Annotated in this window: 40 protein-coding genes, 1 tRNA gene and 1 pseudogene (2 of these 42 running past the window's edge); 9 read left to right on the forward strand and 33 right to left on the reverse strand. The window is 52.4% G+C overall.

Features of this window, described 5'->3' with window-relative positions:
• Positions 1-1,624, forward strand: partial view of a M13-type metalloendopeptidase gene (locus PT275_RS04280; protein ID WP_277152661.1) — the 3' portion only. The gene continues 455 nt to the left of window position 1, outside the view; only the last 1,624 of its 2,079 coding nucleotides appear in the window; the start codon falls outside the window, past its left edge; it ends in the stop codon at positions 1,622-1,624.
• Positions 1,625-1,920: 296 nt separating this feature from the next.
• Here PT275_RS04280 and PT275_RS04285 read toward each other — a convergent pair whose 3' ends face one another.
• The 7 genes from PT275_RS04285 to PT275_RS04315 all read right to left on the reverse strand — a co-directional run bounded on the left by PT275_RS04285 (position 1,921) and on the right by PT275_RS04315 (position 11,092).
• Positions 1,921-2,586, reverse strand: a complete 666-nt coding sequence (locus PT275_RS04285) for a single-stranded DNA-binding protein (RefSeq protein ID WP_277152664.1) — start codon at positions 2,584-2,586, stop codon at positions 1,921-1,923.
• Between the two features lie 540 nt (positions 2,587-3,126).
• On the reverse strand, positions 3,127-4,941 hold the full coding sequence (locus PT275_RS04290) for a proline--tRNA ligase (protein ID WP_277153662.1): 1,815 nt from the start codon (positions 4,939-4,941) through the stop codon (positions 3,127-3,129).
• Positions 4,942-5,213: 272 nt separating this feature from the next.
• Positions 5,214-6,626 carry a PIF1 family DEAD/DEAH box helicase gene (locus PT275_RS04295; protein WP_277152666.1) on the reverse strand — a complete coding sequence of 471 codons (1,413 nt, stop codon included), beginning with the start codon at positions 6,624-6,626 and terminating at the stop codon, positions 5,214-5,216.
• Between the two features lie 182 nt (positions 6,627-6,808).
• Entirely contained in the window at positions 6,809-7,459 is a 651-nt protein-coding gene (gene orn, locus PT275_RS04300) for an oligoribonuclease (RefSeq protein WP_277152669.1), read from the reverse strand.
• A gap of 226 nt (positions 7,460-7,685) precedes the next feature.
• A complete protein-coding gene (guaB, locus tag PT275_RS04305; protein WP_277152671.1) occupies positions 7,686-9,236 on the reverse strand; it encodes an IMP dehydrogenase in 1,551 nt (516 codons plus the stop codon).
• A gap of 48 nt (positions 9,237-9,284) precedes the next feature.
• On the reverse strand, positions 9,285-10,433 hold the full coding sequence (locus PT275_RS04310; protein WP_277152673.1) for an MraY family glycosyltransferase: 1,149 nt from the start codon (positions 10,431-10,433) through the stop codon (positions 9,285-9,287).
• Positions 10,430-11,092 (reverse strand): L-threonylcarbamoyladenylate synthase, encoded by a 663-nt coding sequence (locus PT275_RS04315; RefSeq protein ID WP_277152675.1) that lies wholly within the window; start codon positions 11,090-11,092, stop codon positions 10,430-10,432. The genes PT275_RS04310 and PT275_RS04315 overlap by 4 nt, the downstream gene beginning before the upstream one ends.
• Before the next feature lie 153 nt (positions 11,093-11,245).
• Here PT275_RS04315 and PT275_RS04320 point away from each other — a divergent pair, with 153 nt between their 5' ends.
• Positions 11,246-11,899 (forward strand): sugar O-acetyltransferase, encoded by a 654-nt coding sequence (locus PT275_RS04320; protein ID WP_277152677.1) that lies wholly within the window; start codon positions 11,246-11,248, stop codon positions 11,897-11,899.
• A 150-nt stretch (positions 11,900-12,049) separates the two neighbouring features.
• Here the strand turns inward: PT275_RS04320 and prmC are convergent, their stop codons facing one another.
• From prmC to rpmE, 3 genes are all read right to left on the reverse strand, one after another.
• Positions 12,050-13,114, reverse strand: a complete 1,065-nt coding sequence (gene prmC / locus PT275_RS04325; protein ID WP_277152679.1) for a peptide chain release factor N(5)-glutamine methyltransferase — start codon at positions 13,112-13,114, stop codon at positions 12,050-12,052.
• A gap of 16 nt (positions 13,115-13,130) precedes the next feature.
• Entirely contained in the window at positions 13,131-14,219 is a 1,089-nt protein-coding gene (prfA, locus tag PT275_RS04330) for a peptide chain release factor 1 (RefSeq protein ID WP_277152682.1), read from the reverse strand.
• Between the two features lie 127 nt (positions 14,220-14,346).
• Positions 14,347-14,559, reverse strand: coding sequence for a 50S ribosomal protein L31 (rpmE, locus tag PT275_RS04335; RefSeq protein WP_277144110.1), 213 nt, complete (start codon positions 14,557-14,559; stop codon positions 14,347-14,349).
• A 317-nt stretch (positions 14,560-14,876) separates the two neighbouring features.
• Between rpmE and PT275_RS04340 the strand changes: the two genes are divergently transcribed.
• Positions 14,877-15,116 (forward strand): hypothetical protein, encoded by a 240-nt coding sequence (locus tag PT275_RS04340; RefSeq protein ID WP_277152684.1) that lies wholly within the window; start codon positions 14,877-14,879, stop codon positions 15,114-15,116.
• Between the two features lie 29 nt (positions 15,117-15,145).
• Here PT275_RS04340 and PT275_RS04345 read toward each other — a convergent pair.
• The 5 genes from PT275_RS04345 to PT275_RS04365 all read right to left on the reverse strand — a co-directional run bounded on the left by PT275_RS04345 (position 15,146) and on the right by PT275_RS04365 (position 19,837).
• Positions 15,146-15,219 (reverse strand) — tRNA-Ile (locus PT275_RS04345).
• A gap of 203 nt (positions 15,220-15,422) precedes the next feature.
• Complete coding sequence (locus PT275_RS04350) at positions 15,423-15,995, reverse strand: ECF transporter S component (protein WP_277153663.1); 573 nt, start codon at positions 15,993-15,995, stop codon at positions 15,423-15,425.
• Between the two features lie 527 nt (positions 15,996-16,522).
• Positions 16,523-17,944, reverse strand: a complete 1,422-nt coding sequence (locus PT275_RS04355) for an NAD-dependent succinate-semialdehyde dehydrogenase (protein WP_277152687.1) — start codon at positions 17,942-17,944, stop codon at positions 16,523-16,525.
• 229 nt (positions 17,945-18,173) lie between these two features.
• On the reverse strand, positions 18,174-18,812 hold the full coding sequence (locus PT275_RS04360; RefSeq protein WP_277152690.1) for a CE1759 family FMN reductase: 639 nt from the start codon (positions 18,810-18,812) through the stop codon (positions 18,174-18,176).
• Between the two features lie 488 nt (positions 18,813-19,300).
• Complete coding sequence (locus PT275_RS04365) at positions 19,301-19,837, reverse strand: NAD(P)H-dependent oxidoreductase (RefSeq protein ID WP_277152692.1); 537 nt, start codon at positions 19,835-19,837, stop codon at positions 19,301-19,303.
• A 431-nt stretch (positions 19,838-20,268) separates the two neighbouring features.
• On the opposite strand from PT275_RS04365, the gene PT275_RS04370 reads away from it, so the two are divergent.
• Positions 20,269-21,540, forward strand: a complete 1,272-nt coding sequence (locus PT275_RS04370; protein ID WP_277152694.1) for a hypothetical protein — start codon at positions 20,269-20,271, stop codon at positions 21,538-21,540.
• A 228-nt stretch (positions 21,541-21,768) separates the two neighbouring features.
• Here PT275_RS04370 and PT275_RS04375 read toward each other — a convergent pair whose 3' ends face one another.
• Positions 21,769-22,368, reverse strand: a complete 600-nt coding sequence (locus PT275_RS04375; protein WP_277152696.1) for an NAD(P)H-dependent oxidoreductase — start codon at positions 22,366-22,368, stop codon at positions 21,769-21,771.
• Positions 22,369-23,257: 889 nt separating this feature from the next.
• Here PT275_RS04375 and PT275_RS04380 point away from each other — a divergent pair.
• Positions 23,258-23,821 (forward strand): DUF4365 domain-containing protein, encoded by a 564-nt coding sequence (locus PT275_RS04380; protein WP_277152697.1) that lies wholly within the window; start codon positions 23,258-23,260, stop codon positions 23,819-23,821.
• Positions 23,818-24,978, forward strand: a complete 1,161-nt coding sequence (locus PT275_RS04385) for a hypothetical protein (RefSeq protein ID WP_277152699.1) — start codon at positions 23,818-23,820, stop codon at positions 24,976-24,978. The genes PT275_RS04380 and PT275_RS04385 overlap by 4 nt, the downstream gene beginning before the upstream one ends.
• Positions 24,979-25,341: 363 nt before the next feature.
• On the opposite strand, the gene PT275_RS04390 is transcribed toward PT275_RS04385, so the two are convergent.
• From PT275_RS04390 to PT275_RS04460, 15 genes and pseudogenes are all read right to left on the reverse strand, one after another.
• A complete protein-coding gene (locus tag PT275_RS04390; protein WP_277152701.1) occupies positions 25,342-26,337 on the reverse strand; it encodes a HEPN domain-containing protein in 996 nt (331 codons plus the stop codon).
• A gap of 11 nt (positions 26,338-26,348) precedes the next feature.
• Positions 26,349-29,483, reverse strand: a complete 3,135-nt coding sequence (locus tag PT275_RS04395) for a type I restriction endonuclease subunit R (protein WP_277152703.1) — start codon at positions 29,481-29,483, stop codon at positions 26,349-26,351.
• A complete protein-coding gene (locus PT275_RS04400) occupies positions 29,480-30,658 on the reverse strand; it encodes a restriction endonuclease subunit S (protein WP_277152705.1) in 1,179 nt (392 codons plus the stop codon). The genes PT275_RS04395 and PT275_RS04400 overlap by 4 nt, the downstream gene beginning before the upstream one ends.
• Positions 30,655-31,419 carry a DUF4145 domain-containing protein gene (locus PT275_RS04405; RefSeq protein WP_277152707.1) on the reverse strand — a complete coding sequence of 255 codons (765 nt, stop codon included), beginning with the start codon at positions 31,417-31,419 and terminating at the stop codon, positions 30,655-30,657. Before PT275_RS04405 ends, PT275_RS04400 begins: the two co-directional genes overlap by 4 nt.
• Positions 31,416-32,984 carry a type I restriction-modification system subunit M gene (locus PT275_RS04410; protein ID WP_277152709.1) on the reverse strand — a complete coding sequence of 523 codons (1,569 nt, stop codon included), beginning with the start codon at positions 32,982-32,984 and terminating at the stop codon, positions 31,416-31,418. The genes PT275_RS04405 and PT275_RS04410 overlap by 4 nt, the downstream gene beginning before the upstream one ends.
• Positions 32,985-33,139: 155 nt before the next feature.
• The gene (locus tag PT275_RS04415; protein WP_277152712.1) at positions 33,140-34,267 is read right to left on the reverse strand and encodes a hypothetical protein; all 1,128 of its coding nucleotides are present in this window, start codon (positions 34,265-34,267) and stop codon (positions 33,140-33,142) included.
• An 82-nt stretch (positions 34,268-34,349) separates the two neighbouring features.
• On the reverse strand, positions 34,350-35,255 hold the full coding sequence (locus PT275_RS04420; RefSeq protein ID WP_277152714.1) for a DUF2806 domain-containing protein: 906 nt from the start codon (positions 35,253-35,255) through the stop codon (positions 34,350-34,352).
• A gap of 46 nt (positions 35,256-35,301) precedes the next feature.
• Positions 35,302-35,943, reverse strand: coding sequence for an RloB family protein (locus tag PT275_RS04425; RefSeq protein WP_277152717.1), 642 nt, complete (start codon positions 35,941-35,943; stop codon positions 35,302-35,304).
• Entirely contained in the window at positions 35,936-37,306 is a 1,371-nt protein-coding gene (locus PT275_RS04430) for an ATP-binding protein (RefSeq protein WP_277152719.1), read from the reverse strand. Before PT275_RS04430 ends, PT275_RS04425 begins: the two co-directional genes overlap by 8 nt.
• A 232-nt stretch (positions 37,307-37,538) precedes the next feature.
• Positions 37,539-39,248: an ABC transporter ATP-binding protein gene (locus PT275_RS04435; RefSeq protein WP_277153664.1), complete on the reverse strand. Its 1,710-nt coding sequence runs from the start codon at positions 39,246-39,248 to the stop codon at positions 37,539-37,541.
• Positions 39,249-39,610: 362 nt separating this feature from the next.
• Positions 39,611-40,651 (reverse strand): annotated as a pseudogene (locus tag PT275_RS04440) (ABC transporter permease); the annotation flags it as partial.
• 1 nt (position 40,652) lies between these two features.
• Positions 40,653-41,750: an ABC transporter permease gene (locus tag PT275_RS04445; RefSeq protein WP_277152721.1), complete on the reverse strand. Its 1,098-nt coding sequence runs from the start codon at positions 41,748-41,750 to the stop codon at positions 40,653-40,655.
• A 110-nt stretch (positions 41,751-41,860) separates the two neighbouring features.
• Complete coding sequence (locus PT275_RS04450; protein WP_277152723.1) at positions 41,861-43,492, reverse strand: ABC transporter substrate-binding protein; 1,632 nt, start codon at positions 43,490-43,492, stop codon at positions 41,861-41,863.
• Positions 43,493-43,901: 409 nt separating this feature from the next.
• Complete coding sequence (locus PT275_RS04455; protein WP_277152726.1) at positions 43,902-45,530, reverse strand: ABC transporter substrate-binding protein; 1,629 nt, start codon at positions 45,528-45,530, stop codon at positions 43,902-43,904.
• 462 nt (positions 45,531-45,992) lie between these two features.
• A complete protein-coding gene (locus PT275_RS04460) occupies positions 45,993-50,177 on the reverse strand; it encodes an SNF2-related protein (RefSeq protein ID WP_277152728.1) in 4,185 nt (1,394 codons plus the stop codon).
• A 291-nt stretch (positions 50,178-50,468) separates the two neighbouring features.
• Here PT275_RS04460 and msrA point away from each other — a divergent pair, with 291 nt between their 5' ends.
• From msrA to PT275_RS04475, 3 genes are all read left to right on the forward strand, one after another.
• Positions 50,469-51,506, forward strand: a complete 1,038-nt coding sequence (gene msrA / locus PT275_RS04465) for a peptide-methionine (S)-S-oxide reductase MsrA (RefSeq protein ID WP_277152730.1) — start codon at positions 50,469-50,471, stop codon at positions 51,504-51,506.
• A gap of 493 nt (positions 51,507-51,999) precedes the next feature.
• The gene (locus tag PT275_RS04470; protein WP_277152732.1) at positions 52,000-52,311 is read left to right on the forward strand and encodes a type II toxin-antitoxin system RelB/DinJ family antitoxin; all 312 of its coding nucleotides are present in this window, start codon (positions 52,000-52,002) and stop codon (positions 52,309-52,311) included.
• Entirely contained in the window at positions 52,301-52,738 is a 438-nt protein-coding gene (locus tag PT275_RS04475) for a PIN domain-containing protein (protein WP_277152734.1), read from the forward strand. The genes PT275_RS04470 and PT275_RS04475 overlap by 11 nt, the downstream gene beginning before the upstream one ends.
• 9 nt (positions 52,739-52,747) lie before the next feature.
• Here the strand turns inward: PT275_RS04475 and PT275_RS04480 are convergent, their stop codons facing one another.
• Both PT275_RS04480 and PT275_RS04485 read right to left on the reverse strand, forming a co-directional pair.
• Entirely contained in the window at positions 52,748-55,498 is a 2,751-nt protein-coding gene (locus PT275_RS04480; RefSeq protein WP_277152736.1) for an excinuclease ABC subunit UvrA, read from the reverse strand.
• A gap of 207 nt (positions 55,499-55,705) precedes the next feature.
• Positions 55,706-57,671 carry the 3' portion of a DEAD/DEAH box helicase gene (locus PT275_RS04485; RefSeq protein WP_277152738.1) on the reverse strand. 101 nt of this gene lie beyond the right edge of the window, so 1,966 of the gene's 2,067 nt are visible here — the last part of the coding sequence; the start codon falls outside the window, past its right edge; the stop codon is at positions 55,706-55,708.

Raw genomic sequence — 57,671 nt, forward strand, 5'->3', positions numbered from 1 at the left:
CGATGAAGCCTACTATCGCGAGGATCATTACGCACCGATCCGCGAACAGTACGTGCATATGGTCACCAAGCTGTTGATGCTGGCCGATTACGGCGATAGCGCGAAAAGCGAGGCAGACGCCAAGCGTTTCCTTGAAATCGAGACCAAGATCGCCGCGAACCATTGGGACAATGTGGCCACCCGTGACTCGCAGAAGACCTACAACCCCACTGATTTCGAGAAACTGAGCTCCACGCTTTCGCATTTCGACCTTGCCTCATGGCTTGAGGCGTGGCAGCGATCCTACAATGCACTGCCCGCCGCCAAGGCGCAACCGCTGGATCTCATCGCATCATTCAGGCGCACCATCGTGCACGAGCCGAGCTTCCTTTCGGGATTCGACAAGTTCTGGGATCAGAGCGAGCTTGAAGATCTGAAACTCTGGGCACGCGTGACCATGATCAGCGGTTCGGCAAGCACCCTGAGCAGCGATTTCGACAAGACCCAATTCGACTTCTACGGCAAGGTGCTTTCCGGCGCCAAGCAACAGCGGGACCGCTGGAAGCGCGCTGTCTCCCTGGTCAACGGCATCTGCGGCGAGGAAGTCGGCCGCGAATATGTTCGCCTCCACTTCCCTGAAAGCTCCAAAAAGCGGATGGAACAGCTGGTCTCCAACATCATCGAGGCCTATCGTGTCTCCATCTCTGGCAGCACATGGCTGGGTGAGGCGACCAAGGCCAAGGCTTTGGAAAAGCTCTCGAAGTTCACCCCGATGATCGGCTACACCAATCACTGGCGCGATTACACCGCCCTCGCTATCAAGGCTGAAATGAGCCTGGTCGAAGACCTCAACGCCGCCGTCGCCTATGAGACCGGATTCCAGTTCTCCAAGGTCGGCCAAGTCGTCGACCGCGAAGAATGGCTGATGAACCCACAAACCGTCAACGCCTATTACGAGCCGTCCATGAACGTCATCGTCTTCCCTGCGGCCATTCTCCAGCCCCCGTTCTTTAACCCCGATGCCGATGACGCCGCCAACTATGGTGGCATCGGCGCGGTCATCGGCCACGAGATCGGGCATGGCTTCGACGACCAGGGCAGCCAGTACGACGGCGACGGTAAGCTCAACGACTGGTGGAGCGCCGATGACAAGGCGAACTTCCAAAAGCTCACCACCGCTCTAATCAACCAATACAACGGATTCATCCCTTCCCAACTTCAAGAGAAGTATGCCGATGACTTGGATCAGGCCCCACACGTCAACGGAGCATTGACCATCGGCGAGAACATCGGCGATTTGAGCGGCGTCAATATCAGCCTGAAGGCCTACGCCTTCGCGCTTGACAAGGCCGCTGGCCGACCCGTTGATGGCTCTCCGGAAGCGGTCGCCGCATCACTGGCGAGCGCACCACAAATCGACGGTTATACCGGTCTGCAGCGCTTCTTCCTGAGCTACGCATCCATCTGGCGCACCGCACAACGGGAGGAACTGACCGAACAGTACCTGCAAATCGATCCGCACTCCCCTGCCGAATTCCGCACCAACGGTATCGTGCGCAATGTGGACCTCTACTACAAGGCATTCGATGTGCAGCCCAACAACAAGCTGTGGCTTGACCCGGAGCTTCGCGTATCAATTTGGTAGGAGTAAAACCTCCAGCTTGTTTGTTACCCAACAGCCAATAGCGTCAAACAAGCTGCGTACGAAATAATTCTGCAGATAATTGGCTCATGACGGTCGGAGCGTTGTCAAAAACGTTCCGACCGTCTTGTTTTCTGTTGTGTATTGTTATTCGTAATACGTTTATGCATTCACTTCACAAGCTGACCAAGTACGGCTTGATTGTCGCTATGAACGGTATTCTTCGAAATCATTAAGACCTCTCATTGCCGGAATCCTCCCAAAACGAAAATCAGCGAAACGTGTGAACCAGCGAAGGCTTACCCGACCGCCGCCACCAAACGATCGGCCGTGGCATGCCCCTCAAACACCCCACTGGCATCCCACGGATCTTCTCCGGCTTCATCACCGACGTTATTATCGTTGGGCGTAGTGGTGCGGTCTGAATCTTGACCGACCACATCATCGCTTCGGCTGTCATTCTGTCTGCCAGCAGCTTCTCTGTTGCTGTCTGTGGAAGTATCGTCAGGCATGGAAGCCTGTGGCTCTGCAACAGTATCCATCTCATGATGCCCCGACTCGGCGGAATCGGCATCATGAGCATTCCCCTGTTCCTTCCCTCCAGGTCTGACTCTTTGGAAAACGGAAATACCAAAACTCAGGTCATGACCGACACTCGTCGCTTCCATCACCATCCTGCTATGTTTCGTACCATCACGCACCCATTCCTCGGTCGCCAAGTTTCCTGTGGCGATAACCGGATCTCCTTTATGCAGGCTCGACTGCACATTCTCGGCTAGTTTTCGGAAGACCTTGACAGTGATCCACGTCGTCGGCCGATCCCGCCATTCATTTGCCACAGGATTGAAATAGCTAGTCGTGCAGCCGATTCTGAACGAACTGGCCGCCGGACCTCCCTCCTTGCCGAAACGCTGTGGGTTTGCACCCACAAACCCTGAAACCGTCACCGTACCTTGCTGTGCCATTGTCTCTGCTCCCTGAACGAAATACTTGTCATACGTATATATGTATGTGGACTGCGGGGCACACCGACCGGCATTGGGCTTCAGACACGTCTGCGAATGAAACCCAGTGCTGAAAACCGGCCATAAACGTACCCCGCGGTTTCTCCAGTATGCATGCGTGAAACACGGTTGTTCAAGCCGAAACAGGTCCTGTGGTCGGATGATCGGGGTCTCGGCGTGTTGTGGATACAATGTGGACAAATCGACCTGTATCCACCATGAAATGAGGAATGTGAATAACCGTCGATCTTATGCAAGACCGGACAAGGAGCGATAAGAAAGCGGAAACATCATAAGACGAGAATCAAAAGCGGCAAATCGCATACGCATGTGGCCAAAGCATTAACTTTTCCTCATGAAAGCAGCATCGCCTTCAAAAAGAGATAGATGGTATACACATCAAATCGATGCTTCTTACAAAACATTTTCCAATGCGACAATAAAAAAGGCCTGTCCACACAAATCTGGACAGGCCAACAATCAGAGCGTTATGAAAACGGTTTACTTCATTGCCTCGTAGCGTTCAATCAATGTGTCGACCGCCTGATCGGCAGGAACCTTCACCGCGTTGTCGCCATTGCGATCGCGCACCTCGATGGTGCCGTCGTTGAGGAAGTCGCGGCCGACCACGGCGACCAGCGGCACGCCGAGCAGCTCGGCATCCTTGAACTTGACACCGGGCGAAACCTTCTTGCGATCGTCGTAGATGACCTCGAGACCTTTGGCCTCAAGCTCAGAAACCAGCTTTTCGGCACCGTCGAACGCCTCGTCCTTCTTCCCGGTGGCGACCACATGAACCGCGGCAGGCGCGATGTTGACCGGCCAAGCTAGACCCTTCTCGTCGTGATGAGTCTCGGCGATGCAGGCCATAACGCGCGAAACGCCGATGCCGTAACTGCCCATCCAAACCGGCACGGCCTTGCCGTTCTGATTCAAAACCTTGAGACCCAGCGCCTCAGAATACTTCAAGCCAAGCTGGAAGACCTGTCCGATTTCCACGCCGCGCTCGAAACTCAGCGGGCCAGAGCCGTCCGGGCTCATGTCGCCGTCGCGGACCTCGGTCGCCTCTACAGTGCCATCGGCCTTGAAATCGCGGCCATAGACCATATCGAAGGCGTCCACTCCGTCCTTGTCGCCACCAGTGACCCATGCGGAACCTTCGACGATATGGGCATCGACCAGATAACGAACCGGGTCCTTGACTGCGGTTCCCTCGACGCGGGCTTGTGGGCCCAAAACAGATGGTCCGATATAACCCTTGACCAGTTCAGGATGAGCCTTCAAGTCGGCCTCGTTGGCCTCTTCGATCTCGGCGGGCGCAAACTGCGCTTCGAGGCGCTTCATGTCGATCTGACGGTCGCCTGGCAACGCCACGACGACGACCTCGCGCCACGGCTTGCGATGGTCCTCGTTCTCGTCGTCGGGCTCGCCGGGATGCTTCACCGCGATGACGACGTTCTTGAGCATATCGGTCTGCGCCCAGGCCCGGCCGTCCTCGCGCGGATACAGCGCGTTGCACTGGCTGACCATATCGTCGATGGTCTCCGCATCCGGCAGGTCACGCAGGCTCATCGCCGGGGTCTTGGAGCAATCGATGGCCGGAACCTCTGGCGTGGTCAACGCTTCGACGTTCCAAGCCTTCCCGCTCGGCGCCTTGGCGAAGGTATCCTCGCCAATGGCCATCGGGGAAAGGAACTCTTGCGATTCGAAACCGCCCATCGGGCCGGAGACCGCATGCACCATGATATAACCCAGATCGAGACGCTTAAAGATGCGCTCGTAGGCGTCGCGTTCCTCGACATACGCCTTCTTCAGCCCGTCCTCGTCAATGGTGAACGAATAGCCGTCTTCCATGATAAACTCGCGGCCGCGCACGAGGCCAGCTCGTGGGCGGAACTCGTCGCGGTACTTGGTCTGGATCTGGTAGAGCGTGACCGGCAGATCCTTATAAGAGGAATACATATCCTTGACGAGCAAGGTGAACATTTCCTCGTGGGTCGGCGCGAGCAGGTAATCGGCCTCGTGGCGGTCCTTCAAGCGGAAGATGTTTTCGCCGTATTCTTCCCAGCGATGCGTCGCCTCGTACGGTTCCTTCGGCAGCAATGCCGGGAAATGGACTTCCTGGCCGCCGATGCCGTTCATTTCCTCACGGACCACGGCCTCGATCTTGTTCAAGACGTTGAGACCCAGCGGCAGCCAGGTCCAGATTCCGGGCGCGGCCTTGCGGATATAGCCGGCTCGCTGGAGCAAACGCGCCGAATCGACGTCGGCGTCGGCGGGGTCCTCACGCAGCGTGCGCAGGAACAGGGTGGACATACGAAGTGCTTTAGTCATGACTTCTAAATTATTCGCGCGAGCCGACATTGGCGACGCTACAAATAACAGTGAATATGCGCGCAAAGCCCCCAGAGTATGTTGATTGCGGCCATCACCGCTACCGTCTCCCGCCAATCATGACTTTGCGCCGCTGCCGGCAATCTCAACATATCGATACCCCTCATATCGAAACGGCACGACACGTTTGGCAGAAAGGTTTCAGGACGAATAAGCAATACATGGCCTGACGGCATTCCGACAAATGAATCCACTCAGAATAGTTCGTCCTGTGCGAATTCGTCGGTGTCGTCAGCAAGCTGGCCGGTGGCCTGTTTGGTGAAGGCATCACGACCCTCTGACTCGAGACGGGCGCAGGCGGCCTTGGAATTGTCGCGCAGTTGACCATCGAGGAGGACGGCATCGGACGAGACCATGAAGGCGCGTTCACTGATGTCGTCAAGGTAAAGGCCGTCGAGGTTTTCAACACGAGAAAGCGCTACGTAGCCCATACCTGGCGCAAACGTACGGCGCAGGTTCATCACGGCGCGATCGAGCGTCATGCCCTGCGATTTATGAATGGTGATGGCCCAAGCACAACGCAACGGCACCTGTTTGACGCTGGCCAGCACAGTTTCGCCGTCCATCATGTCCCACGAAGCCGGCTTCATAATAACCGTATTACCATTTTCAAAGGCGACAATCGGCCAACCGCCTTTGGCCTCAGAAACGAAGCCCTCTACCGTGCCGATGGAACCATTGACATACTGGTGGTCGGCGTCATTGCGCAATGCCATCACCGCGGCTCCGGTTTTCAGCTCCAGTGTTTCCGGAGCAAGCATGTTTTTCTTAAGCCGCTTGACCAGCTCGGCGGAACCGGCGGATTCGGCAACGTATTCGTGCGTCTCGTCGTGGATCTGCGAAAGCCGCAGGTCATTCAACGTGTCGGCCTGTTTATTGACCGGGAAAAGATGGACGGCCACTTCCCCGGCTTCCGGGGCCTTGCCCAGGCGCCCGGCGAGCACGTCGTGGTCTTCCTGCGTGACGTCGCCTTCGCGGATATCGGTGAGCACGGTAAGCAATTGGCCGTCATCCTGACGGTGCTGCTCGGTAAGATAGCAGATCACAGGATTGAGTTCGTCCCAGACCAGCGATTCGGTGACGAAACCGTCGGCATCTTTGCCGGCATCGGCATAACGCTGACGTGACATCAAAAATTCTGGACTCGGTGCCATATCATCGCGACGGAACGATTTCTTGACCGGCGGCAACTGGAAAAAGTCGCCGGAAAGCACAACCTGCAACCCGCCGAACGGCTCAGGGCTGTGCCGCAACGTGCGGCAGACGTCGTCGACCATGTCGAACAGCCACGCCGGCAGCATCGAAACCTCATCGATGACGAGGATGTCTGCGGATTCGATCTTGCGCTTGCGACGCGAACGGATCTGTTTCAACAAAGCCGGGGTCATGACCTGCGAGACGCCGACACCACTCCAGGAATGGATGGTCTGTCCGTTGATATGCGTGGCCGCGATGCCGGTGGAAGCGGTGACGGCGACGGAGGCACCTCTGGCACGGGCAGAACGGATGAACTCGTTCAAGACGTAGGTCTTGCCGGCACCGGGGGCACCGGTGATGAACGCGTTCGCCCCTGCGTCAAGAATCGTCAGCACCTCTGCTTGCTTCATACCGTTTCTCCTTCGCTTTCGTCAGCTGTATCGATTCGATGCGACCAAAAGCATCCTATAGCGTGCTTTTCGTCGCGTTGAGATTTTCACTGCGACGAAAAGCACAAAAATCGACAGAAAAACGTGCTTTTGATCGCATCATCTACTTTGCTGCGACGAAAAGCACGCCTCCGTTCCGTAACCTACTTGTTGAGCAGACTTGTGGACTCGATGTCGGCCTCAATCTTCTTGGACTGTGCCTCATCCGGGCCAGGGATCGGCGCCATAAAGGCCTCACGATAGTAGCGCAGCTCGTCAAGCGACTCGATGATGTCGGCGAGCGCACGATGGCCACCATTCTTGGGCGGACGATTCATGTAGACCGCCGGATACCAGCGACGCGCCAGCTCCTTGATGGTGCTCACGTCAATGCTGCGGTAATGCAGATGGCTCATGAAATGAGGCATATAATGATCAAGGAATTTCTTGTCACTGCCGATGGTGTTGCCAGCAAGCAATGGCTTGACCCCGTCGGGAGTGAAGCGGGCGACGTACTCGGTAACTTTCTTTTCGGCATCGGCCAGGCTCAGACCAGTCTCCCACTCATTGATCAGGCCAGAACGGGTGTGCATCGCACGTACGAAGTCGCCCATGTGGTCAACAGCCTTTTGCGACGGCTTGATGACATAGTCCACGCCTTTGTCAAGCACTTTCAGATTGAAGTCAGTCGGCACCACGGAGACCTCGACGAGCTCATCGCCGCCGAAGATATCGAGGCCGGTCATCTCGCAATCGATCCAAATCAGGCGCGAATCCTCCGCCGAATACGTTTCGTCATCCTGAGCATTCACCATAATAATTACCCTTTCGCTGCCAACAACAGAACTCTATACACTATCTCACGCGTGTGACTGGATATCTAATCAGTTGATTTGCTGACTGACGTGGCGGGGTCGGAGTATACAACGCTCGACACGCTCCGGGCCGCTCAGGCCAAGTCTTTACGGTCAAGCATCGCATATCCCAGCCCCGCCACGTCAGTCACATGTCACGAAGACCAAGATTATAAAATAATAAATATCAGTCGTTGTGGAAGCCACTGTAGTTCGGGGCCTCGGTGGTCATCACGATGTCGTGAGGATGCGACTCGCGCAGGCCGGCGTCGGTGATGCGGATGAAGCGACCCTTCTCGGCCATTTCCTTGATGTTGTGCGCACCGATGTAGAACATCGACTGGTGCAGGCCGCCGATCATCTGGTAAAGCACTGCGTTCAGGGAGCCGCGATAGGGCACCTCGCCTTCGACGCCTTCGGGGATGACCTTGTCGTTGCTGGTGACATCGGCCTGGAAGTATCGGTCCTTGGAATAGGATTTCTTGCCGCGCGGGGCCATCGCGCCGAGCGATCCCATGCCGCGGTAGATCTTGTACTGCTTGCCGTGCAGCAGCACCTTCTCGCCCGGGGTCTCATCGCAACCGGCAAGCGCGCCGCCAAGCATGACGGTAGAGGCACCGGCCACCAGGGCCTTGGCAATGTCACCGGAATAGTGGATACCGCCATCGGCGATGCAGGGCACGCCAGCCGCGTGGCATACCTGAGCCGCATCGTAGACGGCCGTGAGCTGCGGCACACCGACACCGGCGACCACACGCGTGGTGCAGATGGAGCCGGGACCGACGCCGACCTTGACAGCATCGACACCGGCATCGATCATGGCCTGCGCACCGGAAGCGGTCGCCACGTTGCCGCCGATGACCTGCACACCGTCGAAGGCATGATCGGACTTCAAACGCTTGATCATATCAAGAGCCAATCGAGCCTCGCCGTTTGCGGTATCAACCACCAGCACGTCGACGCCAGCCTCCATCAGTGCGGAGGCACGTTGCCACGCATCGCCCAGGAAGCCGATACCCGCGGCCACACGCAGACGGCCCTGATCGTCCTTGGTAGCGTCAGGATACTGCTCGGTCTTCACGAAGTCCTTGACGGTAATGAGCCCGGCCAGCCTGCCTTCGCTGTCGACCAGCGGCAGCTTTTCGACCTTGTGCTTGGCGAGCAAATCATGGGCGTCCTCCCGCGAGATATCGGCAGGTCCGGTGATGAGCCCGTCCTTGGTCATCACGTCCCTAACCTTAAGCTTGTCGTAATCCTCAGAAGCGATGAAGCGCATATCGCGGTTGGTGATGATGCCAAGCAACCGGTTGTCGTTGTCGACCACGGGAAGGCCCGAAATATGGAAACGGCCACACAGCTTGTCGAGATCGGCAAGGGTGGCCTCGGGGTTGACGGTGAGCGGGTCGGTGATCATACCCGATTCGCTGCGCTTGACGATATCGACCTGCGCGGCCTGATCGTCAATGGAAAGGTTGCGGTGCAGCACGCCGATACCGCCATTGCGAGCCATGGCGATGGCCATATCGGATTCGGTGACGGTGTCCATAGCCGCCGAAAGAACTGGAACCTTCATGGTAATTTCGCGGGTCAGATGCGTGGTGGTGTCCACGTGCGAGGGGATGACGTCGGTTTCGTTGGGAAGCAGGAGGACATCATCGTAAGCCAATCCCATCTTTGCAAAAATAGGAGGCAACGGGTTGAATGATGACTGGATATCAGGTTGAGAATTTAAAGCCATAACACAACTATATGGGCGCGGGGTGACGAGCGTTACCATTGGTTGTGATTACCGGTGCTTTCGGGAATGTCGCGCGTTGCGCACACCCGGGTCCTCTTCTTTCTGTATCTCAAGCCAACGGCGCATCAGGTACGGCGAGAGTGTCAGAATCGTCAGGATCACCGCCGAAATGAGCATGCCAATGGCCACGTATTGCCATTTGAAGAAGAGAATCATGATGGAACCGAAAGAAATCAATGCCGCCCATCCCCATAGGATCAGCACCGCCCCCTGCACAGTGTGGCCGATGCGCAGCATACGGTGATGCAGGTGCATACGATCGGGGTGCATCGGCGACTGGCCTTTGCTCAGGCGCCGGATGATGGCCAGGCACATGTCGAGCACCGGCAGGAAAAGCACGAGAATCGGCAGCAATATCGGCATGAACGCAGGCAGGTAGAGACTGGTATGCACCGAGGCCGGGTCGAGATGGCCGGTCATGATGATCGAGGCGCAGGTAATCATATAGCCCAGCAGCATCGAACCGGAATCCCCCATAAACAGCTTGGCGGGATGCCAGTTATGCAGCAAAAATCCTACGCAAATGCCGACCAAAGCGACATCAAGCAACGTCGCCATCGAAGCGTAGCTCGGTGTGGAGCGCGCGATGACGTAAGAATAGACGGCGAACGCGATGCCGCCAATTGCGACAATGCCTGAAGCGAGGCCGTCGAGCCCGTCGACGAAATTGACCGCGTTGATCGATGCCACAATCAGAAAAGCAGTAATCGCCATGGAAATGCTTGGCGAAGCCGTCACCAAAGAACCAAATGGCAGGAAGATGATCTGTACACCGCCCCACGCCACGAACACGGAAATCAGGAGTTGCCCGGCCAGTTTGAGCATCCAGTCAAGATCCCACAAGTCATCGGCCACACCCAACAGGCAAATCAGCACAGCGCCTGCGAGCACGACCCACGCCTGATTCGAGCCGACAAAAAGGCCTGATATGAACGGCATCTTGCTGGCGAATACTATCGCCACCGCGAGGCCTATCAGCATCGCCAATCCGCCCATGCGCGGAGTGGGCACCGTATGCACATCGCGTGCACGGACTTCCCCCACCGCACCGATCTCGATGGCGATATGACGAATCAAGGGGGTGACCAACCATGTGGCCCCTCCTGCAATCGCGGCGATGAACAGGTAGACTCTCACGCGTTCAGACTCCCGCCTTCGGCGTCCATCAGCGCACTGCGTACCTGCGCCTCGCTGATGACGCCCTCGCGCACAATCGAAATGCCGTCGCGCTCGTTCGCGTCGGCGGCCACGACGGTACTCGCGACGTGGCTCACCGTCGGCCCTCCGTCGAGATAGAGATCGATATCGTCGCCAAGCGCCTCGACCGCTTCCTCCACCGTCTGTGGGCTTTCCCCGCCACTGCGGTTCGCGCTCGAGCAGGCCAGAGGTCCGGTGGCACGCAAAGTTCTGAGGCAGGCTTCAGAATCCGGTACACGTACGGCCTGGGTTTTGCTGCCGTTCATTTCCTTGCGCAACGTGACCAATTTCGAGCCGGCTTCAGCCACGGCAATCGGCGAAAACGGGCCAGGCAGAAATGCCTTGGCAAGACGGTCAAGCGGAACCGGAAGATAAAGACCAAGTCCGTCCAGGTTATCAACCGACGAAAGCAGCACCTGCAGCGCTTTGCTGCGCGGACGACGCTTTGCCTCGTAGATTCGGCTTACCGCTTCGGTGTTGAACGGGCTGGCGGCGACACCATAGACCGTGTCGGTCGGCAATACGACCAATCCGCCGTCTTTGACAATCCTCGTCGCCATCGCCAAAGATTCGTCATCGATTGCCCGTACGTCGCTCATATTGCCTCCAACACAAAATTATGTCTTAATTGCATCATTGCACCCCGACTTCACACGGGCAGTATCACGATTCGATACTGATACATCGATATAATCAAAACGTACATCGGGACTTACAAATCCCGAGCCAATAACGACAAAGGAATCATCACGATGTCTGTACCACCAGTCGAACTACGTACCCCTCGCAAATCGGAACATGAAGAAATGCTCGCCGGCAAGCTGCACAATGCCGCGGATCCGGAGCTTGAGCGTCTACGCAACAAGGCCGCCGACCTGTGCGAGCAGTTCAACAGCACCCCGCACAACGACAGGAAGACACGTGAGGCTATCCTCGACGAGCTGCTGCCCAACCGTGGCGAAGGCGTCGAGATCGTCGGCAATATCGCTTTTGATTATGGTATCCATACCACCATCGGCAACGGGGTGTTCATCAACTTCAACTTCACCGTGCTCGATACGAATTACGTCACCATCGGTGACAACGTGCTTTTCGGCCCGAACGTCTCCCTGCTCCCTCCCATGCATCCGTTGCGTTGGCAGGATCGAAATCTGCGGTTCACCCAAGACGGTGAAGGCTATAACTATGAGTATTCTAAACCGATAACCATCGGCAAAAACTGCTGGTTCGGCGGCAATGTGACTGTGCTGGGCGGAGTACGCATCGGCGAAGGCTCGGTCATCGGCGCCGGTGCCGTGGTCACCCACGATATTCCGGCAAACAGCGTGGCCGTGGGCAATTCGGCGCGAGTCATCCGTACCATTACCGATAACGACGCGGCGGCGAATCAGGATTACGCGAAGTGAATCGTGTACAAGGCCGCGGATAAGTGTTCTGATGCCTCTGCGGCCTTGCTTATTGTTATACATTTAAAATATTCGCTTGTGCCCCAATACCGAGCACGACAACGGCCGAAGCGCGATGGATGGATCTCGCCGACCAACCAAATGCCGCCGTTATTCTTTGATGGCAAAGAGGTAGCGGGGCCGGCCGGTGAGATCATCGCCGGTATGTGCCGCGCGGAACCCATGGGTCCTGGCAAAGTCAGTCAGCAGTTGAGCTTGCGAAATGTCGTGTTCCATCACCAACGCCCCACCGCTGCGAAGCAGTTTTGCCGCACGTAGAATAATGCGCTCTGGAATGTAGGTGCCGTCTGACGAACCGCCATAAAGTGCCGTTTTCGGATCATAATCACGTACTTCAGGTTGTTCGGGAATCTCAGCAAGCGGCACGTAAGGTGGGTTGGTGACTACGGCGTCGATGGTGCCGTCCAGCGATGCCAGCGTCATCGCGCTCGTCGCGTCGGCGTGGGACAAATGATAGTTGTAACCGGCCATCGAATGATCCTTGAACACCTTGGCTTCGTTGCGTTTCGTCCATTCCAGGGCTTCCATGGAACTTTCGACGGCCCAGACCTCGCTGCCCGGCACTTCGGTGACCAGCGCCAGGCCGATTGCGCCGCTGCCGGCGCACAAATCGACCAGGCGGCTGGGTTTGATGGCTTCGCGTGTCAGCCAGTCGATGGCCGCCTGCACCACGGTTTCGGTTTCCGGACGTGGGATGAAAACACCTGGTCCGACCTGAAGATCCAAGTAACGGAAAGGCGCATGGCCGACGATATATTGCAAGGGTTCACGCTGCTTGCGTCTGGCGACCATCACGGCAAAACGACGAATCGCAGCGTCATCGGCGTCGGAACCGCCATCATCGCTGGCACCGCCTGGATTTGAGACAGTCTCATCTGATTCTACTGACACGGAACCTTGCCCCGACATACGTTCGGCATCATGCTCATCATCAATACGATGAACATCAACCCCGTCGGCGGGATCGTCTTTTATCACACTGTGCAACGGCGTATCCAGCAATGCCGATTTTTCGACCTCAGCAGGCGTGACCCCAAACGCCTCGGCAAGCAGCAGTTTCGCATCGTTTCGCGGAGTGTCGACACCAGCCGCCTTGAGCCATTCCACCGCCTGCCGCAAAATCTTGGAAGTCGAACGCGCCACGTTTCCCGCCATTGTCTGAATCCCGAGCTCAGTCCGTCTTGGCCAGACGCGCGGCCTCATCGGCCTGGATATCGCTGTCGATAACGGCCTGCAGGTCGCCGTCGAGCACCTGGTCGAGATTGTAGGCCTTGTAGTTGGTGCGGTGGTCGACGATGCGGTTCTCGGGGAAATTGTAGGTGCGGATGCGTTCGGAACGATCGAGCGAACGCACCTGCGAATGACGCATATCCGCCGCCTCCTCCGCTTCCTTTTCGTGCTTCATCGCCAGCAGGCGGGATTTGAGGACCCGCAGAGCCGCCGCACGGTTCTGAATCTGCGACTTCTCGTCCTGCATGCTCACCACGATGCCAGTGGGAATATGGGTCATACGCACCGCGGAATAGGTGGTGTTCACGGACTGTCCGCCGGGGCCCGAACTCATGAAGATGTCGATTTTAAGGTCTTTGGGATCAATCTCGATCTCGTCGTCGTCCTCATCGGCTTCCGGAAAGACGATGACGCCGGCCGCCGAGGTCTGGATACGGCCCTGCGATTCAGTGACGGGGATACGCTGCACACGATGCACGCCGCCCTCATATTTGAGGCTTGCCCACACCCCGTCCTCGGGTGCCGGATTGCCCTTGGCCCGGATGGCGACCTGCACGTCCTTGACGCCGCCGAGTTCCGTAGAGTTCTCGCTTTGGATGGTGGTGGTCCAGCCGCGTTTTTCGGCATAACGCGTGTACATGCGCAGCAGATCGCCGGCGAACAGCGCCGCTTCTTCCCCACCGGTGCCGGCCTTGATCTCCATGATCGTGTCGCGCACGTCGTCGGGGTCGCGCGGAATCAGCGCACTGCGCAGCTTTTCCTCGGTAGGCGCCACCAACGCTTCGAGCCGTTTGGCTTCTTCGGCGAAGTCGGCGTCCTCGCCGGCCATTTCCTTAGCGGCATCGGCGTCATCGCGAGCGTGCTGCCAGGCACGATAGGCGTCGACGATGCTGCCAAGTTGGGCATGGCGACGCCCCAGCTTGCGAATCGCCTTCGGGTCGGAGGCGACCTCGGGCTGGCTCATCTGCCGCTCGATGTCCTGATACTCCTCCAACGCGCTTTGCGCCGCCGGGAATTGCTCATCTGCCATGCAAAAGTCCTTTTTATAAAATATTGAAAAATTATTAATAATCGAAATCCCGGAAATTGGGTATGAAAAACGCCAGCCCGGATTCGGATCCGCAGACCCGAACCAGCGAGGCTGGCGAATAAGAATGCTACTTGGTTTTCTTGCCGTAGCGCTTCTCGAAGCGGGCGACACGGCCGCCGGTATCGAGAATCTTCTGCTTGCCCGTGTAGAACGGGTGGCAGTTCGCGCATACATCAACCGTCATGTGATCGCCCTTGGCGGTGCTGCGCGTGACGAAAGTATTGCCGCAAGAGCAGGTAACCTGCACTGGGTGATAATCGGGATGAATACCCTGCTTCATAATGTCTCCTAAGGAATTCAGGTGACCCGGGTCGCCTAACCCCAATGGCCAGACGTGAACCGGAACGTTGATATTCTATCAGCGAGCGTTGACTTGACCCTCCTTCAATCCGCCGAAATGGCCGGTATCTCACGAGCGGTTTGAGCCAACAGCACGCTCAGGCAATACAACAGATTACATTGCCGAATCGTCCCGACTTCATCTTTCGGCTGATTGCCTGTGAGCCTATTTCTCCAAGATCGGAATGACGATAACCATCCACCGTCGCAATCTCTTGATAATTTGCTGGTATCAACATTTATGCAAAGGAGCCAGCAATGACCGATATGCTGTATTTTGAAACCCACGGCAAAACCCACACGGTGTACCTTTCCGGCCATGAACGCGCCTTGGAAATCGAAGCTGATATTATGGCCAACCCCTCCGGTATCTTCCCTATTGAGATCGTCTTCGGCAAAAAGACATACACCGTTTACATCAATCCCAAGGACTGGAGCTATTGGCAATTCATGGAAGCAAAGGGCGGATTCAATGTCAAGACCCAGCCGAGTTTCTGAGAAGTAAATACTGTCAAACCGGCAATAAGTGGGGCCGCTCGGGCTTGAACCGAGGACCGACGGATTATGAGTCCGATGCTCTAACCGACTGAGCTACAGCCCCACGCTGGCAAAAGCCAACTTCTTTACTTTATCAAACGCTCTGACCAGCGACACCACACGCCAGCGCCCGGTGGCAGGACATCTTGAAAAAACAAAACAAACGGCACCTTCAGTTCGTTGCAGAACGAAAGATGCCGTTTTATTTTACAGTTTCAGAGTCTTACAGTTTTATATTTTTCTATCGTTATTAACGCAGATCGATAGCTATCGGTTTTCATTTTTTCTTCTCACCGCACGTCCGGACGCGAAATGATCCAACGCACCCGTCCTGGCGATAGCCAAATAAAGGAACCAGCTCATCACCCCGGCAATGAGAATGCCGCCGATGATCTCGCAAGTCATGTGAGTGAGTCCTCGCGGACTGACCAACGCGACGCCTTGCAAACGCGTAAAGAGCACATAAAAGCCATATTCCACCGCAGTCAAAGCGCCCGAAGCAATCGTCAGACCGAGGTTGAACTTCCGGTAACGGAAGATGGCAAACGGTACCTCGGCGAACAAACCTTGCAGCATCGCCGAAATAAAGACAAAAGTAAAGGAATACTGGTTGCCGAACAAGGTCTCGGTCAGGCTGCCGATGATGTCGACATAGATCGCCGCACCGGGTTTGCGGATAATCAGCAATGCCAACGGACCGGAGAAGTACCAGAATGCGTGGAAGAGGCTGGTGATACCGGGAAGAACGGCGCGCAGCAACGGGGCGATCCAAGCGTAGGCGAAGTTGAAGCCCCAGAAGACGATGCCGCAAGCCACTCCCAACGCCGCACCGAGCGCGATGTCGGCAGCCCGCCAGCGAAGGCGGGAGACTTTTTTGACCGATGGCCTTAAAGAAGGATCGGAACCATGACCTTGGCCCGAAGTCCCATTCTGATTATTTGAATTGTTTGAATCAGCGGAAGAAGATTGATTGGTTGATGAAAGTTCTTGTTTTTGGGCATAATCGGCCACGGTCGTTCCTTGTAAACACAACTGCGCACAGCATTTGAATGACGACGCCCCTTGACCTGCGCAGCTCGGGCGGAGACGCCAACCGACACTTTAGCAGCATCCGATTTTCCGGCACACCCCGACGCTATCGACGCTGGTTATGGCTTATACCAGAACCGTGAAACAGCCTCAAAAATCGCAAAAATCAAGTAAATAGCCGCTCCCAATGCACTGGATGAAAATATGTCAGATCACCAGATAACAGCTAGAAACACATGCCAATACTCATGAAATTAGACAAAAGCAACGTGCAAGGAAACGATACCGTAACCTTGCACGCTGCTCTAAAGGCGCACAATCATTTAGCTATACAGCCCTCACAGATCCTGCGCGGCATAGAGGGCACCAGGGGCGTTATTCTTGTCGAAGCGGTCCGCAGTGACGAGCAACTTGTCGTTGGTGAACGCCATCTGGCCCAGGCGAGACATCTCGCGGCCATAGCCGGAGAGCTTCACACCGCCAAACGGGATGTCAGGCAGCGAGGCGAGCGGCGTGTTGACGAACATCATGCCGGTGTAGACCTTCGCGGCCACCTCGGCACCATGGTTCTTGTCGCCACAGAAGAGCATGCCGCCCAAGCCGTACGGGTTGTCGTTGGCGAGCGCCACGGCCTCTTCCTCGCTGTGGACCTTGTAGACCGCGGCGACGGGGCCAAACATCTCGGTCTTGTAGCCGGGATTGTCGGGGGTGATGTCGGTCAAGATGGTCGGACGGAAGAACTGGCCGTCGGAATCGATCTCCGGGAAGCGGTAGGCGACCTTGGCGCCTGCGGCGACCGTAGCGTCATACGTCTTCTGCAGCTTCTCCTTGGCACGCTTCGAGTTCATCGGGGCGATGGTGGTCTTCGGATCCATCGGGTCGCCCGGGGTGACACGCGAGAAGGCGTCGATCAGGCCGTCAAGGAACTCGTCATAGACGTTGTCCATGACGATGAAACGCTTGGCTGAGGTGCAGACCTGGCCGGCGTTGTAAAGGCGGACGCGCCATGCGCACTCGTTGACGTTCTCCATATCCGCGTCACCCAGGACGATGAACGGATCCATGCCCCCGAGCTCCATGGTGCTCTTCTTCAGAGCCTTGCCCGCAGCTCCTGCGACGGCGACGCCGCCACGTTCGGAACCGGTCAACGCCACGCCCTGAACGCGAGGATCCTCGATGGCCTCGGTGACCTGGTCATAGGTCATGAAGAGATTGGTCAACGCACCCTTGGGGGCACCGGCCTCCTCGACGATCTCACAGAAACGCTTGGCCGAGGTCGGGGTGTTGGAAGCGTGCTTCAGGATCATCGTGTTGCCGAGCATGTAGTTCGGGGCAAACACGCGCATGATCTGATAGTACGGGAAGTTCCAAGGCTCCACCATCACGACGACGCCGACGGACTGGTGCAGCACCTGGGCGTCACCGGCGACGATGCTGTCAAGCTTGTCAGGTTTCAACAGTTCCTCGCTGTGGTCGGCAAACCAATCGGCGATGATGGCGCACAGCTCCACCTCGCCAGCGGACTCGCCCACTAGCTTGCCCATATCGACCGTGCAGATCTTCGAAAGCTCTGCGGACTTCTTGCGGAACAGCGCCGCGACGTTATGCAGGATCTTGGCACGTTCGGCAATCGGCTGGCTTTGCATTTCACGATACGTCTTGTCCGCCAGATCGATGGTGCTCTTCAGCTCCGCATCGGTGGTGAATGGATATTCCTTGACCAATTCATTGGTATAAGGATTTACTGTTTGATAAACCATAGCTACCTCCTTGTAGGCATAATCCATTATACTCCATAATTCCCAACAGAGTAAATGTTCTCAGGAGAAATTAAAACGTAAGTAAGCTGACAAAAATGGCGACAAAACAAAGGCCACTTCCAGCCACCGATCAAACGGAGAACGGCAAACAAAATACCGGCCCGTCATCCGAAGACAACGGGCCGGCAGCAAAAGACAGCATTTTAAATGCTTTAAAACTGAGGCCGTATCACCAATTCATATTGTCGTTGGGTTCGTCGACCGGCTCGTGCCGGACCCCGGAAAGCATCAGCGCGCCAAGCTCGCTGGCAGCACGACGTTCGCGGTTTTCAAGTTCTTCGGTATCGAAATCCTCTTTGGTGGCCATAAGGCTTGTGGCCGTGGGTACGGCACGGAAGAACGCGAACAAGCCGCGCATTACCACGTCCGGCACCAAAGCGTGACGATTGGATCCGCCTGTTGCGGCCAGAACCAGCGGCATATTGATGATCGCGTCGCGGGGAACAAGATCCCAGAAGGCCTTGAACAGGCCCGAATACGAGGCCTTATAAATAGGTGAAGCCACGACAAGACCGTCGGCAGCCCTCACCGAAGCGATGGCCTCGGAAAGACGGTTGCTGGATTCGAACGTGACGGAAGCCTTGGCAATGTCGGAAGCCATATCCCTCAGGCTAATCATCTCGACAATGACGTCTTTACCCCTGGCCTCAAGATATGTCTGGGCCTTTTGCGTAATCTCCTTGGCAAGCCGCCGGGTACTGGAAGGCTCCGAAATACCCGCATTGACCACCGTCAAACGGTACTGCTGCACCTCGGTCTCCGCCTTTGCGGCCAACGCCACAATGTCTGTTGTCTCCTCAAGACTCACAGTTTTCCTCCCTGCACCTGACGACTTCACTTTTGGATGTTTTGCCTTCGAGCCGCGACACGCGGACCACAAGGACGCGCCTGCCGGCAATCCGAGTATGCGATAACTACTTGCTAACCTAGCACGTTCATACGTCCGACGCGAGGCTGAAATACGCGGTAGGACCAGGTAAACAGTGATTGTATTCACATTAGCCGGATATCACCGAATTATACTTCAAACGAGCGTCAAACGTTCTATAAACGTGTCGGTTTGTTTTGTTACGTTGCCATGCGGCAGCTCGAACGCATACCTGACGTCGCGATCCGGAAGGGACCGGCATCGCCACGAAACATTATGTGCTGGCTACGTCTAGCAACGATGGCTAGCAACAATATTTATCAACGATAGTTACCGACAATAATTGATAGCGATGGTTAATAACGATGGTTAATAACGATGGTTAATAACCATATTTACTGACCACATTTATTGACGTTATCTGCTGATTATTTGTTGGACTCAACATGCTTGGCGAACGCCTCGGCAAAGCCGCGCAGGAAATCTTCAGAAGCCTCGACAACCTTGCCGTTCTCGTCCAGACCGGAGGCGGCGTTGAAGTAGAGCTCAGGCTGCCCCATAAGCTTCATGTCGAGGAAGAGGGCGACATTGCGCAGAGCCTGCTGCGCCTGGGTGGTGCCCAAAGCTCCCATAGATGCGCCGACGATAGCGACGGGCTTGCCGGTGAACGAGCTCTGGCCCCATGGACGGGAGGCCCAGTCGATGGCGTTCTTGATGACGCCGGAGAAGCTGCGGTTGTATTCGGGGGTGACGAACAGCACGCCGTCCGCATCTTCGATCTGCTGCTTCATCGTGACGACCTTGGCGGGCATGTCACCGTCGAGATCCTGGTTGTAGAGCGGCAGATCCATGTCGATGTAGTCGAATTCGACACCCTCAGGCGAGAGACGCTCGATGTTCTTGGCGAGGCTCTTGTTATAGGAATCCTTGCGCAGCGATCCGACGAAAACAGCGATCTTGGTCATGGTCAATACTCCTTGAGTTTCATTCCTTGCCTATCGAGTTGGAGCGCCGCCGACACAAAATTGCTGTCTAATTATGTTCCCCAAAGCGGAAAGACAACAGCAATGGATGGTACGGTATTCAAGCCCGATAGGTTGATTTGCAATGGCAATACTAAACAGGACTTGGCACGCTGTCATATTTTGCTGGGAGGCAAGCGGGAATAAATCCCCCGATTTGCATTTGTCTAATTATTATCGGATTCCCGTTTCGATGGCTGCCCTTTAACCCCAAACGGCACAAGGGTTCCGGGGACTTCATCAGAGCAAAGTAAGATTGGGACTCAGACATTCACAGATCTTGAATCAAGGACAAAATGGACACTCATTTGACCATCATTTCTCCACTTTCCTGGGTTCAAGACGCATTTAAAAACTATTTCGACAAAGCTCACATGACAGATAGCTCACATTTGGCCACAGTGCAACGACCGGTGACACGTACAGAGGCAACACAGCCGGAATCGGATAATTCCAGCGAGAATGGAAAAGACTGCAACCAGACAACCAGGCATTGGAATGTCACCTATGACTATGGATTTGAGCCGATTCATGCCATTAAAGCCGACGATGTGATATGGATCACCGCCGACCTGTTGATTGCCCAAAATACGTGGCGTGCACGGCATAGCTTGCCGCCGATACTGCTCGAAGCTCCATCCGCCGATTGGCTGGCCAGTCTTCCGAAAACGTTGACAGGACGCACGGTCATCACTACAACGGTTTCCGAAATCCGAAAATGGGACAAGCTGCCGAATGGATTGGGCGAACGACCGTGGTCGCAGCTCAGTCTCGGACGCGTGCCGGAATTCAGGGCGGCACAACGCAGCCTGACAGAGTTGCAACGTGACTTGCGGGATGCTCCCGACGATTCTTCGATCACCGTCAATACGCATGTCGCCGATATCACCGAAGAATGGTGCGTGATTATCCGAAACGGACAAGCTGTCGCATCAAGTGGCTATTGCGTCCATCTCTCCCCTGACGAAGACAGCCACGACATTCTCACCGTATTCGATAACGCCAAGTTCCACGATTCCTATCGTGCAATTGCCGAATCCACTGCCACTGCGGCCGCACAGGCAAGCCAACTTTGTGATGCCAGCATTCTTGTTGGTTTCCGAAATACTAATGTTGCGGATGAAGGAATAACGGACCAGCCGTTGAACGCGAACCCGAACGATTCGCAACCGAAGAAGTTGGTAGTTGAGAAGTCGGCAGTTAAGAAATCAACCGCTGAAAGGTCGGCAGCGGAATCCTCGTCAACGAATACGCAATCGTTAATATCTACGTTGCAAGGCACAGAAGATGCAAGACAATTCCCGATTTCATCTCCTCAAGAACAGCAACCGGTTCAGCAATCTCCAATGATGTCACATTCTTCGACCCTATCGTTGCAACCTCAAGAACCAGTGCCATCATCCTCGGCGGAGCTTCCCGAAGCCCTGATTCTCGAAGCTGATCCCGTTTGGTGCACCACACCTTATCCTTACGAAACCCTCGAAGAGACCAACGCTTTTCTTGACGCAATAGCAGACGCACGGTTGCGGCAAGACGCAGACGGAACGCTGAGGAACCAACTTGGAAACGTCATCGCACCGGTGGATGTCTACTCTTCCGACCCATGGATGGTTCGTCACGCCGCGCATCGCTACGACCGGTTCTAAAAATTCCGGAAAGTACAAAATATAAAGCACAAACGACAGGAAGAAGCGTTCGGACACTCCCCAAAACACTCAAACCTATACAAGAAATGACAAACGGTGGATAAGCAACAAGAAAACAAAACAACGCTTCTCGCCACCTATCCACCGTTTCAAGTCCACGCCGTAAAAAATCGAGCGTTTCAAATCCAACACTCGTTCAGAATCAAGCGTTTCAGGCCGCGCTAACTATCACGCCATGGAGGCGCCCAGCTCCTTGATGCGCTCGATGTGCTTGGCCGCAGCCTTGCGAGCCTCTGCAGAATCGTCGCCCATCTCAAGGTTGTCGACGTACACCAGCTCAGCATCGTCCACGCCGCAATAATGGTGGAACATGTAATAGATAACTTGATTATAAATGGCGTCGTGGATGCCGGAATCGTGGTACCACTGCTCCGAGCTGCCAGTGAGCATGATGAAACGGAACTTCTTGTCGGCGATTACCGACTTGCTGTGGTCAGGATTGTAGCCGAAGTGGCGGCACAGCACGCGCTCGGTGAAGCCCTTCATCATCGCAGGCATCGAGCACCAGTAAATCGGGCAGACCAACGCAATGACGTCGGCGTCGAGAATCTTCTTCTGCAACGCGACGGCATCATCGGGCATCGGACCTTCGGCGAGGTACTGCTTGCGGTCGGCCATGCGATAGGTCGGGTCAAAACCAATGGCGTGCAGATCGACAAACTCGGTGTTCGCGCCCTTGCTAGCGGCGCCTTCGAGGAAGGCCTTACCGATGTATTGCGTCAACGATTCCGGATCAGGATTGGCGGTAAATGCTAGGAATTTGGTCATGGTTATATTGTACGGACGCAAGCAGATTTTTGAACGTTCACGCTTCATTTGTTGTGTATACTGCGACAAATGAAGCAACAAAGATAAAATCATTGAACTTAACACTCTGACCTATAAACAACATGTATAGTACATGAAAATATTTATGCTCAAACATCTCAAAAAAAGACACAACAGCGAACAAACAATCAATATACTCATTGCAAGATATCCAATGCACCTGTCATATCAATAATCAATAGCCCTCTAAAGTTTATTAACAATGCTCAAATCAAGGGTCCAGTCCCTCTTACAATAGATAGAGGCCAACTACATAGAAATAACATACATTTCAACATGCCTACTTACATTGCTGTGAAGAAGAGCATACAAACGAAAGTTGGAAACACTTTGTCCGGTTCTGGTTTCGGTCAGGCGGATTGGAGCTTGTTTCAGCTCATTTATAGAACTACCAGATTCCCGAAAATACACCGAAACATCTCCGAATCAGACTACATCGATAATTACGATAGACCGACACTATTCCCTACGTGAGCTAAGATGCGGGTATCGATATGACCTAAGAATGTGCAATATACTTCAATTAATGGAGACGACCACGATACAGTCAACTACGCAAACTTCGAGTTACAGTACTGAAGAAAACACACCAAGCAGAAAGTCCATTATTTTAGAATGAAGACATTTCAATACTATGCACAATGGAGGAACCTCCTCATCAAACAATAGACAATCAAGACAGGAAGCATATTCTTCACTTCAACCACATGACAGGTGACAAGCAAAAATGTAATTATCATTGGCATTCATCTAACGGCTGCACTAATCAGTCTTTACCAATAGGTAATGTTAAAACGTCGAAGGCAACGAAGATTCTGGGGTGTAGGTTATGACTGCGCTAAATCCTATTATCAATCTGAATCCAGATGTTCCTAACATTCGAAGAGATACTCGGGCACGAATTTCAGATTTCATGGAGATTTTTCAACGCGGTATAGTAACCTCTATTGCAGCAGCAGCCGGTTTCGGGACTTCAATTCCAAACCCTGATAATGGCGTTGACATACAAATCCAGTCAGACGCTAATACGGATGATTTCCCACAAATATTACAACTCCAGTTAAAGGCAACAAGTACCGGCTTCGATTCTCATGGATACATTCATACACGTTTATCAACAGACCGTTATAATCAATTTTGCAAATTTCGAAAAATAACGCCGCGGCTGATTGTCATTATGGATTTACCAAGGAATCAAGAAGATTGGTATCATCTCCTAGATGATGATTCGTCACTGATTAAGAATTCTTGTTATTGGGTGAGTATCATGGGGTATCCTCAGAAGCAACCAAGTAGTGACAAAGTAGATGTAAAAGCTTCAAGAGCGAATCACTTCGATGATGCAACCCTTTGCATGTTAATGGCCAAAATTAGAGGAGGCATGGACTTATGAGTGAATTTGATCCCAAATTGCTACCTCTTGTTTTGAAAGATCTTGGTTGGCGTATGAAATCTGAAAAAAACGGGCTCGCCCAGATGTGGTTCCCTAAAGAAGCATTTTCATACGAATCCTTTAACAGTTCACCTTCCATTATTTTGCCTATTGAAAATGGGACAAGCAAGACAGAATACAATTCTCTCATCAGAGATGCCTATCTTTCTTTGGAAAAGGAATATGGGGATAGGTTCGAAACAACTTATGCTTTCCAATACACCAAGACTTCTGAAAGCCTTGACACAATTAAAACACACGTAGATACAGGCTCTAAATCTGGTCTGATTCGTTGGGAAGACGGGAAACGTCTTTTTGATTCGACTAGAAACATGTTGATTTCCGCAGCAAAAGCATCTGACAAGCGCAAATCCTATTATGGTAACGGCTCAGCTACGATTGCCGAATCGGTGTTAAAAGGTAGCTACATGGGGCAAACTCAGATAGGTAGTTATATCGTGACTGCCTATGTTCCTGCATACAAACAATTCCAACTTAACCGCACAACCAAAAAGAATAAAATGAAGAGCATTCCAGGACGTACGATAATTCATACCTTGGATAGAGCTTTAGAGGGATTATTATCGGGAGTAGAGGACGGTATAAAAGAAGAAGAAGACAAGATTCCAGAAATTTTCAGTCCCCTCGTTCAGCAAGGAGTCTCTTTCGAACTTGTAAGCTCAATATCTGAGATGGTAGAGTCTTCGCCTACGTCTAAAGCAACGACTATTCAAATAAATCTTGAGACCCGTCCGATGCAACCCAAAATTAAGCCTAAAGTATTCGAACTTGAGCACAGACAACTTCCCGTCCTCAAAAAAGCTGAACAAGTGCTTAAAGAAACCAAGGACAAACAATCTGCAAAACTATTGGGAGAAGTCATTCTTCTAAAACATTCCAGTCATGAGAATGATCACGAGATAAAGTTATCTGCTATCCGAGATAACAAACTGCGCCAAATACAAATCGTTGCATTAGACAGTGACCAATACGAACAAGCTCTGGAAGCACATGGAAACGGGAAACTTCTGGAAGTGGCAGGAACTTTAATCCCACAGACTCGTGGATACTTTATGGAGCATCCGACTCACGTATCAATCAGCAAAACAGACATATAGGTAATTGTAATTGTTTTAGCAAAACAATTACAATTACCTATATTGGAAGTGTGGTTTCAGAGAATCGGAAAGGCACTAATGAACTAGCCATAACTTGTTCGATTATTATGTATCGGCAATAATCGAGGAATGACACATCATTGGAGATTTCATAGTTCGAAACTCAACAAGATAACACCAACGAGAAGAGCACCCTCTGCTCGTCACCGCGAGAATCAGGAACGTCACCAGAACTGGATCAAACGCCGCTATCTGGACTTGTCCCTACTCGAACCCAAAAACGAAGTAACGGCCGAATCGCCACACACAGACAATCAAAGTTGAAAACCCAAAGTGCACAAACTACCGGACACTACCTCAACTCTATCCAATCTCGCGTGTAGCAAATTGAAAAATCCGTGCGAACATTGAATAAATACAATCTGCAGCTACATTAAAATCATCAACGATTGCCTGCAACTCTTCATCGGAGAAATATTTATTCCTGGTTGCAGTATGGACAATATGATTTCTCTCTTCAACTAATTCGTCTATTTTTTCAAACAAAGTCTTACCATCTTCCGTATAAGGCTCACTTAAGCAACGTTTTACATCAATTCGTTCATCAATATCTTTAAAGTTTTTGTCAATAATGGAAGGCCGCTGGAAAGATAAATTCTCAGCAAGCTCCTGTTCTAGAGATGTCTTGCGTCCAATAATCTTTTTTACTGCGGTTGAATTCAATCTTGACAGATTTTTCGTATATGCCTTGTTCCCACAATTTTGATACTTGAGAAATACGATATAAGACTCCCGGCAATATTGCTCCCAAGCGCCAATAATGTACGGGAGAATCAAACTATTAGCAAGAAAGCGGGGATTGATATCATTCATAAAACCCAGATCAGACAATTCATCCTCTGCAAAGTCTGCGTTGAAAGATCTTGTGGTAAGCTGAATCAAAACCATTTGAAGCTGTCCATAAAAAACATCTCTAGCGTGATATAACCCAGCATCTAGAAAAGATGGAGCTCCCTCATCAAGTTCATTATATTCACTCTCACCACTATCCGTAACAAAGTTCCCACCTAAAAAAGAATTGAAATAACGAATAGTCTCATTTTGATGTAATGCATCCCAGTAGCTACATGAAGATCTTGTTCGCGTATGAACAATAAATTTCCCTTCTTCCTTATAAACTATCAGCTCAACTCCTGTATATGATATTTGAGGATACACTGCCCTCCATGAATAAAAGCCTATTGCATTTGGAAGCGATAGCCAAGGTTCTTTCTCTACATATCCAAGTAATTTTAATAAATCTTTGATAGATTCCTCTGAGACACATTCATCTAAAGTATTTTCACTTTCAAAACTCATAACCAATCCTCTCAAGAATTCATTATCACCATAGGATATACTGGCGTCAAACTCTTGTAGCGGCTGTAGAACGCTGTCAATGAATCGACTACATCTTGGCGCTGCTCGGCGTAGGGATTGCCCTTGGCAAAACGGGATATCGGTTTCATGATGCAGCGGATTGCTGTGCCCGCATCGGTTACTCCACCCGAAATGAAAGCTTCTGACATGAAGGATCTTGTTTCGGATGGCTTCAAATTATGGCTTTCTATTATCGAATCGAGTTCTTTCTCCATGGAGTCAGCGATGAAAGTCTTCCATTGATCTGAAATCACCTCATGCCGTTCTTGGCTAGTGAGGGACTTAAGAAGAATGATTGGATCTTTGTCGCCAAAACCAACCAACTGAAGGAACGCATCTATAAGGTCGGCCTTGTCTCGCAGTTCCGGCGAAGAGGCCACAGAACTTCGAATCGTGTCAGCTATCTGCTTGTCCTCAGTATTCTCGCCATGATACTGCTCGACCAACATGAGGATGTAGTCAATATTGACTTCAACCTGTTTCACAAGCTCCATTTCGAAGACCAAGTCATCGCCAATACTGACTCGTTCGCCTTGATCACGCCGTTTGTACTTATCCGCAAGATCAAGATAATGGCTCTGATAATCCTGCAATTCACGATCATGACCCTTCAAAGGGTCGTCGGCTGCGAATTGATCAAAACACGTAAGAATGTTCCGAAGCCTGAGCAAAGCACCAAAGGTCTTGATGAAGTCTTTTTCTGCCTTCTCTCCCAGCCCAGAAAAATCACTATCTAATGGGAAATCATCACGCAAGTGAGTCAAAGCTTCAGCATATTTTGAGAAATAATCCTCATACGGTTTAAGCAGAACAATACCTGCTGCATCGGGATCGCCAAAAAGTCCAAGTGCCTCGTCAACCTCATCAGACAAATCGCGAAAACAAACTATATTCCCAAAAGTCTTGACTGAATTGAGAATGCGGTTAGTCCGGCTGAAGGCCTGAATCAATCCGTGAAGCCGGAGATTCTTATCAACCCACAATGTATTGAGGGTCTTGGCGTCAAAGCCAGTAAGGAACATATCGACAACAATCAGCAAATCCAAATCCCGGTTTTTCATACGCCGAGAAACATCTTTGTAATAGCTATCGAAGCCTCTGCCATCAGTACCGAAATTGCTTTTGAACATCATATTGTAATCAGCAATGGCAGAGTCAAGAAAGTCTCGATCAGCCGGTTCCATACCAGCAGTGTCCATCTGCTCTTCGGTAAGCATGCCTTGAGCGTCGTCGTCCTCACCATTCGGTGCATAGGTAAAAATCGTTGCCACCTTAAGATTCAACTCAGGATAGTTAGCTAGTAATGATTGAATCTCGCTATAGTACGCCTTAGCCGATGAGATGGAATCGCAAGCCAAAATCGAGTTTAACCCCATGTGATAGGTATCTTTGTATTGATATGCCGAATCCCTCTTGGTTTTCTGGGCATAATGATTGAGTATATATTCAGAAACAAGCCGGATACGCTTTGGATTTTGCCAAGCTGTATTGGTATCGATACCTTCAACCTGTTCATCTGGACGTCCGTCTTTGTGGCTAAAAGTCTTAACGTAATCGACTTTAAACGGTAAGACATTGCCATCGTCTATCGCATTGACAACAGTGTATTTATGCAAACAATCACCGAATGCTTGCTGAGTCGTCTTCAGCTCGGGATCCCCACCAGCTTGCGCATTTTTTGCGAAAATGGGAGTTCCCGTAAAACCAAACAAATGATAATTCTTGAACGCTGAAGTTATAGCCTTATGCATCTTGCCAAATTGCGAACGATGGCATTCATCGAATATGAAAACAACATGTTCAGCAAATAAAGGATTACCTTTCTGAGCATGTGAAAGATACACTGCCAGCTTCTGAATAGTGGTAACGCAGATACGTTTATCGGGATCATTCGATTCAAGGTTCTCTGTCAACGCTGCAGTATTTGTCGAGCCGTTCACGGCTCCAGGCTGGAATTTGTTGTATTCCTTCATCGTCTGATAATCGAGATCCTTACGATCTACGACAAACAGTACCTTATTGATTCCTTCCATCTGGGAAGCAAGAATAGCGGTCTTGAATGAGGTAAGCGTTTTACCTGAACCAGTAGTATGCCAAATATAACCGCCTGCAGCACTTGTTCCAAGACGTTTCTTGCTGATTTCAGAAATCAGAATTCGGTTAAGAATACGTTCCGTAGCGCAAATCTGATACGGACGCATAACCAACAGATTGTCATCGACATCAAGCACACAATAATGCGTCAATATCATCAACAATGTGCCACGAGAAAGAAACGAAGCAGTAAAAGGTACAAGATCCATAATCCGATGATTTTTGGCATCAGTCCACCAGCTGGTGAACTGATAAGATGCACTCGTCTTTTTGCCTCGCTCATCATGCGTCTTTTGCCAACGCGTTGTGTTGGAATAGTATTTGGTCAGTGAGCCGTTTGAAATGATAAAGAGTTGGACATATTCGAAGAGACCTGATTGCGACCAAAAGCTTTCACGTTGATAACGTTCAATCTGGTTGAACGCCTGTCGTAGATCAACGCCCCGTCGTTTGAGTTCAATATGAACAAGTGGCAGCCCATTGACAAGAATTGTGACGTCATAACGATTCTTATGCGTACCTTCATTGGCTTCGTATTGGTTGAGCACCTGTAACTGATTGCGGTGGATATGATTACGGTCAAGAAGCATGACGTTGTGAAGTGTACCGTCGCTAGTCGTAAAATCAATCACCGGCGAATGCTGGATAAGACGCGTCTTTTCTACAATGCCATCGGAAGCATTCGCAATTTTCATTTGAAAAAATGTTTCCCAATCCGCATCAGTAAATGCGAAACCGTTGAGATTTTCGATCTGATGACGCAAATTAGCAATCAACTCATTTTGGGTATGGACTTGCACATGCTCATATCCCTGTGCGCACAGCTGCTTGATAAGTTGAGCTTCCAGTTCTGCCTCAGACTGATAAGCAGCAGAGTTATTCGGGACGTTTGGAGTTTCAGTACAAACTGTCTCTTCTGGTCCTTCCAACAAGATGGAATATGTTTTATCCAAATGATCCGTCGCAGAGGTTATCTGGTCATCAACGATCATGCCTCAGTCTTCTTTCTTGGAAAATCTAGCAACTTATCCCGATAATACTCATATTGCTGATGGCGTGCCCAAATCTCAGCCGGCATTCCGTCAGAAGAAGAAGATGTTAATGAATTAAATTTGTCTAGAATATTTACAATCCGTTGCTGTTCATCAAGCGAAGGCACAGGAATCTTGATACTTCTTAGATTTTTTTGGGTAAGCTTAGGAGGCGTGCCATGAACTAATTCAGAAATATCAATCAAACTGAGAGCATACATAATGTATCTCAACATGGGTTTGTTTTGTTTCTGAGTAAGTATATGGGCATGATTATTTACCCAGATTTGCCCTCTTGCCCAATTCAATACCGGTTTATTCGTTTCTGTGAGTACCGATCCGTCTTCGCCGACAAGTAAAAATGTGCCATCAAAAATAAAGCTTCTAACATAATCTTGAATTCCGTTGGCACCATAATAAGGTATCAAGCCAGATTCTCGGTCTCCCTTTGTGATTGGCTTTCGACGGGAATCAAGAATATTGACTAAATCGCCTAATTCCAACCATTCAGCATTTGTTACAAAAACAAATAATTTATTCTTATAATAGTTGTATTGAATCTTCCTTAACTCAAGTTCCGATTCAAGTTCCAATTCCAATCTAGTAAATTTCTCTAAGATTTCTACAATCTTTTGCTGAATTTCTAATGGAGGAACTGGAATCTGTAGAGTCGCCAAATCACTCGGCTTCACTTCAATAACTTTCGTTCCTCGGGCAATTTTTTTCTTCTGTTTCCAAAATGAATTGGAACTTAGAACATAAGCTACATAATATGAATTCAGTTCTGAATGAAAGATGCAAGCATGTGCACTGACTGCGACAGGTTCTTTTCCTTCCCAAACAAGCGGAGTACATACATCTTCAACATTCTCGCTAGTAATAGTAATAATGACGTCACCCATAACGGCCTTTTGTGAGCGTTTAAATTGCTCATACGAAATTTTTGATATAGCGTAGTTTGTAGTCATTCCGAAATAAGTATAAATTTGGCCGTAATGGATACAGGGAGATCCTTCATTGACAAAATCTCTTTTGATTATGCCCGTACCTCTAGTGAAAGTCCCCACATCGCCTAAAGCTTTATATTCGACTCCATCAGGGCAAAGTTTCTCAATTATTTCATTAATTGTGCTCATTGTTCTGTTTTTCTCTTATCACTTTTTGCATTCTGAGCGTATTTCCTTGCCCTGTCAACCAAAGTAGGATTTGAATATAAATCATCAATGACTGAATCTAATATTCCAATAACAATTTCTGCGAAATCATGATCAATCTTCTCTTCTGGATAGTGGACAGAAATATTCCCCGATAATCTAATTGCAGCTGCTGCCTCTGCCGTTCTCGATTTTATTTTTCCTGATTTTACTAAATCTTGAATTCTCTGATATAGCTGTTTACTAGAGGGATTAGGATTCTCCTGTTCTCCTACTATTCCTTCCAAAGTTGCACGTGACAATGCCACAGCAGCACGATAGGCGCCTATCTGAAAACATTTATGAGCTTCACAAGCAATCGACCCGATTTCTTTTGGAGCATCTGGATATCTCTTGCCCATTGGTTGAACAGGGAGCCAACGCTCAATTTGTTCACTTGGATCATGATACGCAAGTTGTCCTGACATAGGAATGGGTGCATCAAACTCATCTTCATCGTGTAATCTGTCGAAAATTTCCAATTGAGCAATATTGGGGTAACCACAAGCGGTACAAGAAAAAATCACTAATTTATGCTGTCTAAACTCTACACTGTACTCAGCTACAAATCGAATATCCGGAAATTCAGGAAGCCGGATAATAGGATCCCGCGAATATGTCCCATTCGGCTCCTCCTCTGGTCGCACCATCTGTGCAAAAGTCTGGCAATGCCAACAAGTTGTAGATACCATTATTATTTTCATCCCTCCAAATCTTCGATAATAAAATCAATTTGCTGACGCAAATCATTTTCACGATGAACAATGTTCCCGATGCGTTGGTTAAGTTCAACAATATCGACTTTCTCTGTCGTGTCTTTTTTCTCCACCCAAGTACCAACAGAAAGATTGTAATGATTGGTACTGTTACCGATTTCATCGATACCAACCAACTTCGAGAAATATTTTTCTTCATTCCGTTCAACTACGGTTGAGGCAATTTTGTCGATGTTTTCGGGCATAAGTTTATTTTTGTTGCCGACATGCCCAAACTGCTCGGAAGCATCCACAAACAATACTTTGTCATCAGACTTTGATTTGCTTAGTACCAGAATGCAAGTTGCAATGGTAACTCCGAAGAAAAGATTTGCCGGCAATTGGATAACCGCACTGACATAATTTCCGTGAACCAGATATTCTCTAATTTTTTCTTCTGCACCGCCCCGATAAAGCACACCAGGAAACTCAACTATCGCTGCAGTCCCATCTGTAGATAACCACGAGAACATGTGCATAGTGAAAGCTAAATCTGCGTATCCCTTTGGCGCCAGCACTCCGGCGGGAGCAAATCGAGGGTCGTTGATCAGTGTCGGGTCACTATCACCCTTCCAATGGGTCGAATATGGCGGATTGGAAACAATCGCATCGAACGGTTGCTTATCCCAGTGCTTGGGATTAATAAGCGTATCACCTTGTGCGATGTCGAAACGATCGAAATTAATATGGTGAAGGAACATATTGATTCGAGCAAGGTTATATGTAGTCGGGTTCTTTTCCTGGCCGAAGAAACCCTGACGCACGTTCTCTTGTCCGAGAATTTTGGCGAAACGCAACAACAACGAACCTGACCCACATGCCGGATCATAAACTTTGTTGACATAGGTTCGATGCCCTATCACGATGCGGGCAAGCAACTCGGCAACTTCCTGAGGTGTAAAGTATTCGCCGCCAGATTTACCAGCATTGCTGGCGTACATATTCATGAGGTATTCGTAAGCATCACCGAACAAATCAATATCAGCATCTCGAATGTTTCCAAAATCTAAATCTCGAATGCCGCTGATTATGCCGGCAAGCCTCGCATTACGTTCAGTAAGGTTAGCGCCCAACTTGGTGCTGGTAACATCGACATCGTCAAACAACCCCTTGAAATCATCTTCGGAAGCCGTACCAACGCTGGACCGCTCTATCTCAGAAAAGATATTCTTAACCGTTATATTGAGCTTGTCGTCTTTTTCAGGATTTTTCGCAACGTTCTGAAACAGCTGAGAAGGCAACATAAAGAAGCCCTTCTCCTTTGTCACGTCTTCACGTGCTACTTCAGCTTCTTCGTCACTTAAATCAACGTATGAAAAGCTTTCGTTGCCGGTTTCATGCTCACCTTTATCGATATATTCGGCAAGATCTTCGGAAATGAAACGGTAGAACAGAAAGCAGAAGATATATGCCTTGAAATCCCAGCTGTCAACAGCATTACGTTCCTTCTCAGCGATATTCCAAATCGCCTTATGCAACTCATCGCGTTGGTTCTTGCTATCCTGCGTCGCCATGCCCCTGCATTCCCTTCATTTCACAACTATTCTGTTGTCTGAATCAAATCTATACGTTTAGTCTACTGTAGATAAGATATTCCACGATTTAAAACATCAACACGGCATTTGTATTCAAGCAGCAATACTCCTCAAAAGTCATCACAATATTTCGGCTATTTATAATTCTGAATCCCAATCGAACAGGTAAGCCGCCAAGCCGAAAACAACCAATAAAGCTTTAGCCGTGTCTTCTTTAGTTGGTTTCGTCTTCGCGCCAAAGTATTCCGTGCAAACCACTCAGGTGCTTGGTCTCTGGAAGGGTAGTGAATGAAAACAGATGAAACAGCGCCCAATGCCAGCATCTTACGGAAGTCCTGACTTTCTTCAAACATCTTGTTCTCGTATTGTGCGTAACCCTTTGGATTTCTTAATGCGTTCTGTGTCTTCTTATCATCGATTTCATTGATTAATGAATCTAAGATGCTGGCCAACAAAGCCTCAGCAGTACCAAAACAACCCGCTTCCGAAACGCTCAATGCCTCTGTAAGTAATTTGACATATTCGTTGCCTTGATCATTTGAGGTTCTTTTCCCCAGAGCATTTCGACAATCATCAATTATCGTTTCAAATGATGAAGTCAGCAGTTCTCTTCTTTCATCCTTCGAATCTGACGTTATTATCCGTTCGGACAATTCACTGTCCAGAATAAAGAACAAAGAAATACCTTCCTCATGTTCTATCCACATAACTGTCTTATCAAGATCAGTTTCAATAACTCTTAGATTCCGAGGAAACCAATAATTCGGATGCCATTGATTGCCTATAACACTAAGCCCAGATGCAAAACCAGGAATATTCTGGATGAATGTAGGAGTGACACTTGGCAAGAATTGTTTAGCCATTTCAGAAGCCGTTTTGCCAAGTTGAAGAAAATCAGTATTGCCTAATAATTTTGAATCTGCAGTAAAATTCTTAGCGAAGTTAGTGGTGCCAAATTGCCCGATAATTGAAGGAGCAATAATTGATTGCAGAGGTTTCATCGAATTAGCAATGCCAACCAAAGGCGAATAGAATGCATGCTGCATTTTCAAAGCTTCGGAGGCCTGTGCAGCTTGCATAATAGATTGAAAATTTGAAAAATAAACTGTCAAATTTAAACTACTTTGTTGTGCAACTGTAGCTACCGTTTCAGAAAGTAGTTTGGCTGCTTGACTTGCAATTGGAAATTGGCTCCATACATTATTCAAGATTTCACGGCTTACAGAAGGAAACATATTAACATTGGTGAGTGAACTATCCATTCTTACTCCTCTTTCAGATACCCATAAAGCCATAATTCTTCTTTACTTACCCATGCAAAGAATTAGGTGAACATACCTCTTATCAGTAATCAGTTCTTAGTATTTTCTCATTGCTTTCCTTGACAGGAACAAATTCGTAATCAATTTTTTCAGGTAAAACTTCCTGCACAATTCGATGAAAATCAGGCGCACAGCCTAAATCGCAGAGCGAAGCAAGAGCTTCTCCAACTTTTGAGAATGTTCGATTGACAGGGCACGCTTCAATTTCTTTGTCCATAGAATTGTAAAGAATTACAAGTTCTTTACTCGTCTGGAGTATTTCTTTACTTTTAGGAAGGATATGTACCGACATACCCACGGTGGTATCCATGAGCCCTAATTCAAAAAGACAACTCAAATCAGAAAGAGCGATTGCTTTATGGTTATAAAAAGTTCCAGATGAATTATCAACAGACATAAAAGAATAGACCTCTTTATGCCCAGTTATAACTGAATATGAGCACACCTTTTTAAAGATCTCTGCTTCACTTTTTTCAAGTGTCGACACAATGGATAAAAACCTTTTACTAAAACGTCCCGGTTCATCAATTTCTCCAGCAAGAATTTGTGACCAAATAATTTGTAAATCTGAGTTACTACATTTACCAGCTTTATCTTGAAAATCATCAACCCAATCGGGATCAATTCCCTTAACGTTTTCTGGCTTATGAACAAGAGGAACGCTGCCATCGATAATATCAGTTAGATTGTCGATATGCCCTAAAGTCCGATAAGACGAGTAACGAAATACAGCTTTTTCGTCATCATTAAGAGTCCGGTTACTATCAATACTCGCAATCTCTTTTTGCAGCTCTTTCATATCCCGTCTGTGGGCACGTCTACGACTGCCGCTTGCAATCTCAGGAAATAAAGTGTCTAAAGCAGATACAGATTTCGCTATCAATTCTGACGAAGGCATAGGTGATCCTTTCATATCTTCTAAACTCATGTGTGTCGCATACCTCAATTCCAGATAAATTAGTGTCGTATTTCAGCTAACCTTTTAACCGTTTAATCACCTGCGGCATATCGGTCCAGGGAGCGTAGGCTTGCTCGCGATTTGGAGTTAGTAACTGGCGTTCACGGCGCTTGATGTTGTGACGATTTGCGTGGATGATTGCAGTATCTGTTTGACCCTTAATTGCTGGCCGAACTATGTCTTTGTGATTGCGGCCGGAGGTAAGGCCCAACTTCGCTGCACGGTTTTCAGCGTCTTTGGTTCTTGTACAGCTCGGAGGGCATTGGTTGTGGTGGTCGATGAGCCAGACTTCGAAGCACGGGTTTGAGATAATCAGGCTGATTCCATGATCTTTGCAAGTCTTTTCGGCCTGTTTGTGGTCATGGTAATTATCAACGTCAACGACTACCCATACTGCACTGTATGAATCTACAGACTCTCTGTCTTTTTCGGCTTTCTCTTTTAGGGTAACTGCATAATCAGCCAATTGCGACGGACTCTTTTTACCCGGCCTAAAGTCGATGACAACATTGAACTCTGCCTCGCAAAACTCGAAATACTGTCGTTCAGTCTTTTCTCCCCCACAAACTACCAGATATCGTTTCTTACGTGTATGAAGCTGAGAATGGCTTCCGCGGCCATGTCTGGGAGAGGAAGATCGGCCTTTTGATCTATTCATGAGTATCCTCCCCACTCACGGAGGATCCGGATTCATCCTCTTCCCCATCTTCACCATTGATAATCTGCGCAAACAACGAGTGGAACGTGGGCCTAGGAACTGCACCATAAACACCATTCATATAGTTCTTCCCGATGTTTTCTTTGCTACGAAGTTTCATATCCGTTGCCGGATAAATCTCCGAAGCCCCATCCTGACCCTTTTCCACGAACCATATTTGGTCACCTTTAAGCAAACGATTGCTGTCGCCAGAGGCATTGATCAATGTTGTGTCGTGCGTAGTAAATATAAGCTGAGAACCGTGCGGATTCGTTTCTGGATCGACGAATAATGAAACCAATTCCTTGACCAAAGTCGGATGAAGACTCGTATCAATCTCGTCAACCAACGTAACCGACTGATGAGAAAGCTGTCGCAATGCCACGGAGAAGAACGACATCGCGCCAATAGTGCCTTGCGATTCCTGTCCTTGAATAAACTGTCTCTTTATACCGTTCGCACCAGTATGTTCAAACTGTAACTGAATCTGCTTGGGATTCTGTCCCAGAAGTTGATCCAATTTCTCTTCGTCCGCGCCAATACTTTCATGCATTTGCTTCTTAAACTGGCTAAAGCTGTCCGAAATGGAATTGAAATTTACCGGAACTGCGCGAACATTATTTATGCCGAAATCAGCATATCGAAGTAATTTAGTAAGATTCTTAGAAAACTTGGTATGTTGCTCCAGTTGCTGAGCAACATAATTCATTTCCATTTGCGATTGAGAAGCCTCACCGTAAAAATAATTATCAGGCATAAAAAAATCAAAAACCGTTTGTATAGAAGGAATACCGGCAGCTGCTGCCGCAGATAATACTAAAGCGTTGGGTCTGTTATTCATGGTCTGCTGGAGCAATCCACTTGGCCCAAATGCGTTTCCAAAATCAATATTTGTTTGGTCTTCGCCACGCTCAAAAAGCTTGGTAGAACGCGTAGAAAGACGACCATTCAATTTCTTATAAACACTCAATGATTCACTAAGAATTTTTTGTGAATCAAATGTGAACCAATAGTTATATTTCTGCCCATCTGCTGCCACAAATTCAGCTAAAAACATTGAAGGCTCGCCTTGGCCATTCTGAAAATCAGATAACAAGAAAGGTTCACGGGGCACACCGGAAATCTGCGAACCTTGGCTATAGCTGAGCCTCACCAACGTCGCCATAGAACCCATTGCTTTGAGAAAGTTCGACTTACCGGATGCATTCGCTCCATACACGGCTGTAACCGTTGAAGGCGGAAGTTTCGTGTCGCTGCTAGACATCGAGAAAGCCTGCTCATCTCGGAAACTGCGGAAGTTTGAGAATGAAAAATCTATCAGCATCGATACCTCACCTTATTTTTGGTGTTCCTATTCATTTCGTTTACTAAGATTAGCACGAAATTGCTTGTTTCAGCAATTTTATGTCAGAATCAGCTATTTCAATTGCTTTTCGGTATTTTTCCCGGCTTATCGAAGTGACTCATTAACAAAAAATGCTTGGTTTCGTATCGAAATAAATCTGATACAAAACCAAGCGTTAATTCTTAAGTTATCAGGTAAGCTCCTACCACTCTTACTCCTGCCCACGCAAGCGGTGAAGCTGTTCTCTGCGCTCGCGCTGCTGGCGCGGGTCGGGGACCGGGAGCGAGGCTAGGAGCTTTTGGGTGTAGGGGTCTTGGGGATGCTCGATGATTTGGCTGGCGTCGCCGTGCTCGACGATTTGGCCCTTGTGCATCACCATGATGCGGTCGGCGAGCATGTCGACCACCGCGAGGTCGTGGGTGATGAAGAGGCACGCGAAACCGATCTCGACCTGAAGGCGCTTGAAGAGTTCCAAGACTTTGGCCTGTACGGACACATCCAATGCACTTGTCGGCTCGTCGGCAATCAGCAGCGACGGCTTCAGGGCAAGCGCCCTGGCGAGCGATGCACGCTGGCGCTGGCCACCGGAAAGCTCGTGCGGGAAGCGGTCCATGTAGACGCGCGGCAGCTGCACCATCTCCATCAGCTCGCCGACGTAATTCCTCGCATCGGCAACCGACGAATACTTCTTGTGCACGATCAGCGGCTCGGCCACGTTCTCGGCGATGGTCATGAGCGGGTCGAACGAGCTTCCTGGGTCCTGGAAGACGAAGCCGATGTCGGCACGCTTGGATTTGAAGTCGCGCTCCTTGACGTGGTTCATCTGAACGCCGAAGACCTTCAAAGACCCGTCACTGATCCTCTGCAAGCCGGCGATGGCGCGGCCCGTGGTGGACTTGCCGGAGCCGGACTCCCCCACCAGTCCCAGAACCTCGGAACGGTGAATCTCGAAGTCGACCTTATTGACGGCCACGAAATCGGGCTGCATCAGACGGCCAGGATAGGTGACGCTCATGCCCTTGGCCTCAACGACCACGGGCTCCTTGCGCCAGTCCACGGAACGCCTGACGACGCTGCCGTCCTTGTTCTTGACAACAAGCTTCTCGCCGATACGCGGCACGGAAGCCAGCAGACGCTGGGTGTACGGGTCCTTCGGGTGATAGAAAATCTGTTCTACATCGCCCTGCTCGACGACGTGGCCCTGATACATCACAACCACTTGATCGGCGATGTCGGCGATCACGCCCATGTTGTGGGTGATGATGAGCACCGAGGCACCAAATTCGTCGCGCGCGAGGCGCAGCAGGTCGAGAATCTCCATCTGCACGGTCACGTCGAGCGCCGTGGTGGGCTCATCCGCGAGAATCAGGCCGGGGTTCAAGGCCAGCGCCATCGCGATGACGATACGCTGCTTCTGGCCGCCGGAGAACTGATGCGGATAGTAGTCGATGCGAGTTTCGGCATCAGGGATGCCGACCTTTTTCAAAATCTCGATGGATTTGGCACGAAGTTCTTTCTTGTCCTTCATGCCGTGGGCGCGCAGGCCCTCCTCAATCTGCCAGCCGATGGTGAACACCGGGTTCAGCACAGAGTTGGGCTCTTGGAAAACCATGGCGGCCTCGCCACCACGCAGCTGACGCAAATCCTCGCCGGAAAGCTTCAGTACGTCGAGTTCGCCAGTGCCTTCCTTGTTGGAGATGTAGATTGCGCCGGAAGTTGAAGCCGTTTCGGGCAGCAACTTGATGATCGAGCGGGCCGTGACAGACTTGCCAGAACCGGATTCACCGACCACGCCGACCACGGTCTTGCGCGGAATGGTGAAAGTGATGTCGTCAACGGCCTTGATGGGGCCCGCGTCGGTGACGAAGGAGACGCCCAGCTTGTCGACCGAAGCCAGCATATTCTTGGAAAGGTGCGGCATCACAGCGTTCGCTGCGGCCTGACCATAGGAAGTGCCGGAACCGTTAACATCATTCTTGGCATCGTTGGCGGCTTGGGCGGTTTGCATATTGTTCGTTTCGCTCATTATCGTTCATCTCCCTGACCCTGAGTATTCGAACGTTGCCCGTTGGAACCACCGGAAGAACCGGCAGGACCAGCAGAACCGGCGTCACCCGAAGCATTCGCAGCGCCTGCAGCACCTGCAGATTTCGCAGAATCCGCAGATTTCACAGACCCCGACGAACCGGGAACAACAGGATCTTGCACAACAGCACTTGCGATACCCCTCGTATCATTCGCATCAATGGTTTTGCCATCGATTTCCACCGCCACGTCGTCACTCTTGTTCGGATCGACGGACGTGTCCTCAATGGAACCGATGACTTCGGCTGCGGACTTGCGTGCACGCAGACGCGGGTCGGCAAGGTCGTTCAGGGACTCGCCCACCAATGTAATACCAAGAACGATAAGCACGATGGCCAGGCCAGGGAAAATCGCGGTCCACCAGATACCGGCGGTGACGTCGGCGACGGAACGGTTCAGATCGTAGCCCCATTCGGCAGCTGCGGTCGGCTCAATGCCGAAGCCGAGGAATCCGAGGCCTGCGAGTGTGGAGACCGCTTCCGACGAGTTCAACGTCAAAATAACCGGCAGCGTACGCGTCGAGTTCTTGAGCAAGTGCTTGGTCATAATCCTCCATGTAGAGGCGCCGACCACACGCGCGGACTCAATGTAGGCGGATTCCTTGATACGCATCACTTCAGCGCGGATGGTGCGGAAATACTGCGGAATGTAGACCACGGTAATCGAGATGCCAGAGGCGAGAATGCCGCCCCACAGGCTGGATTGGCCGCCAGAAATGACAATGGCCATCAGGATGGCGAGCAGCAGTGACGGGAAGGAATAGATGGCGTCGGCGATCACGACGAGCACGCGGTCGATCCAACCGCCGAAATAACCGGAGACCAGGCCGAGCAGTACGCCGACGAAGATGGAAAGCACGACCGCAACGATAATGGCGATCACGGCGGTGCGCGCGCCCCAGATGGTGCGGCTCAGCACGTCGAAACCAGCGACTGTGGTACCCCACGGATGGGCGGCGCTCGGCGGAGCTTGCGTCGGGAACGCGGTGCCATTGGCTGACTTGATCTGTGCGAAGCTATACGGCGCAAGTACCGGCGCGAAAATGGCCACGAGAATAAAGAAAATGGTGATGATCAATCCAGTGACCAGCATGCCGCGCTGCCAGCCGACCGACATGCGCAGTTCGCTAATCAACGGCAGCTTGGAGAACCAGGACTGCTTTTTCTTGTTATTGAGATGTTCCAAGCGCTCGTCGTGCGAGAGCGAAACGGTGCTGGAAGCGGAAGTTCCTCTAGACAAATCAGTACCTCACTCTCGGGTCGATCAACGCGCTGACGACGTCGACGATGAAATTGACCACGGCCACGATGATGGCAATCAGGATCACGATGCCCTGAACGGCCACGAAATCGCGGGCTTTCAGATATTGCGAAAGCATGAAGCCCAGGCCCTTCCATTCAAAGGTGGTCTCGGTCAAGACCGCCCCGGCCAGCATCGTCGCGATCTGCATGCCCATCACGGTGATGATCGGGATGAGCGCGGGACGCCAGGCGTGCTTGGAAAGCAGACGTTTTTCGGAGACGCCGCGCGAACGTGCCGCCTCGACGTAACCGGAATTGTACGTGGAAATGACGTTGGTACGCACCAAGCGGATGAACACACCCGCCGTCAGAAGGCCGAGCGCGATGGCCGGAAGGATGGCGTGCTGAAGCACATCGCCAAGCACGTGCATATCCCCCAGTTGCAGGGCATCGATGATGTAGAAACCGGTCGGCGAAACGAGGCGGCTGAACTGCATTTCGCTACCCAGCGAGGAACGCCCGGAGCTGGGGAGCACCCCAAGCCACGAGGAGAAGATGAGTTTCAAAACAAGTCCGAGGAAGAATACCGGGGTGGCATAGCAGAGAATGGCGAAGACCCTGATGCCGGCGTCGGAAGCGTGGTCACGATGCTTGGCGGCGATGCGGCCGAGGCTGATGCCGACCACCAGCGCGACGATCAGCGCCAAAAAGGCAAGTTCAAAGGTCGCGGCACCATAGTGCATAAGAATCGAGCTGACCGGCTGGTTGTCGGTCAAGGTTGTGCCGAGGTCGCCGTGCAACAGTTTCCACAGATAGTCGCCGTACTGCACAATCAGCGGGCGGTCGTAGCCGGCGGCGTGGATGCGCCGGTGCAATTCCGCAGGACTCAGCCTGCCGCCCTGGGCCGCCGAGATCGGATCGCCGGTGGCACGCATGACGAAGAATACGACGGTGACCAGAATGAACACCGTGGGAATAATCAACAGGAATCTTGTCAGCACGAAGCGGAAGAATCCGCCTGACAACCTGTTTTTCTTAGGTTTCTTTGCCTTTGATGGCGTTTTCGCGTCCACCTGCTCGGCAGTCTTTTCGGACATATCTTATCAATTCCTCAAATCAATGACATGTAGATAACGTTGATACCGGCCACACCTAAAAAGCCATAACCGGTATCAACGTTGAGATGTCAAATCCCGTGATAAAAAAATCAGGACTTGACGATAGAGGCGTAACGGAAGCGGAACGAACCGTCCAAAACCACGCCTTTGATGTTCGGGGAGGTCACGGCAATCTGGTCGCCCTGCAGCAGCGGGATGACGGAAAGATCCTTCGTGGCCATGTCCTGAATCTGCTTCAACATAGCGACACGCTTGTCCTTGTCCTGCTCACCGGCCTGCTTGGCGATCAGCGCGTTGATCTCATCGTTCTTGTAGCCGTTGTTGACGAAGTTGCCATCGCGGAAGAACGGGGAGAGATAGTCGTCGGGATCCGGATAATCCGGGAACCAACCGAGCTGGTAGGCCGGGTAGGAACCGTCGGAATCCTTGGTGACCACACGCTCCTTGTTGTACTGGGTCCATTCGGTCTGCTGAAGATCAACCTTGAAGACACCGTCGGTTTCGAGCTGGGACTTGACGGCCGCATACTCGTCCGCCGAAGACGGGCCGTAATGGTCACCATTGTATTGCAACTTCAGATCGACCGGCATCTTGACTCCGGCCGCTTCAAGCTCCTTCTTGGCCTTCTCGCTGCTGGGCTTGCCCTTGCCATCGCCGTAGGCGCTCTTCAGAGTGTCATCGTGACCGGTCAGGCCGTCGGGAATGAAGGAATACATCGGGGTGTAAGTGTTCTTGTAGACACGGCTGGCGATTGCCTGACGATCGAGCATATCGGCGAACGCATACCGTACCGCGGTGGCCTTCTTCGGGTCGGGATTAGCCGTCTTCTCGCCGTAAGGCTGCAACTTCATGTTGAAGACGATGAAACGCTCCTCACCACCTGGGCCCTTGACGACCTTGACCTTGCCGCCCTTCTTCAAATCCTGGATATCGGTCGGGGTCAGCGAGCGCGAGGCGACTTCCACGGATCCCTGCTGCACGGCCATCTTGAGGTTCGAACCGTCGGCGAAGTACTTGACCTGCACGGTCTTGTTCTTGGCCGGGGTCAGGCCCTTGTAGTTGGGGTTCTTGATGAACTGCGCGGACTCGTTCTGCTTGAACTGGCTGAGCTTGTACGGGCCGGCGAAGCCTTGGCCCTTCATCATTTCGTCGCTGGTCGCCAGTTTGTCGGCCGGATAGACCTGATGGTCGACGATGGGGCCAGCAGGGCTGGAAAGCACCTGCTTCAACGTCACGTCGTTCGGCACGGCGGCGGTGAAGACCACGGTGGTATCGTCAGGCGCATCGACGGACTTGATATTGGCGAGCAACGAGGACGGGCCGTTGGGATCATTGATTTTCTGGACACGGTCGAAGCTGTACTTGACGTCCTTGGCGGTCAGCGCGTGCCCGTTGGCGAACTTCAGACCGGGTTTGATCTTGACGGTGAACTTGGTGCCGTCGGCGCTCCAACTTCCGCCGTCGGCCGCGATGTCCGGGCTCATTTGCGAGGAATTGTAGTTCTGCGAATACAGGAACGGATATACCTGGAACTCGACGCCATACGAACCGTTGTCGAAGGAACCTGCGGGATCGATGGTGACGACCTTATCGGTGGTGCCGACGGTGATGGTCGACGCGTCCGAGGCAGACCCGGAACCCTTTTTCACGCCGCCGCAAGCCGCAAGCGACGCCAAAGCGGCCACCACGGTAAACGCGGCCAATATCTTCTTATATTTCATATAAGGAAACCTCTCTTTGTATCAACAACCGGGAATATCAGATTATGCAAAACAATGAATATTTATGTTCCAAAAATACGAAAGTCACAAATCCCCAAAAGACAAATGCTTATGACATTCCCAATTACTGCTCATTATGGAGCAGACTCCATACCACCAGACGATTATTTCACGATGTGAAACAGAAATTTTCAAAATGACATGAATATTCATAGATTATTCATAGATTATTCAACTAATTTTGTATAATTTTATAGTCATAAAAAGTCGCCACTGCCATAAAACGGACCGCGAACCGGTAGTTTTTAAAATTTACAAAAAAATTTACAAAGTATCGGCTCACGGCCCGATTGATCGCCTCATTCAACAGTGCGCACGATCCATTCGGATCAGGTGCACCGCCGCAAAATCAGGACTTGGTGATGGGCGCATAGCGGAAGCGGAACGAGGGATCGAGCACGACGCCCTTGACACCCTTGCCCATGACGGCCACCTGATTGCCTTGCAGCAGAGGCAGGGTCGAGAGGTCCTTGGTCTCAAGCTGCTGAATCTGCTTCAAGAGGTCCATGCGCTTGGAGTGGTCCTGCTCGCCCGCCTGCTTGACGATCAGATCGTTGATTTCCTTGTTGGCATAGCCGTTGTTGACGAAGTTGCCATCGCGGAAGAACGGGGAAAGGTAGTTGTCGGGGTCGGAGTAGTCCGGATACCAGGAAAGCTGGTAGGCCGGGTAGGTGCCGTCCGAATCCTTGTTGACGTTGCGCTGCTTGTTGTACTGCGTCCATTCGGTCTGCTGAATGTCGACCTTGAACAGGCCGCCCGATTCGAGCTGGGACTTGATGGCCGCATATTCGTCGGCGGAGGAAGCGCCGTAATGGTCGCTGTTGTATTGCAGCTTCAGATCGATCGGGGTCTTGACGCCGACAGCCTCAAGTGTCTTCTTGGCCTTGTCAAGGCTCGGCTTGCCGTTGCCGTCGCCGTAAGCGCTCTTCAACGTGTCCTGCGTGCCGTCCAGATCGCTGGGAATGTAGGAGTACATAGGCGTATACGTGCCCTTGTAGACCTTGATCGAAAGCTCCTGGCGATCGACAAGATCGGCAGCGGCCTGACGTACCGCAAGCGCCTTGGCCTTGTCGGCCTCAGGGGTCTTCTCGCCGTACGGCTGGATCTTGAAGTTGAAGGCGATGAAGCGTTCCTCGCCGCCTGGGCCCTTGACGACCTTGACCTTGCCGCCCTTCTGAAGATCCTGGATATCGGTCGGGGTCAGCGTACGCGTGGCGACATCGACCGACCCCTGCTGCACGGCCATCTTGAGGTTGGAGGCATCGGCGAAGTACTTGACCTGCACGTTGCTGTTCTTGGCCGGGGTCAAGCCCTTGTAGGAAGGGTTCTTTTCGTAGGCAGCAAGTTCATTGTCCTTGTATTGCATCAGCTTGTAGGGGCCAGCGAACGCGTTGGCTTTGACGATGTCGGCCGCCGGGGTGAGCTTGTCCGGCGAGAAGACCTGGTCGTCGATGATGGGACCGGCAGGGCTGGAAAGCACCTGCTTCAGCGTCACGTCGTTCGGCACGGAATCCTTGAACACCACCGTGGTGGCATCGGGGGCGGAAACCGAATCGATGTTGGCCAGAAGCGAAGCCGGGCCGTTCTCGTCATTGATCTTCTTGATGCGGTCAAACGTGAACTTCACATCCTTGGAATCAAGCGTGTGGCCGTTGGCGAACTTCAGGCCGGGCTTGAGCTTGACGGTGAATTCGGAGCCGTCGGCGCTCCACTTTCCGCCGTCCGCCGCGATGTCCGGCGAAAGCTTGGCGGTGCCATAGTTCTGCGCATACAGGAACGGGAAAATTTGGAGCTGGACTTCGTACGATCCATTGTCATACGACCCGGCTGGGTCGATGCTCACGACTTTATTGGTGGTGCCGACGGTGACGGTCGAACCACTGGCTACGTCGGAATCTTTCTTCACTCCGCCGCATGCGGCCAACGATGCCACCGCGGCGGCGGTCACAGCAATCGTCAAAATCTTCTTAAATTTCATGTGATGCCCCTTCTAGTTTTATTCCGTTGTTACAAAAAGCATCATTTCATGATAAATATCCAAAACAAGGGGACGCCTCCACATAGCGGACAGCCTGTGTAACGAGTGTTACCGCAATGTAAATAAGCATTGCGGGCCAACCATCGCCAAACCGCTAAATAGCAATGAAAAGCGGGAACGAAACAGTGCTTATGCAGAGCCTATACAAAAATCTTGTAACAAGCTAAATTCCATCACTTCAGAGCACTGATTACGCCTTGGTGCATTAAGCCGAAATCTACATACCGCAAAGTTGGCGCGCTGGGACAAGTCAGAGCACTCGTACAGGTCGCCACGCTTTAGCCAAGCCGAATATACGTTGTCGAGCCGCATTCACTTAAGCCGCTACATTCCGTCAAGCCGGTACGTCAACCAAACCAGCACGTTCAACCGAACTTACTTCTTTAATAAACCATGCAACCGTTAACCAAGCAACTGCAGCAAATCGTCCTTCGTGAGGTTCGAGATGCCGGCTGAGGTGCCGGTGCCGGCGTTGTCGACGAAACGATGGGCCAGGTCGTTCTTGGACTGCTGCATCTTTAGGATGCGCTCCTCGATGGTGTCCTTGGCGACAATCTGGTAGACGTTGACGTCCTGGGTCTGGCCGATGCGGTGGGCGCGGTCGGTGGCCTGCTCCTGCGCGGCGGCGTTCCACCACGGATCGGCGTGCACCACCACGCAGGCACCTGTGAGGTTGAGGCCCGTGTTGCCGGCCTTCAAGGAAATCAGGAAAACCGGGGTATCGTCCGAATTGAACTGGTCGACCAGCTCGAGGCGTTTGCGCTTGGGGGTGGCACCGGTGATGACGTTGTAGGCGACGCCGTTCTTGCGCAGGCGCTCGGCGATCAGGTCGAGGAAGCTGGTGAATTGTGAGAAGATCAGCATCTTGCGACCGGCGTCCTGACAGCTGGAGACCAGCTCCTCGATGGCGTCGAGCTTCGCCGACGTGACTTTGCGAGGCTTAGCGGGGCTTCCAGCCTTCGACGTTTCCGAAACATTGGTGCCAGAAGCACCAGAACCCGCGACCGACAAATCACCATTCCTTACAATTGCGTTCGCAGATTCATCGGCAGTTTCGCTGAGTTCATCAATCGATTCATCGTCGGCACGCTCGACCTCGCGGCTTGGCTCGCCCCAGACGTGCGCATCCTTTTTGACGACGTTGCTGCCGACATTGCTGAAGAGCAGTCGCGGGTCGCAGCAGGCCTGACGCAGGCGGGTGAGCTGGGCCAAAATCTGGATTTTGCCGGTCTTGTATTCGATGTCGCGCTGCTTGTTGAGGGTGGCCCGAAGCTGCTGCTCAAGTGCGGCATACAGCCTGCGCTGCTCCCCCTGAAGCTGGACAGTGATGACGTTTTCAATCTTGTCCGGCAAATCCTTTAGGACCTGCGACTTCAGACGGCGCAGAATGAACGGGCCGACGAACGCCTGCAGCTTGGCCTGCGCGTTTTCGTCGCCGGAAAGAATCGGCATTTCGAAACGGTCACGGAAATGTTTGTAGGCTCCCAACATGCCGGGCATGAGGAAATCAAAGATGCTCCACAGCTCGGAAAGCCGGTTTTCGATCGGCGTGCCGGTCAAGGCAAAACGGTGACGCGCACTAACGGAACGCACGGCATGGGCGGATTTGGTGGCGTGGTTCTTGATATATTGCGCCTCGTCAAGCGTCATACAATAACATTCGAGGCCGTCGTAATCCTCGATATCACGGCGCAGCAAATCGTACGAAGTAATCAGAACATCGGGCGCGACCCATTGTGTCGTATCTGCACCGTCATCATCAATAGGTTGAGGGCTGTTGGCACTTTGCCAACCGTCGTCGGAAGCGCCCATGGAAATATCAAGACTCGGCTGAGCACCATTCGCATTCTTTTGATACTGCGCTTTTCCGCCCGCATACCACGCCTTCGCGTTCTTGAGCGTCGCACGGCGCTCGGCCTTGGAACCGGCGAGCACCTGCACGTTGAGTTCGGGGGCGAACTTGGCGCACTCGGCGGCCCAATTGTAGACCAGCGATGCCGGGCAGACGATGAGGTTCGGCCCGATCTGGCGCTGTTCGCCACGCCTGGCAACCAGATACGAAAGCATCTGCACGGTTTTGCCCAGGCCCATTTCGTCGGCCAGAATACCGCCGAAGCCCTTATCGGCCACGGCATTGAGCCAACGGAAGCCCTCAACCTGATACGGGCGCAGGACATGCGCGAGCGACCTCGGAACCTTATAGGTCTTCGGGTCGATGACGCGCAAATCATTCAAATAGCTGCGGAATTCATCACTTTTATCTTCATCTTCCGCTTCGTTGTCGAGGTAATAGGCCTCGTAAGCGGGCACGGAAACGGCCCCGGAATCGAGGTCGACCGGTTTAAGGCCCAAATCGCTGCTGACCTCGTCCAATTTGCCGGTATCGACGTCGGCCATATTGACGAATGCACCGTTACGCAAACGATGGAACTTGCGACGCTTGCGATAGCTGTTGAGCAATGCCGGCACTTCGGATGGGTCGATTTCGTCGGCGATCGGCGAGATTTCAACCAGGCCGGATTTGACCGACAGACCGATCTTGAAAACGGGGTGCGGTGAGGAGGTGAGCCCGTCGAAACTCGGCGTGGAAAACACTTCTCCGAGACCTCGCAAGACGGGAAGCCCTTCATTCAAGAGCTTGTAGATGGCCTTGTCATTGTCTTCAGGGATGCGCGCTATCGGGCCCTCCGGCATCGGGAAGTACTGGCGCACGGCCTCCACAGCCAGACGCTCGGTTTCGCGATCCCGTGCGACCGGCTCGTTCGGGCCGATACCGGAGAAGACGTGAAAGCGTTCGTCGCCGTAACGCGCCTGCACATCGCAGGTGATGCCGTTCTTGTCACGATCGAGGTATGTCTCGATATGGCAGGGGATGCGGCGCATTTTAATCAATTCCGGCGGCAGTTTGACAGCGATGCCATGATGGGAGGTGCCTCGCGATGTGGCAGGTGTCAAGTCGTCGGTTACTTTGGATTTTGTACCGGAAATCGTGCTTGTTTCGTTTTGCGACGAGCCATCTGATGCCGTATTGTCGGCATCTCCAGACCTACCGGTGTTGCTCGCCTCGCCGGCATCATCGCCACCATCCGCAACGACCGGATCAAGCGCAGGCAGCACCGTACGGGAGAACTCCTCGATGTCATCACCGCTCAAATACAGATCGCCACGTTCGTCACCGGTGCACAGTACCCCGAGCAAATTGCGGTTCGCGGTCATGGCACTGGAGCAACGGTGGATTTCGGGGGTGTCCAAACCGAAAGCGTGATTGGCGGAAGGACTGCCGACGACCACAAACGACGACCCGCGACCGATGATGAATTTTTCGATATTCAAGGAATGAAGGATGACGTAGCTGTGTTTTTGTGATCCGTCATCATCATGTTGCCGCGCGAATCGTCGATCTTGCGAGCTGGTGCCGTTGTTGCTGTTGTCATTCTCGTCATACGCGCGAACGACCTGAAGTCCCAAATCCGGGTCGCCGTCAACCACGCGAACCGGAATGGCTGCAGCGAAACTGCCGTGAACCGGGACATAGTCCAACGTCACATCCGCATCGACGAACAAATCCAGAAGCTCGGCCGTTTCATCGTCGGAAAGCCGCATTTCCTGGGCCTCCGCCTTGCTCTGATAGAACTTGTAATCACCGGAAACGCTTTTGCGAATCTCGATGGCACGCCCGAGAATGGCCAAAATCGAACGCGAGCGCTCGTCGAACGAATCACGGGAATGGACAAACGCGAGTTTTTTGCCATAAGTGACGAATTCGCGACGCTGCACCGCTTCGACAAGGGCACGCACGTCCTTGACAACATAGGAAATACCCTTGGACGGCACAGCGATATGCAGACGCATATACCAGTCGCGACCGGAATTTTCCAGCATCGGGCGCAGTACGACCGAGCCGATCGGCATGTGGCGGCTCAGCGCCACATTGCTGCCGATATCACCTGAAGCACGGCTGCTGACTTCCTTCAGAAGATCCAGCTGGCGGTTCTTGGCCTGGGCCTCAAGCTGGGAATCCTCCTGCTCCATGAAGGAACGCAAGGCCCGCGACGTGCGGCGGACCACCCTGCGCTGGCGGGCGCCGATGCCCGATCCACCCCGCGATCCGGAAGAGGCGGCGACGCCGTTGCCCAGCTCCTCGAACTTCTGCGGAGTATCATTGTATTGCATAATCAGCGCGATGACATGCTTGCAGATCGTGCCGAACCGCCCGAATGCCGGGCAGGTGCAATCCGCCTCGATGATCTCGCCATGGTTCTCGTCGATGCGGGCGCTCACCACGTAATCGTCTGCGAATTCGTCCGCGGGTTCGACGCTTGCGGCCAGCAACGTGCCGTCCTCGCCGGGAGTGCAGGTCAAATCGTGCATGCGCCTGCTGGAAATGACCTCGTAGGCGCGGTAGAAAGCCTTGCCACCGCGCTGGCGCAGGACTTTTTCGGGAACCGCCGGCTCGTTGGCACCGAACGTCACGCCGCCGTCAGGGTCGACAACCCCGCCGAACGTATCGTTGTCGGAACCCGACCCAAGCCCGAATCCCCCCGAGCTCCCGGTTCTTGACCCGTACACCGACGCATGCCAATCCAAATCGCGTTCCCCTTTTTCACTGCCATCTTGCCGACCATTGGACGCTGGTTCTGATATCAACAGACACCAAGACCGCAAACTTCTATTCTACCCCACTTCACTATTTGGTGAAATGCCGTTTCCTTTTTGACGCCCTTGTTGCAGAACCGACGCAAGAACGTACCGGCAAACGCAACCTTTCAGCCTTAGCCGAACGCACGCTGCCCTTTTGCGGTGCCTTGTGGCACACTGACTGAAACGTATGAATAATCAGGTATAACATGATATGAATATGGAGGAGATATGACGAGCATGGACGCTGACACAAACGAAGCATATGAAACTTTTGACACCGGCAAAAACGACAATGACAACGCCGCACGGTACGGGAGCGAATCCGGTTCCGGCACACAAACGCAGACCGCCTATTTCGCAGGCGGCTGCTTCTGGGGCGTCGAACGGTATTTCCAAGGCGTCGACGGGGTCACCGGCACCCAGGTCGGCTATGCGCAATCACACAAGGCAAACCCGACGTATGAAGAGGTCTGTTCCGGGACCACCGATGCGGCGGAAACCGTGCGCGTCACCTATGACCCGGCTCGCGTGACCTTGCGAACGCTGACGCTGCTGTTTCTGGACGTCATCGACCCGTTCTCCGTGGACCGGCAGGGCAATGACACAGGGCGGCAGTATCGCAGCGCGATGTTCTATCTGAACGAGGTGCAGAAAGCGGTATACGAAAAGGCATTGCAACAGCTTGTCACCCGCGAGGGGCGAGAATCCGCGGTAATCGTCGAACCGCTGCACAACTTCTACCCCGCCGAGACCTACCATCAGGATTATCTGGACAAGAACCCCGGCGGATACTGCCATATTCCGGTGCAAAAGCTGATGAACGTCGGCAAGCGCCAGCGCTATATCGAGCGCGTCTGGGACCTCGACCCGGAGCAGTACGCGGTGACGCAGGAAGCCGCCACGGAGCGCCCGTTTACCAACAAATACGACCAGAATTTCGAGCCGGGCATCTATGTGGACATCGTCAGCGGCGAACCGCTGTTCCTTTCCACCGACAAGTTCGACGCAGGCTGCGGCTGGCCGGCGTTCTCCAAGCCGATTGACGCATCTGCTTTGACGGAACACCGCGACATCAAGCTGCCCGGGCGGCCGCGCATTGAGATCCGCACCGCCGACTCGCAGATTCATCTGGGTCACGTCTTCGACGACGGGCCGCGCGACCGCGGAGGACTGCGCTACTGTATGAACTCGGCTTCGCTGCGTTTCGTGCCGCGCGACCAGATGGAGGCGCAAGGATACGGCAAGTATGTGAAAATGCTTGACGACGCACAATGAGTATAGGGATGGGACTGGGCTTAGGCCGAAATTGGAACTCGGCCCAGACCGAGTCTCGACACAAAGCGAACGCAGCTAAGGCGAGACAAAAACCGAAACCCGAATCAGGCGAAACAGGAACCCAATCCAGGTGCAAACGGCAGAATCAGAATCTTGAACCTGACCCGGAACGCAGAATCGAAACCCAGATCGAGCTGGATTCAATATAGCTCAACCGAGGTTTTCGGATTGCGCATGGCGGTGTGGATAAGAAAATAGTTATCCACACCGCTTTTTGATACCAAATCGGCTTTATACCAACGATTTCGAGCATTCGACCACAGTACCCGTTCCAACTTGCATTGAGGTGTATAGCACCAATAGACTTGATAGTTAAGAGAGACGATACGGCTATTGGAAGGTTATTATGGGTGCATTGACAATACAACATACTGCTGCTCGGCCTATACTGAAGATACCCAAAAATACGGTACCGAACTTTAAAGAGGACGATATGGCAAAACTGACGATGAACATCGACCCGGAACTCAAGCAGGACGCGGCGGAGCTGTTCGAGAAAATGGGGCTCAACATGACCACGGCCATCACCATGTTCCTGAAGCAAAGTGTGCGCGACGGCATGCTGCCCTTCCAGCCATCCTCCTACCCCACTGGATTCAAAATCGGCTATCCAAAGCACCAGATGGATCACAAGAAAATGATTGAAGAAGCCAAAGCGGACAGAGACTCTATAAAGTTGCCTTCTTATATAGGAAAACTCACACCAGACGATGTCAAAGAGGAGTTGTCTCGCCGTGAAAAATAAAATTTTCGTAGATACCAATTTTCTGCTCGATATCATGGCCACCGACCGTCCAAATTCTGATGCAGCATTTTCGTTCTTCATGCGAGTCTCCAATAGCCACGAGCCCAATGTCGCGGTTTGTGCGGGGAGTCTTAAAGATGCCTATTACATCTCACGTCGTGACCTGCCAGAAACGAAACGACGCAATTGGATGCGCAGATTTATCGACGCGTTCGAGATCCTCCCAATCGACAATGCAATTTGCAAAACAGCAGTCGATTCTGACGAACCTGACTTTGAAGACGGGATTATCCGAGCTTGTGCCGAGCGTTGGCAGGCCGACTGTCTTGTCTCACGCGATGTCAAGGCATTCCTCAACTCGTCAGTGCCGAAAATCAGCAGTGACGAATTTGTCAGTAACCTTGAAAGCAATCCGCATGAAGGATAAAGCAGTGTTTCACTTTGCTGCCTGGCTACCGCTACCAGCTAAATGTTTGGCCAGATAGCGACCGGTGATGCTGGCTGGATTATTGGCAATCTCGTCCGGGATGCCGGTGGCGACAACCGTGCCGCCTTCCTCGCCTCCGCCCGGACCCATGTCGATGACGTAGTCGGCGTTGGCGATCATGTCAAGGTCGTGCTCAATGAAAACCACCGTGGCACCGCCTTTGATGAGGCGTTGCAGCACGTCGATCAACGTACGAACGTCAAGCGGATGAAGACCGGTCGTCGGCTCGTCAAGGACGAAAAGCGACGTGCTCTGCCGCTTGCCGAGCTCGTTGGAAAGCTTGAGACGCTGCGCTTCGCCGCCGGAAAGATTCGGAGTGTCCTCTCCCAACGTAAGGTAGCCGAGGCCGAGATCATGGAGCGTTCCGAGGGCTTTATGAATGCGTTTCAACAGAGTGGAGGTGATCATATCGCCGGAATCAACAGCATCTAACGATCCATCGAATCCCGCAGAACCGGCTGCGGTGTCAAGTCGTTTCCGATTCGCAGAACCATGAGACGAGGAAGCGGAAACCCGGGCGGAATCCTCATCAAGTGCGAAGACATCAAGGGCGTCGTCTACTTCCAAATCCAGCACTTCGGGCAATGTCAGCCCCTGCGGATGCGTTGGGGTTGAAAGCCGTACATCGTTGACTTCGGGACGATACCGCCGTCCTTCGCAAGTCGGGCAGGTGATGGTGACATCCGGCAAGAACTGGATATCGAGGCTGATCTGACCAGTACCATCACATTGCGGGCAACGCAGGGAACCGGTGTTGTAGGAGAACGCGGAAACCTTAAGCTTACGTTGCTTGGCTGAGGCGGTGGAGGCGAACGCCTTGCGCAGCATGTCCATAATGCCGGTGTAGGTGGCGACCGTGGAGCGCACGTTGATGCCGATCGGCGTAGAATCGACCAGACGCACGCGCGTGATACCGGCGGCACCGAGCGAACGAACGTGAGCCGGCAACGGCGTATTGCTCTCCTGCGCCTGCAACGCGGGAATCAGCGATTCCAAAACCATCGTCGTCTTGCCCGAGCCAGAAACACCGGTGACAGCTGTCATCCGACCACGCGGGATGGCGACATCCAACGGGTGCACGGTATGGATCGCATCCGTTTTCATGCTGATCCAGCCCGTTTCGGAAACCGGCGGCAACGCAAGGCGCTTACGGACAACCACGGGCTCGGAGCCGTCGAGGAAACCGGCGATGCGCGACTTCGAGTTACGCAGTATCTCGGCGGGTGTTCCTTGCGCGAGGATACGTCCGCCTCGGCTGCCGGCACCCGGTCCCATTTCGATGAAGTAGTCGGCGGCGTTGAGCACATGGACGTCATGGTCCACAAACACCACCGAATTTCCGGAAGCCAACAAATCACGCATCACGCCGATAAGCCCCTCGATATTGGCCGGATGAAGGCCAGTGGAAGGCTCATCGAGCACGTAAAGCACGCCCGTGGTCTCGTTGCGCACCGCTCTCGAAAGCTGGGCGCGCTGGCGCTCGCCGGTGGAAAGCGTCGTGCTGGCACGGTCGAGCGTCAAATATCCCAAGCCAAGCTGGATAAGCCTTCGACCCATGTCTTCCAAAGTATCGACCAGACTATCAGCCATCTGCCGCATATCCTGTGGCAACGAATCCGGTACGGTCTTGGCCCAGGAAAGCACCTTGCGCAACGGCCAAGCCGTGACTTCAGCCAGGTTGCGTTCACCGATTTTCGGCGCACGCGCAGCCTCATTAAGACGAGACCCGCCGCAATCCGGGCAAACGCGCTCCACCAGGAATTTCGAGACCTTGGCCAAACGTTTCTCATCATTGGCGCGCTCAAGTTCCTTGGTCACGGTAAGCCGTGCGTTGCGGAATGTGAAGTCGATATGGTGCACGCCTTTGACGGAGGTAAGCGTGATGGGTTTCTTCTCCTCCGGCCCGTTGAAAACGATGTCGCGTTCCTTGTCAGTAAGGTCCTTGAACGGTACATCGGTGCGCACACCGAATTCGCGAACGATATCGGGCTGGACGTTGAACCCGAACGTCCGCCACGGCACCACGGCGCCCTCGTCGATGGTGAGGTTTTTATCGGGAACAATCGCGGCGTCGTTGACCTCGTGAATGGTTCCGGTTCCCTGACATTTCGGGCAGGCACCGGTGGAATTGAATGCCAGTTGTTCGGCACTGGGCGGCTCTACGAGTGCGCCACAAACCGCACAATGAATGGGAATCTCAGCGGCGACATCAAGCGTCGGCTTCTGATAATGCCCATTCGGGCAACGATGCGAAGCCAGACGCGAGAACATCAACCTCAACACATTCAACGTCTCGGTGGAAGTGCCGAAGGTGGAGCGCATGCCGCCAATACCCGGCCGTTGCCGCAACGCCAAAGCCGGCGGAATGAACCTCACCGAATCGACCTGAGGCTTCTCGGCCTGCGTCATTCGACGGCGGGTGTAGGTCGAAAGTGCGTCAAGATAGCGCCGCGAACCCTCTGCATAAAGCACGCCCAGCGCCAGCGACGATTTTCCGGAACCGGAAACTCCAGCGATACCGACGAGTTCGTTCAGCGGAATCGAAACGTCGACATCCTGCAGATTATGGACACGGGCACCGCGTACCTCAATGGCTTGAGGTACCAAAGAAGCCGACGTCGTAGCGTTACCTCGCACCGCTGCATTGTTGCCATTGTTTGCCGCATTCATCTTACGTATTCCATTCTCGCCATCGCTCACGGGCTCAACTCTATTCGCCGTACCCACCCGGTTTCTTATGCGAGCATAATCAGTCGGTTTCCAATAGGAGAAAAGCGGACTTTATCGACTCATCTATGCATATTCCTGATGGAAACGCAAAAGGTGCCATGGAAGTCCACAGCACCTTTTACAAAATTCAAATTCTGAATTTAACAGACAACAGGTCTGAAACCATCACTACCTGTTTCAGCGCGAACGACGGAACGGGGTCGAGTTGCGTTTGCCATGCGAACGGTGAAAACCGTCGGCTTTGCGCGAACGCTGGTTGCGGTTGCCGGAACGACCTTGATATCCATCATTGCGGCCACCGTTGCCGGAACGACCTTCATAGCCCTCGTCACGGCCTTGTCCACTGCCGCTGAACTTGCCATAACCACCGTGGCGGTTGGATTTACGGGAGCCATAGGAATCGCCGTAACCTTGCGAATAACCGCCGTCACGACGGTCGGAACGGTTGCCGTCATAACGACCTTTGCCCTTGCCGCCTCGCACACCGCGATCATCGTAGTCGGAATGACGGGAGCGTTTGCCACTGCCCTTGCGATAATCATCGTCATAGAATTTGCGCGAACGACGGTCGTCACGGCGACCACGCGAGGAACGACCATCAATCGGGCCTTGACCGTCATCGTAACGCGGGTTGCGGTTCTTACGCCCGTCGCGACGACCGCCACGCGAACGTGAATCCTTGAAATCTCGCGAATCGTTAAAATCGCTGTCACGGCCACCGCGAGCACCGGCATCTTCGAACGAATCGTCATGCCCACGCTTGCCGAACGAACGGCCCGGTCCTTCATGCCGATTGTTGCGGTCACGACGTCCACCACGATCCTTACGGCCGTAACCGCCACGACCGCCACGACCCTCGTTGCGACCGCCACGACCGGTGCGCCCTGCCCTGCGATTGACGACCGGCACAGTCAACGTCCAGCCTTCGACCAGCGGGGCGTGCTCCCCCACCAGTTCCTCAAGCTCGGGAGCGCCGGGAACGACCTGCTCGCTCTTGGCCTTGATACCCGCGCGATGCAACATCTGACGGGCGTCACGGCGCTGCTGTGGCAGGACGAGCGTGACCACATCGCCGGATTCGCCGGCACGCGCGGTACGGCCGGAACGATGCAGGAACGATTTTGGATCCTCCGGCGGCTCGGTCTGCACAACCATCGCCACATCACTCACATCGATGCCACGCGCCGCCACATCGGTGGCCACCAGCACGTTGACATCGCCGGAAGTAAAGGCCTCAAGATGCCGGTCACGCTGGTTCTGCGAAAGGTTGCCCTGCAAATCAACGGCCGGAATGCCTTCCTTGACCAGCTTGTCGGCCATTTTCTTGGCCTGATACTTGGTACGGGTGAAGAGGATGCGCTTGCCTTTGCCACTGGCCAGCTCGCGGATGACCTCGTATTTGTTCCCCTGCGAAACCTCGAAAACGTGATGGGTCATGGTGTCGACCTGCGCATCTGCGGGCGCAATCTCGTGGATCTTCGGGTCGTGCAGGAACTGCTTGACGACCTTATCGACGCCGTGATCGAGCGTGGCGGAGAAGAGCATGCGCTGGCCGGTCGGATCGATCTGCTCAAGCAGACGCTGCACGGAAGGCAGGAAGCCCATATCGGCCATTTCATCGGCCTCGTCAAGCACCGCGATCTCGACATTCTCGATGGAAAGTGCGCCTTGACGCAGCAGATCCTCGAGACGCCCTGGGCAGGCGACGATGATTTCAGCACCTGCCTTGAGTTCGGAGATCTGGCGGCTGTATTTGACACCACCGTAAATGGTGGCGGTCTGCATGTCGTAGGCGGCGGCAAGCGGAGCCACAACATCATTGATTTGATTGACCAGTTCACGGGTAGGGGCAAGAATCATTCCATGCGGATGAGGCAACATGGCACGCTTCTGTGCCTTATGGTCGCCGCGATCCATGCGTTCGAAATCGCGCATCGCGCCTTCGCCCTCGCCCTGCTCGCCAAGACGGGCGACGAGCGGAATGGCAAATGCCAACGTTTTGCCGCTGCCAGTCTCACCGCGGCCAAGCACATCACGCCCGGCCAGCGAGTCGTCGAGGGTATCAGCCTGGATCGGGAAAGCGACGGTCTTGCCGTCACGGGCAAGCACGCTCACGAGCGGGCCCGGTACGCCGAGTTCGGCG

This window comes from Bifidobacterium sp. ESL0745 (assembly GCF_029433335.1).
Taxonomy (GTDB): Bacteria; Actinomycetota; Actinomycetes; order Actinomycetales; family Bifidobacteriaceae; genus Bifidobacterium.

Bases quoted from the DNA above. Each gene is read 5' to 3' on its own strand.
- PT275_RS04435 (WP_277153664.1), bottom strand. From the start codon at position 39,248: ATGCCGCACCTTTCCAAGAATATGCTGGCTTCGGTCGACAAGCTGGGC.
- PT275_RS04405 (WP_277152707.1), bottom strand. From the start codon at position 31,419: ATGAAAATAATAATGGTATCTACAACTTGTTGGCATTGCCAGACTTTT.
- PT275_RS04445 (WP_277152721.1), bottom strand. From the start codon at position 41,750: ATGTCCGAAAAGACTGCCGAGCAGGTGGACGCGAAAACGCCATCAAAG.
- guaB (WP_277152671.1), bottom strand. From the start codon at position 9,236: ATGGCTTTAAATTCTCAACCTGATATCCAGTCATCATTCAACCCGTTG.
- PT275_RS04320 (WP_277152677.1), top strand. From the start codon at position 11,246: ATGTCTGTACCACCAGTCGAACTACGTACCCCTCGCAAATCGGAACAT.
- PT275_RS04450 (WP_277152723.1), bottom strand. From the start codon at position 43,492: ATGAAATATAAGAAGATATTGGCCGCGTTTACCGTGGTGGCCGCTTTG.
- PT275_RS04380 (WP_277152697.1), top strand. From the start codon at position 23,258: ATGACTGCGCTAAATCCTATTATCAATCTGAATCCAGATGTTCCTAAC.
- PT275_RS04470 (WP_277152732.1), top strand. From the start codon at position 52,000: ATGGCAAAACTGACGATGAACATCGACCCGGAACTCAAGCAGGACGCG.
- PT275_RS04455 (WP_277152726.1), bottom strand. From the start codon at position 45,530: ATGAAATTTAAGAAGATTTTGACGATTGCTGTGACCGCCGCCGCGGTG.
- PT275_RS04355 (WP_277152687.1), bottom strand. From the start codon at position 17,944: ATGGTTTATCAAACAGTAAATCCTTATACCAATGAATTGGTCAAGGAA.
- PT275_RS04395 (WP_277152703.1), bottom strand. From the start codon at position 29,483: ATGATCGTTGATGACCAGATAACCTCTGCGACGGATCATTTGGATAAA.
- PT275_RS04365 (WP_277152692.1), bottom strand. From the start codon at position 19,837: ATGACCAAGATCGCTGTTTTCGTCGGATCGCTGCGCAAGGATTCCTAT.
- PT275_RS04415 (WP_277152712.1), bottom strand. From the start codon at position 34,267: ATGGATAGTTCACTCACCAATGTTAATATGTTTCCTTCTGTAAGCCGT.
- PT275_RS04340 (WP_277152684.1), top strand. From the start codon at position 14,877: ATGACCGATATGCTGTATTTTGAAACCCACGGCAAAACCCACACGGTG.
- PT275_RS04285 (WP_277152664.1), bottom strand. From the start codon at position 2,586: ATGGCACAGCAAGGTACGGTGACGGTTTCAGGGTTTGTGGGTGCAAAC.
- PT275_RS04425 (WP_277152717.1), bottom strand. From the start codon at position 35,943: ATGAATAGATCAAAAGGCCGATCTTCCTCTCCCAGACATGGCCGCGGA.
- PT275_RS04315 (WP_277152675.1), bottom strand. From the start codon at position 11,092: ATGAGCGACGTACGGGCAATCGATGACGAATCTTTGGCGATGGCGACG.
- PT275_RS04295 (WP_277152666.1), bottom strand. From the start codon at position 6,626: ATGAAGCAAGCAGAGGTGCTGACGATTCTTGACGCAGGGGCGAACGCG.
- prmC (WP_277152679.1), bottom strand. From the start codon at position 13,114: ATGGCGGGAAACGTGGCGCGTTCGACTTCCAAGATTTTGCGGCAGGCG.
- PT275_RS04375 (WP_277152696.1), bottom strand. From the start codon at position 22,368: ATGACCAAATTCCTAGCATTTACCGCCAATCCTGATCCGGAATCGTTG.
- PT275_RS04390 (WP_277152701.1), bottom strand. From the start codon at position 26,337: ATGAGTTTTGAAAGTGAAAATACTTTAGATGAATGTGTCTCAGAGGAA.
- PT275_RS04410 (WP_277152709.1), bottom strand. From the start codon at position 32,984: ATGGCGACGCAGGATAGCAAGAACCAACGCGATGAGTTGCATAAGGCG.
- orn (WP_277152669.1), bottom strand. From the start codon at position 7,459: ATGGTGAATGCTCAGGATGACGAAACGTATTCGGCGGAGGATTCGCGC.
- rpmE (WP_277144110.1), bottom strand. From the start codon at position 14,559: ATGAAGCAGGGTATTCATCCCGATTATCACCCAGTGCAGGTTACCTGC.
- PT275_RS04385 (WP_277152699.1), top strand. From the start codon at position 23,818: ATGAGTGAATTTGATCCCAAATTGCTACCTCTTGTTTTGAAAGATCTT.
- msrA (WP_277152730.1), top strand. From the start codon at position 50,469: ATGGACGCTGACACAAACGAAGCATATGAAACTTTTGACACCGGCAAA.
- PT275_RS04430 (WP_277152719.1), bottom strand. From the start codon at position 37,306: ATGCTGATAGATTTTTCATTCTCAAACTTCCGCAGTTTCCGAGATGAG.
- prfA (WP_277152682.1), bottom strand. From the start codon at position 14,219: ATGGCAGATGAGCAATTCCCGGCGGCGCAAAGCGCGTTGGAGGAGTAT.
- PT275_RS04370 (WP_277152694.1), top strand. From the start codon at position 20,269: ATGACAGATAGCTCACATTTGGCCACAGTGCAACGACCGGTGACACGT.
- PT275_RS04400 (WP_277152705.1), bottom strand. From the start codon at position 30,658: ATGAGCACAATTAATGAAATAATTGAGAAACTTTGCCCTGATGGAGTC.
- PT275_RS04290 (WP_277153662.1), bottom strand. From the start codon at position 4,941: ATGTCCACCCTGTTCCTGCGCACGCTGCGTGAGGACCCCGCCGACGCC.
- PT275_RS04420 (WP_277152714.1), bottom strand. From the start codon at position 35,255: ATGAGTTTAGAAGATATGAAAGGATCACCTATGCCTTCGTCAGAATTG.